The organism is Streptomyces sp. H39-C1 (assembly GCF_027158125.1).
GTDB lineage: Bacteria > Actinomycetota > Actinomycetes > Streptomycetales > Streptomycetaceae > Actinacidiphila > Actinacidiphila fildesensis.
Genome location: NZ_JAPVLS010000016.1, coordinates 1 through 56,955 on the forward strand (window position 1 = coordinate 1; position 56,955 = coordinate 56,955).

At 71.2% G+C, this 56,955-nt stretch carries 51 protein-coding genes and 1 pseudogene; 33 read left to right on the top strand and 19 right to left on the bottom strand.

Annotated elements, in window-relative coordinates; all coding sequences use genetic code 11:
• Positions 1–811 (bottom strand): annotated as a pseudogene (locus O3W51_RS13205) (hypothetical protein); the annotation flags it as partial.
• Positions 812–935: 124 nt separating this feature from the next.
• Here O3W51_RS13205 and O3W51_RS13210 point away from each other — a divergent pair.
• The 4 genes from O3W51_RS13210 to glmM all read left to right on the top strand — a co-directional run bounded on the left by O3W51_RS13210 (position 936) and on the right by glmM (position 5,345).
• Positions 936–2,555 (top strand): ABC-F family ATP-binding cassette domain-containing protein, encoded by a 1,620-nt coding sequence (locus O3W51_RS13210; protein WP_269285874.1) that lies wholly within the window; start codon positions 936–938, stop codon positions 2,553–2,555.
• A 279-nt stretch (positions 2,556–2,834) separates the two neighbouring features.
• Positions 2,835–3,278 carry a 50S ribosomal protein L13 gene (rplM, locus tag O3W51_RS13215; protein ID WP_138352922.1) on the top strand — a complete coding sequence of 148 codons (444 nt, stop codon included), beginning with the start codon at positions 2,835–2,837 and terminating at the stop codon, positions 3,276–3,278.
• A 42-nt stretch (positions 3,279–3,320) separates the two neighbouring features.
• A complete protein-coding gene (gene rpsI / locus O3W51_RS13220) occupies positions 3,321–3,869 on the top strand; it encodes a 30S ribosomal protein S9 (RefSeq protein ID WP_138352923.1) in 549 nt (182 codons plus the stop codon).
• A 117-nt stretch (positions 3,870–3,986) separates the two neighbouring features.
• Positions 3,987–5,345: a phosphoglucosamine mutase gene (gene glmM, locus O3W51_RS13225; protein WP_138352924.1), complete on the top strand. Its 1,359-nt coding sequence runs from the start codon at positions 3,987–3,989 to the stop codon at positions 5,343–5,345.
• Between the two features lie 71 nt (positions 5,346–5,416).
• On the opposite strand, the gene coaA is transcribed toward glmM, so the two are convergent.
• The gene (gene coaA, locus O3W51_RS13230; protein WP_138352993.1) at positions 5,417–6,412 is read right to left on the bottom strand and encodes a type I pantothenate kinase; all 996 of its coding nucleotides are present in this window, start codon (positions 6,410–6,412) and stop codon (positions 5,417–5,419) included.
• A 97-nt stretch (positions 6,413–6,509) separates the two neighbouring features.
• On the opposite strand from coaA, the gene glmS reads away from it, so the two are divergent.
• The 7 genes from glmS to O3W51_RS13265 all read left to right on the top strand — a co-directional run bounded on the left by glmS (position 6,510) and on the right by O3W51_RS13265 (position 13,827).
• The gene (glmS, locus tag O3W51_RS13235) at positions 6,510–8,357 is read left to right on the top strand and encodes a glutamine--fructose-6-phosphate transaminase (isomerizing) (protein ID WP_138352925.1); all 1,848 of its coding nucleotides are present in this window, start codon (positions 6,510–6,512) and stop codon (positions 8,355–8,357) included.
• On the top strand, positions 8,354–8,722 hold the full coding sequence (locus O3W51_RS13240) for a holo-ACP synthase (protein ID WP_138352926.1): 369 nt from the start codon (positions 8,354–8,356) through the stop codon (positions 8,720–8,722). Before glmS ends, O3W51_RS13240 begins: the two co-directional genes overlap by 4 nt.
• A gap of 37 nt (positions 8,723–8,759) precedes the next feature.
• Positions 8,760–10,223 carry an NAD(P)H-hydrate dehydratase gene (locus O3W51_RS13245; protein ID WP_269285881.1) on the top strand — a complete coding sequence of 488 codons (1,464 nt, stop codon included), beginning with the start codon at positions 8,760–8,762 and terminating at the stop codon, positions 10,221–10,223.
• Positions 10,224–10,326: 103 nt separating this feature from the next.
• Entirely contained in the window at positions 10,327–11,484 is a 1,158-nt protein-coding gene (gene alr, locus O3W51_RS13250; protein WP_138352928.1) for an alanine racemase, read from the top strand.
• Between the two features lie 16 nt (positions 11,485–11,500).
• A complete protein-coding gene (locus O3W51_RS13255; protein ID WP_232484676.1) occupies positions 11,501–12,727 on the top strand; it encodes an alpha/beta fold hydrolase in 1,227 nt (408 codons plus the stop codon).
• A gap of 195 nt (positions 12,728–12,922) precedes the next feature.
• Complete coding sequence (gene tsaE / locus O3W51_RS13260) at positions 12,923–13,504, top strand: tRNA (adenosine(37)-N6)-threonylcarbamoyltransferase complex ATPase subunit type 1 TsaE (RefSeq protein ID WP_138352930.1); 582 nt, start codon at positions 12,923–12,925, stop codon at positions 13,502–13,504.
• Positions 13,505–13,623: 119 nt separating this feature from the next.
• Positions 13,624–13,827, top strand: a complete 204-nt coding sequence (locus O3W51_RS13265) for a hypothetical protein (protein WP_138352931.1) — start codon at positions 13,624–13,626, stop codon at positions 13,825–13,827.
• Positions 13,828–13,879: 52 nt separating this feature from the next.
• Here O3W51_RS13265 and O3W51_RS13270 read toward each other — a convergent pair whose 3' ends face one another.
• On the bottom strand, positions 13,880–14,410 hold the full coding sequence (locus tag O3W51_RS13270) for a hypothetical protein (protein ID WP_198357116.1): 531 nt from the start codon (positions 14,408–14,410) through the stop codon (positions 13,880–13,882).
• Positions 14,411–14,622: 212 nt separating this feature from the next.
• Between O3W51_RS13270 and tsaB the strand changes: the two genes are divergently transcribed.
• The 5 genes from tsaB to O3W51_RS13295 are packed head-to-tail and all read left to right on the top strand — an operon-like array spanning position 14,623 to position 18,032.
• A complete protein-coding gene (gene tsaB, locus O3W51_RS13275; RefSeq protein ID WP_138352933.1) occupies positions 14,623–15,285 on the top strand; it encodes a tRNA (adenosine(37)-N6)-threonylcarbamoyltransferase complex dimerization subunit type 1 TsaB in 663 nt (220 codons plus the stop codon).
• On the top strand, positions 15,282–15,818 hold the full coding sequence (rimI, locus tag O3W51_RS13280) for a ribosomal protein S18-alanine N-acetyltransferase (RefSeq protein ID WP_331284067.1): 537 nt from the start codon (positions 15,282–15,284) through the stop codon (positions 15,816–15,818). The genes tsaB and rimI overlap by 4 nt, the downstream gene beginning before the upstream one ends.
• The gene (gene tsaD, locus O3W51_RS13285; protein WP_138352934.1) at positions 15,811–16,929 is read left to right on the top strand and encodes a tRNA (adenosine(37)-N6)-threonylcarbamoyltransferase complex transferase subunit TsaD; all 1,119 of its coding nucleotides are present in this window, start codon (positions 15,811–15,813) and stop codon (positions 16,927–16,929) included. The genes rimI and tsaD overlap by 8 nt, the downstream gene beginning before the upstream one ends.
• Positions 16,929–17,180: a hypothetical protein gene (locus O3W51_RS13290; RefSeq protein ID WP_138352935.1), complete on the top strand. Its 252-nt coding sequence runs from the start codon at positions 16,929–16,931 to the stop codon at positions 17,178–17,180. The genes tsaD and O3W51_RS13290 overlap by 1 nt, the downstream gene beginning before the upstream one ends.
• 9 nt (positions 17,181–17,189) lie before the next feature.
• The gene (locus O3W51_RS13295; RefSeq protein ID WP_138352936.1) at positions 17,190–18,032 is read left to right on the top strand and encodes a polysaccharide deacetylase family protein; all 843 of its coding nucleotides are present in this window, start codon (positions 17,190–17,192) and stop codon (positions 18,030–18,032) included.
• A gap of 4 nt (positions 18,033–18,036) precedes the next feature.
• On the opposite strand, the gene O3W51_RS13300 is transcribed toward O3W51_RS13295, so the two are convergent.
• Both O3W51_RS13300 and O3W51_RS13305 read right to left on the bottom strand, forming a co-directional pair.
• The gene (locus O3W51_RS13300) at positions 18,037–19,587 is read right to left on the bottom strand and encodes a serine/threonine-protein kinase (protein WP_232484675.1); all 1,551 of its coding nucleotides are present in this window, start codon (positions 19,585–19,587) and stop codon (positions 18,037–18,039) included.
• 94 nt (positions 19,588–19,681) lie between these two features.
• Positions 19,682–20,911, bottom strand: a complete 1,230-nt coding sequence (locus O3W51_RS13305) for a class I SAM-dependent methyltransferase (protein ID WP_269285889.1) — start codon at positions 20,909–20,911, stop codon at positions 19,682–19,684.
• 228 nt (positions 20,912–21,139) lie between these two features.
• Between O3W51_RS13305 and groES the strand changes: the two genes are divergently transcribed.
• Positions 21,140–21,448, top strand: coding sequence for a co-chaperone GroES (gene groES / locus O3W51_RS13310; protein ID WP_138352939.1), 309 nt, complete (start codon positions 21,140–21,142; stop codon positions 21,446–21,448).
• A 107-nt stretch (positions 21,449–21,555) separates the two neighbouring features.
• Positions 21,556–23,181, top strand: a complete 1,626-nt coding sequence (groL, locus tag O3W51_RS13315) for a chaperonin GroEL (protein WP_138352940.1) — start codon at positions 21,556–21,558, stop codon at positions 23,179–23,181.
• A gap of 80 nt (positions 23,182–23,261) precedes the next feature.
• Here groL and O3W51_RS13320 read toward each other — a convergent pair whose 3' ends face one another.
• The 5 genes from O3W51_RS13320 to O3W51_RS13340 form a co-directional block, all read right to left on the bottom strand.
• Entirely contained in the window at positions 23,262–23,963 is a 702-nt protein-coding gene (locus O3W51_RS13320) for an ester cyclase (RefSeq protein ID WP_269285892.1), read from the bottom strand.
• Positions 23,964–24,040: 77 nt separating this feature from the next.
• Positions 24,041–24,814, bottom strand: coding sequence for an SDR family NAD(P)-dependent oxidoreductase (locus O3W51_RS13325; protein ID WP_138352942.1), 774 nt, complete (start codon positions 24,812–24,814; stop codon positions 24,041–24,043).
• A 9-nt stretch (positions 24,815–24,823) separates the two neighbouring features.
• Positions 24,824–25,474, bottom strand: a complete 651-nt coding sequence (locus O3W51_RS13330; protein ID WP_138352943.1) for an MOSC domain-containing protein — start codon at positions 25,472–25,474, stop codon at positions 24,824–24,826.
• Between the two features lie 10 nt (positions 25,475–25,484).
• Positions 25,485–26,150: an MOSC domain-containing protein gene (locus O3W51_RS13335; protein ID WP_269285897.1), complete on the bottom strand. Its 666-nt coding sequence runs from the start codon at positions 26,148–26,150 to the stop codon at positions 25,485–25,487.
• Between the two features lie 269 nt (positions 26,151–26,419).
• Positions 26,420–27,499: an aminotransferase class V-fold PLP-dependent enzyme gene (locus O3W51_RS13340; RefSeq protein ID WP_198357078.1), complete on the bottom strand. Its 1,080-nt coding sequence runs from the start codon at positions 27,497–27,499 to the stop codon at positions 26,420–26,422.
• Positions 27,500–27,583: 84 nt separating this feature from the next.
• On the opposite strand from O3W51_RS13340, the gene O3W51_RS13345 reads away from it, so the two are divergent.
• Positions 27,584–28,489: a LysR family transcriptional regulator gene (locus O3W51_RS13345; protein ID WP_198357077.1), complete on the top strand. Its 906-nt coding sequence runs from the start codon at positions 27,584–27,586 to the stop codon at positions 28,487–28,489.
• 193 nt (positions 28,490–28,682) lie between these two features.
• On the opposite strand, the gene O3W51_RS13350 is transcribed toward O3W51_RS13345, so the two are convergent.
• Positions 28,683–28,991 carry a WhiB family transcriptional regulator gene (locus O3W51_RS13350; RefSeq protein ID WP_138352947.1) on the bottom strand — a complete coding sequence of 103 codons (309 nt, stop codon included), beginning with the start codon at positions 28,989–28,991 and terminating at the stop codon, positions 28,683–28,685.
• 508 nt (positions 28,992–29,499) lie between these two features.
• On the opposite strand from O3W51_RS13350, the gene O3W51_RS13355 reads away from it, so the two are divergent.
• From O3W51_RS13355 to O3W51_RS13370, 4 genes are all read left to right on the top strand, one after another.
• Positions 29,500–30,111, top strand: a complete 612-nt coding sequence (locus tag O3W51_RS13355; protein WP_003948568.1) for a response regulator transcription factor — start codon at positions 29,500–29,502, stop codon at positions 30,109–30,111.
• A 397-nt stretch (positions 30,112–30,508) separates the two neighbouring features.
• Complete coding sequence (locus tag O3W51_RS13360; RefSeq protein WP_232484674.1) at positions 30,509–31,138, top strand: sigma-70 family RNA polymerase sigma factor; 630 nt, start codon at positions 30,509–30,511, stop codon at positions 31,136–31,138.
• A gap of 113 nt (positions 31,139–31,251) precedes the next feature.
• Entirely contained in the window at positions 31,252–32,754 is a 1,503-nt protein-coding gene (gene guaB / locus O3W51_RS13365) for an IMP dehydrogenase (RefSeq protein WP_138352949.1), read from the top strand.
• A 104-nt stretch (positions 32,755–32,858) separates the two neighbouring features.
• Positions 32,859–33,980, top strand: a complete 1,122-nt coding sequence (locus O3W51_RS13370) for a GuaB3 family IMP dehydrogenase-related protein (RefSeq protein WP_138352950.1) — start codon at positions 32,859–32,861, stop codon at positions 33,978–33,980.
• 336 nt (positions 33,981–34,316) lie between these two features.
• Here O3W51_RS13370 and O3W51_RS13375 read toward each other — a convergent pair whose 3' ends face one another.
• A complete protein-coding gene (locus O3W51_RS13375; protein WP_138352951.1) occupies positions 34,317–34,883 on the bottom strand; it encodes a hypothetical protein in 567 nt (188 codons plus the stop codon).
• Positions 34,884–35,020: 137 nt separating this feature from the next.
• Positions 35,021–36,277 (bottom strand): nucleotide sugar dehydrogenase, encoded by a 1,257-nt coding sequence (locus O3W51_RS13380; protein WP_138352952.1) that lies wholly within the window; start codon positions 36,275–36,277, stop codon positions 35,021–35,023.
• A gap of 221 nt (positions 36,278–36,498) precedes the next feature.
• Between O3W51_RS13380 and O3W51_RS13385 the strand changes: the two genes are divergently transcribed.
• The 8 genes from O3W51_RS13385 to O3W51_RS13420 all read left to right on the top strand — a co-directional run bounded on the left by O3W51_RS13385 (position 36,499) and on the right by O3W51_RS13420 (position 49,610).
• Positions 36,499–38,205 (top strand): glycerol-3-phosphate dehydrogenase/oxidase, encoded by a 1,707-nt coding sequence (locus O3W51_RS13385; RefSeq protein ID WP_138352953.1) that lies wholly within the window; start codon positions 36,499–36,501, stop codon positions 38,203–38,205.
• Positions 38,206–38,231: 26 nt separating this feature from the next.
• Positions 38,232–39,878: a serine/threonine-protein kinase gene (locus tag O3W51_RS13390; protein ID WP_198357076.1), complete on the top strand. Its 1,647-nt coding sequence runs from the start codon at positions 38,232–38,234 to the stop codon at positions 39,876–39,878.
• Between the two features lie 71 nt (positions 39,879–39,949).
• A complete protein-coding gene (locus O3W51_RS13395; RefSeq protein ID WP_269285906.1) occupies positions 39,950–41,860 on the top strand; it encodes a serine/threonine-protein kinase in 1,911 nt (636 codons plus the stop codon).
• Between the two features lie 116 nt (positions 41,861–41,976).
• The gene (locus O3W51_RS13400) at positions 41,977–43,935 is read left to right on the top strand and encodes a serine/threonine-protein kinase (RefSeq protein WP_269285908.1); all 1,959 of its coding nucleotides are present in this window, start codon (positions 41,977–41,979) and stop codon (positions 43,933–43,935) included.
• A gap of 2 nt (positions 43,936–43,937) precedes the next feature.
• Positions 43,938–44,285 (top strand): hypothetical protein, encoded by a 348-nt coding sequence (locus O3W51_RS13405; RefSeq protein WP_269285910.1) that lies wholly within the window; start codon positions 43,938–43,940, stop codon positions 44,283–44,285.
• 49 nt (positions 44,286–44,334) lie between these two features.
• Complete coding sequence (locus O3W51_RS13410) at positions 44,335–45,960, top strand: serine/threonine-protein kinase (RefSeq protein WP_269285913.1); 1,626 nt, start codon at positions 44,335–44,337, stop codon at positions 45,958–45,960.
• Between the two features lie 131 nt (positions 45,961–46,091).
• Positions 46,092–47,702, top strand: coding sequence for a succinic semialdehyde dehydrogenase (locus O3W51_RS13415; protein ID WP_269285916.1), 1,611 nt, complete (start codon positions 46,092–46,094; stop codon positions 47,700–47,702).
• Between the two features lie 75 nt (positions 47,703–47,777).
• Positions 47,778–49,610: a GMC oxidoreductase gene (locus O3W51_RS13420; protein ID WP_443048283.1), complete on the top strand. Its 1,833-nt coding sequence runs from the start codon at positions 47,778–47,780 to the stop codon at positions 49,608–49,610.
• A gap of 519 nt (positions 49,611–50,129) precedes the next feature.
• Here O3W51_RS13420 and O3W51_RS13425 read toward each other — a convergent pair.
• Positions 50,130–50,441, bottom strand: a complete 312-nt coding sequence (locus tag O3W51_RS13425) for a chorismate mutase (RefSeq protein WP_138352960.1) — start codon at positions 50,439–50,441, stop codon at positions 50,130–50,132.
• A gap of 307 nt (positions 50,442–50,748) precedes the next feature.
• Here O3W51_RS13425 and guaA point away from each other — a divergent pair, with 307 nt between their 5' ends.
• A complete protein-coding gene (gene guaA, locus O3W51_RS13430) occupies positions 50,749–52,344 on the top strand; it encodes a glutamine-hydrolyzing GMP synthase (RefSeq protein ID WP_164297483.1) in 1,596 nt (531 codons plus the stop codon).
• A gap of 137 nt (positions 52,345–52,481) precedes the next feature.
• Entirely contained in the window at positions 52,482–53,258 is a 777-nt protein-coding gene (locus tag O3W51_RS13435; RefSeq protein WP_269285921.1) for a class II aldolase/adducin family protein, read from the top strand.
• A gap of 86 nt (positions 53,259–53,344) precedes the next feature.
• Here O3W51_RS13435 and O3W51_RS13440 read toward each other — a convergent pair whose 3' ends face one another.
• The 5 genes from O3W51_RS13440 to O3W51_RS13460 form a co-directional block, all read right to left on the bottom strand.
• Positions 53,345–54,163, bottom strand: coding sequence for a class II aldolase/adducin family protein (locus tag O3W51_RS13440; protein WP_269271775.1), 819 nt, complete (start codon positions 54,161–54,163; stop codon positions 53,345–53,347).
• Between the two features lie 136 nt (positions 54,164–54,299).
• Complete coding sequence (locus O3W51_RS13445; RefSeq protein ID WP_269271776.1) at positions 54,300–54,674, bottom strand: hypothetical protein; 375 nt, start codon at positions 54,672–54,674, stop codon at positions 54,300–54,302.
• 35 nt (positions 54,675–54,709) lie between these two features.
• The gene (locus tag O3W51_RS13450) at positions 54,710–55,573 is read right to left on the bottom strand and encodes a JmjC domain-containing protein (RefSeq protein ID WP_269271777.1); all 864 of its coding nucleotides are present in this window, start codon (positions 55,571–55,573) and stop codon (positions 54,710–54,712) included.
• 86 nt (positions 55,574–55,659) lie between these two features.
• Positions 55,660–55,905 (bottom strand): DUF397 domain-containing protein, encoded by a 246-nt coding sequence (locus tag O3W51_RS13455; RefSeq protein ID WP_269271778.1) that lies wholly within the window; start codon positions 55,903–55,905, stop codon positions 55,660–55,662.
• 727 nt (positions 55,906–56,632) lie between these two features.
• Positions 56,633–56,845 carry a hypothetical protein gene (locus tag O3W51_RS13460; RefSeq protein ID WP_269271779.1) on the bottom strand — a complete coding sequence of 71 codons (213 nt, stop codon included), beginning with the start codon at positions 56,843–56,845 and terminating at the stop codon, positions 56,633–56,635.
• Positions 56,846–56,955 lie beyond the last annotated feature (110 nt).

A 56,955-nucleotide genomic window follows, 5' to 3' on the forward strand; every position in this document is an offset into this window, starting at 1 on the left:
TCGTCTGGGTGCCGGCGGTCCTGGTGTACGTGCGGCCCGCGATGGTCATCAGCTTGCCGGGGAAGAGGGTCTCCGCGCTGATGGGGGCGGTGTCCTTCTTGGCCGTGGAGATGTAGTCCAGCGGGTTCTTCGGGGGCGGCGGCGCGACCGAGGAGAAGGACGGCTCGGGCGGCAGCGGCTGGGAGGGCGCCGTGGTGGTGGGGCCCGCCTTCGGCTTGCCGTCGCTCTTGTTGGACGCCACGACGGCGGCCGCGACGATCCCCGCGACGGCCACCGCGGCGAGCGCTCCGCCACCGACCATGAACAGCTTGCGGCGCTTCGCCGCGGCCTCGCGCTGCGCGGCGAGCGCTCCCCAGTCGGGGGCGTTGGACTGCGGGGCCTGCGGGAAGGCGCCGGGGCCGGCCGCCGGGCCCTGCGACTGCTGGGGGAAGGCCGGCGGGGCGCCGGCGGCGCCGAGGCCGCTCGTCGGCGGGGCCCAGGCGGGAGCCTGCGGTGCGCCGGGGTCGCCCTGCGGGGGCTGCTGGGCCTGCTGCTGAGCCCGCTCGGGCTGTTGGGCGCCGGCCGGGGGCCGGGCCTGTGCTCCGGGGCCGTACGGGTCCGGCTGCGCCGGTGCCTGCGGTGCCGTGCCGTCGGGTATCCGCGGTGGCTGCGGGGCGCCCGCCGCGGGCGGCCCGGCCTGGTAGGGGAGCGGCCGGGACGGGATGACCCGCCCCTCCAGCACCTCGCGCCGGCCCTCGCCCCCGGACTCGGGCGGGGTGGGCGCCGTGAAGCCCTGGCGCGGGTCGTGGGGAGGCGTGGGCCCATCAGTCATGACGCGCATCATATTCGGCGAACGGGTGACGCGGACGCCCGATCCGGGCGGTCCCGGGCACCGCTGTCCGGGTGCTGGAAATCGGTTTGGGCCCGGGCCCTGGCAGGGGCGAGAATCCAGAGCTATGGGACATGTAGAGGCGGCACACCTGGAGTACTACCTTCCGGATGGACGGGTGCTGCTCGGCGACGTCTCGTTCCGGGTGGGAGAAGGCGCCAAGGTCGCTCTGGTCGGGGCGAACGGCGCGGGCAAGACGACCCTGCTGCGGCTGATCTCGGGAGAGCTCAAGCCGGACGGCGGCTCGGTGACCATCAGCGGCGGGCTCGGCGTCATGCCGCAGTTCGTGGGTTCGGTCCGGGACGACCGGACGGTCCGGGACCTGCTGGTCTCCGTATCGCGGGCGCGGATCAGGACGGCCGCGAAGGCCGTCGACGCGGCCGAGCTGGCGATCATGGCGCAGGACGACGAACCGGCCCAGATGGCCTACGCGCACGCGCTCAGCGACTGGGCGGAGGCGCACGGCTACGAGGCCGAGAACATGTGGGACATGTGCACCCTGTCCGCACTGGGCGTCCCGTACGAGCGGGCGCAGTGGCGCGAGGTCAAGACGCTCTCCGGCGGTGAGCAGAAGCGCCTGGTGCTGGAGGCCCTGCTGCGCGGCACCGACGAGGTGCTGCTGCTGGACGAGCCGGACAACTATCTGGACGTACCCGGCAAGCGCTGGCTGGAGGAACAGCTCGCGCAGACCAAGAAGACCGTGTTGTTCGTCTCCCATGACCGGGAGCTGCTGGCCCGCTCCGCCGAGCGCATCGTCAGCGTCGAGCCGGGGCCCGCGGGCCCCGACGTCTGGGTGCACGGCGGCGGCTTCGGCACGTACCACCAGGCGCGCAAGGACCGCTTCGCGCGGTTCGAGGAGCTGCGGCGCCGGTGGGAGGAAGAACACACCAAGATCAAACAGATGGTCTTCCGGCTGCGCCAGCAGGCCGCGATCAGTCCGGACATGGCGTCGCGGTACCACGCGGCCCAGACCCGGCTGAAGCGCTTCGAGGACGCGGGTGCCCCTCAGGAGCCGCCGCGCGAGCAGGACATCAAGATGCGGCTGCGCGGCGGCCGTACCGGGGTGCGGGCGGTGACCTGCGAGGGGCTGGAGCTCACGGGGCTGATGCAGCCGTTCGACCTGGAGATCTACTACGGCGAGCGGGTCGCGGTGCTCGGCTCCAACGGGTCGGGTAAATCACACTTCCTGCGGCTGCTGGCCGGCCAGGACGTCCGGCACACCGGTTCCTGGAAGCTCGGCGCCCGGGTGGTGCCCGGTCACTTCGCGCAGACCCACGCGCACCCGGAGCTGGAGGGGCGCTCGCTGGTCGACATCCTGTGGACCGAGAACGCGCACGACCGCGGCCGGGCGATGGGCGTGCTGCGCCGCTACGAGCTGGAACGGCAGGGCGACCAGAACTTCGGCAGCCTCTCCGGGGGCCAGCAGGCCCGCTTCCAGATCCTCCTGATGGAGCTGGCGGGTACCACCGCGCTCCTGCTGGACGAGCCGACGGACAACCTTGACCTGGAGAGCGCCGAGGCCCTCCAGGAGGGCCTGGAGGCCTACGACGGCACGGTGCTCGCGGTGACCCACGACCGCTGGTTCGCCCGGTCCTTCGACCGCTATCTGGTCTTCGGCTCGGACGGATTCGTCCGCGAGTCGACGGAGCCGGTCTGGGACGAGCGCCGGGTGGAGCGCAAACGGTAGGGCCGCGGGCGGTGACGACCAGGTGACGGACGGCTGACGACAAGCTCCTGACCAGGGCATTGGGCCGCGTTTTGACCCGTACGGTCGAAGCCGGGTATTCTGCGAGTTCGTTATGCGTATTGGCTTGCTCGTTCTCACGTGAGAGGCCCTTACGCCGGTCCGCCGGGCCGAACACCAGCGGCAGTACCGGGTTGCGTCCCCGAGTACCGCCAGGGCTGTCGTGATCGTCCGGGTGGCCTTGTCAGGACTCCACTCTCTGAAGAAGCGAAGGCTACGACCGTGCGTACGTTCAGCCCCAAGCCCGGCGATGTAACTCGCCAGTGGCACGTCATCGACGCGCAGGACGTTGTCCTGGGCCGTCTGGCCTCTCAGGCCGCGAACCTTCTCCGGGGCAAGCACAAGCCTGTGTACGCCCCGCACGTTGACACCGGTGACTTCGTCATCATCATCAACGCCGACAAGGTTCACCTGTCCGGCAACAAGAAGTCCCAGAAGATGGCCTACCGCCACTCTGGCTTCCCGGGTGGTCTGCGCTCCGTCCGTTACGACGAGCTGCTCGACAAGAACCCCGAGAAGGCCGTCGAGAAGGCCATCAAGGGCATGGTCCCGAAGAACACCCTGGGCCGTCAGATGCTCTCGAAGCTGAAGGTCTACGCGGGTGCCGAGCACCCGCACGCTGCGCAGCAGCCGGTCCCGTTCGTGATCAGCCAGGTCTCGCAGTAGTCCCGGCCACCAGCTACCAGCAGAAAGCATCTGAGGAGAATCGTGGCTGAGACCACTACCGAGGCCCCCGTCGTCGAGGCTGACGACACCACCGAGACCGTTGAGGCCTTCGGGTCCGAGGAGGCTCCTACGGAGTACACCTCGGAGTCCGAGGCTCCGGAGGAGTACACCTCCGAGTCTCTCGCGGGCCGCTTCGGCGACCCGCAGCCGGCAGCCGGCACCGGCCGCCGCAAGCAGTCCATCGCCCGTGTCCGCATCGTGCCGGGCTCTGGCAAGTGGAAGATCAACGGTCGCACCCTCGAGGGTTACTTCCCGAACAAGGTGCACCAGCAGGAAGTCAACGAGCCGTTCAAGCTCCTTGAGCTGGACAACCGCTACGACGTCATCGCGCGTATCGGTGGCGGCGGCATCTCCGGCCAGGCCGGTGCGCTGCGCCTGGGTGTTGCCCGTGCGCTGAACGAGGCGGACACGGACAACAACCGCGCCGCCCTCAAGAAGGCCGGATTCCTGACGCGTGACGACCGTGCGGTCGAGCGCAAGAAGGCCGGTCTGAAGAAGGCCCGTAAGGCGCCGCAGTTCAGCAAGCGCTAATCACGCTCGGCGTTCGCCCCGGAGGCACTTTGTGCGCCTCCGGGGCGTTCGCTTTTTAGTGCCCAGGGCGTATATCTGTCGGTAACGCCCATGGTTCCCATACTCGGAGGAATAACAGTGGGACGACTCTTCGGCACGGACGGCGTGCGCGGCGTCGCCAACGCGGACCTGACCGCCGAGCTGGCGCTCGGCCTGTCCGTCGCGGCGGCTCATGTGCTCGCTGAGGCGGGCTCGTTCCAGGGTCATCGGCCGGTGGCCGTGGTCGGACGCGATCCGCGTGCTTCGGGGGAGTTTCTGGAGGCCGCCATCGTGGCGGGCCTCGCGAGCGCGGGCGTGGACGTCCTGCGGGTCGGTGTGCTGCCCACCCCAGCGGTGGCGTATCTCACCGGTGCGCTGGGTGCCGACCTCGGCGTGATGCTCTCCGCCAGCCACAACGCGATGCCGGACAACGGCATCAAGATCCTGGCCCGCGGCGGCCACAAGCTCGACGACGAGCTCGAAGAGCGCATCGAGAAGACCTACGAGGAGCACCGCGCGGGCGAGCCCTGGGACCGGCCGACCGGTTCCGGCGTCGGCCGCGTGAAGGACTACACCGAGGGCTTCGACCAGTACGTCGCGCACCTCATGGGGGTGCTGCCGAACCGCCTCGACGGACTGAAGATCGTCCTGGACGAGGCGCACGGCGCCGCCGCCTGGGTGTCGCCCGAGGCGTTCTCCCGGGCCGGCGCCGAGATCATCACGATCGGCGCCCAGCCCGACGGCCTGAACATCAACGACGGCTGCGGCTCCACGCACCTCGAACTGCTCAAGGCCGCCGTCGTCGAGCACGGCGCGGACTTCGGCATCGCCCATGACGGCGACGCGGACCGCTGCCTGGCCATCGACGCCGACGGCGACGAGGTCGACGGCGACCAGATCCTGGCCGTGCTGGCCCTGGACCTGCGCGAGCGGGGCGGGCTGCGGGAGAACACCGTGGTCGGCACCGTCATGTCCAACCTCGGCTTCAAGCTGGCGATGGAACGCGAGGGCATCCACCTCGTCGAGACGGCGGTCGGTGACCGCTATGTGCTGGAGTCGATGAAGGAGCACGGCTACGCGCTGGGCGGCGAGCAGTCCGGCCACGTCATCATCCTGGACCACGCCACGACCGGCGACGGCACGCTGACCGGCCTCATGCTGGCCGCCCGCGTCGCCGCCACCGGCCGCACGCTGGCCGATCTGGCCGGCGTCATGCAGCGGCTCCCGCAGGTGCTGGTGAACGTTCCGGACGTCGACAAGAGCCGGGTCAACACCGCTCCCGAGCTGGCGGCCGCGGTCGCCGAGGCCGAGCGCGAACTGGGCACCACCGGACGGGTCCTGCTGCGTTCCTCCGGCACCGAGCCGCTGGTCCGCGTCATGGTCGAGGCCGCCGACATCGACCACGCCCGCGCGGTCGCGGGCCGGCTGGCCGACGTCGTGAAGTCCGTCCTCGGCTAGGGCGTGTCGCGAAAGTAGCGCCGCCCGCCCGGATTCCCGGGCGGGCGGCGCGCGTTCGGTGCGCGGTGAGTTCAGAGCTTGCGCAGCGACAGCCGCTGGACCTTGTGCTGCGGGCCCTTGCGGAGCACCAGCGTGGCGCGGCTGCGCGTCGGCAGCACATTCTGCTGCAGGTTGGGCTTGTTGACGGTCCGCCACATCAGCCGGGCGTACTCCATCGCCTCCGCCTCCGAGACCTGCGTGTACTTGCGGAAGTACGAGAACGGGTTCTGGAACGCCGTCTCACGGAGCTTGCGGAACCGGCCGAGGTACCACTGCTCGATGTCCTCGGTACGCGCGTCGACGTACACGCTGAAGTCGAAGAAGTCGGCGAGGCCGACACGGGTGCGGCCGTCCTTGCCGGGTAGCGCCGGCTGCAGCACGTTCAGGCCCTCGACGATGAGGATGTCGGGCCGGCGCACCGTCAGGCGCTCCCCGGGGACGATGTCGTAGATCAGGTGCGAGTAGACGGGTGCGGTCACCTCGTCCTTGCCCGCCTTCACATCGGCGACGAAGCGGGTCAGCGCGCGCCGGTCGTAGGACTCCGGGAAGCCCTTGCGCGACATCAGGTCGCGGCGGTGCAGTTCGGCGTTGGGCAGCAGGAAACCGTCGGTGGTCACCAGCTCGACCCGCGGGTGCTCGGGCCAGCGGGCCAGCAGCGCGCGCAGGATACGGGCGGTGGTCGACTTCCCGACGGCGACGCTCCCCGCCACCCCGATGACGAACGGGGTGCCGGGCTGTTCGCCCTGCCCGTTGCCCGCGTCGCCCAGGAAGGTGTTCAGGGCGCCCCGCAGGCCGCTGTGGGCGGCCACGTACAGATTGAGCAGCCGGGACAGCGGCAGATACACGTCCACGACCTCGTCCAGGTCGATGACGTCGCCCAGGCCCCGCAGCCGCTCCACCTCGTCGGCGGTCAGCGGCAGTGGCGTCCGCTCCCGCAGCGCGCTCCACTCCGCGCGGCTGAGGTCCACGTACGGGCTGATCTCGGCGCGTCGGCGCTGCTGCTGATCGGTGGTCGGCACACGCCCCATTGTGCTGCCGCGCCGCGCCCGGCTCACCTCGGGGGGCGCCGGGCGCCCCCGGAGGGCCTCTGGGACGGCGGGGCGGTACGGCCATAGGGTGGCGGGCATGTGCGGAATCGTGGGGTATGTGGGCGGCCGGTCCGCTCTCGAGGTCGTTGTCGCCGGGCTGCGGCGGCTGGAGTACCGGGGCTACGACTCGGCGGGTATCGCCGTGCTGGCCGACGGCGGTCTGGCCGCCGCCAAGAAAGCCGGCAAGCTCGCCAATCTGGAGGCGCTGCTGGAACGGCAGCCGCTGCCGGCCGGCGGAACCGGGATCGGGCACACGCGGTGGGCGACCCACGGCGGCCCGACGGATGTGAACGCGCATCCGCACCTGGACAACGCCGGACGGGTCGCGGTGGTGCACAACGGCATCATCGAGAACTTCGCCGCGCTGCGGGCGGAGCTGGCCGAGCGCGGCCACGCGCTGGAGTCCGAGACCGACACCGAGGTCGTGGCGCATCTGCTCGCCGAGCACTTCTCCTCGTCGGCGGACCTGGCCGAGGCGATGCGGCAGGTGTGCCGGCAGCTGGACGGGGCGTTCACGCTGGTCGCGGTGCACGCGGACGAGCCGGACGTGGTGGTCGGGGCGCGCCGCAACTCACCGCTGGTGGTGGGCGTCGGGGAGGGCGAGAACTTCCTGGCGTCGGACGTCGCCGCGTTCATCGCGTACACCCGTGAGGCGATCGAACTGGGCCAGGACCAGGTCGTCGAGCTGCGCCGGGAGAGCGTCACCGTCACCGACTTCGAGGGCAAGCCGGCCGAGGTGCGGCCCTATCACGTCGACTGGGACGTCTCGGCCGCCGAGAAGGGCGGCTACGACTACTTCATGCTCAAGGAGATCGCCGAGCAGCCGAAGGCGGTCGCCGACACGCTGCTGGGGCGGATCGGCACGGACGGCCGGCTGACCCTCGACGAGCTGCGGATGCCCGACCGGATGCTGCGCGAGATCGACAAGGTCGTGATCGTCGCGTGCGGGACGGCGTTCCACGCCGGGATGATCGCCAAGTACGCGATCGAGCACTGGACGCGGATGCCGTGCGAGGTGGAGCTCGCGAGCGAGTTCCGGTACCGGGACCCGATCCTGGACCAGCGGACGCTCGTCGTCGCGATCAGCCAGTCCGGCGAGACGATGGACACCCTGATGGCGCTGCGGCACGCCCGTGAGCAGGGCTCCAAGGTGCTCGCCATCTGCAACACCAACGGTTCGACGATCCCGCGTGAGTCCGACGCCGTGCTGTACACGCACGCCGGGCCCGAGGTCGCCGTCGCCTCGACGAAGGCGTTCCTGACGCAGGTCGTCGCCTGCTATTTGGTCGCGCTGTACCTGGGGCAGGTACGCGGCACCAAGTGGGGCGACGAGATCACCGGGGTGATCCGTGAGCTGTCGGAGATCTCCACCCAGGTGGGGCAGGTGCTGGAGACGATGGAGCCGGTGCGGGCGCTCGCGCGGTCGCTGAAGGACAAGAACACCGTGCTGTTCCTGGGCCGGCACGTCGGCTACCCGGTCGCCCTGGAGGGCGCGCTGAAGCTCAAGGAGCTGGCGTACATGCACGCCGAGGGCTTCGCGGCGGGTGAGCTCAAGCACGGGCCGATCGCGCTCATCGAGAAGGACCTGCCGGTGGTCGTGGTGGTGCCGTCGCCGCGCGGCCGGTCGGTGCTGCACGACAAGATCGTCTCCAACATCCAGGAGATCCGGGCCCGCGGCGCCCGCACCATCGTCATCGCCGAGGAGGGCGACGAGGCGGTCGTCCCGTACGCGGACCACATCATCCGCATCCCGCGCACCCCGGTGCTGCTGCAGCCGCTGGTGGCCACCGTGCCGCTGCAGGTCTTCGCGTGCGAGCTGGCCACCGCCCGCGGCAACGAGGTCGACCAGCCGCGGAACCTCGCCAAGTCGGTGACCGTCGAATGATCATCGGGGTCGGGATCGACGTCGCCGAGATCGAGCGCTTCGCCGCGTCCCTGGAGCGCACCCCGGGCCTGGCCGACCGGCTCTTCACCAGGAACGAGCGGCTGCTGCCCGGCGGCGAACCCCGTGGCATCGCCTCGCTCGCCGCCCGCTTCGCCGCCAAGGAAGCCCTCGCCAAGGCGCTCGGCGCCCCGGCGGGGCTGGTCTGGCTGGACGCCGAGGTGACCACCGAGGACACCGGCCAGCCACGGCTCACCGTGACCGGCTCGGTGGCCCGGCGGGCGGCGGAACTGGGGGTGCGGGGGTGGCACGTCTCGCTCAGCCATGACGCGGGGATCGCTTCCGCTGTGGTGATCGCGGAGGGTTGAACCGCCCGCCCGCGGGCGGGAAACGAGAGGACAACGGATGCGGCACGCACACACCGTCGAGACCGTACGGGCGGCGGAGCGCGCTCTTATGGCGCGGTTGCCCGAGGGGGCGCTCATGCAGCGGGCGGCCGCCGGGCTGGCGGCTGCCTGTGCCGGGCTGCTCGGGCGGGTGTACGGCGCCCGTGTCGTTCTGCTCGTCGGCAGCGGTGACAACGGGGGCGACGCGCTGTACGCGGGGGCCAGGCTCGCGCGGCGCGGGGCCGCCGTCACCGCTGTGCTGCTCGCGCCGGACCGTACGCACGGCGGCGGGCTGGCGGACCTGCGGGCCGCGGGCGGGCGTACGGTGACCGCCGACGCGGCGCTGCCGCTGATCGGCCGCGCCGACCTCGTCCTGGACGGGATCGTCGGCATCGGCGGGAAGGGCGGTCTGCGGCCGGCGGCCGTGCCGCTCGCGCGGGCCGCGCGCGACTCCCGCGCCACGGTCGTCGCCGTGGACCTGCCGAGCGGCGTCGATGCCGACACCGGTGAGGTCACCGGCCCGGTCGTGCACGCCGATGTCACCGTCACCTTCGGCACCTACAAGCCGGGCCTGCTGATCGACCCGGCCGCCGGTCACGTCGGAGCCCCGCGCCTGATCGACATCGGCCTCGGCCCCGGTCTGCCGGCCCCGGCGCTCGAAGCCCTGCAGTTCGCGGAGGTCGCCGCGCTGCTGCCGGTGCCGGCCCCCGAGAGCGACAAGTACCGGCGCGGTGTCGTCGGCGTGGTCGCCGGGTCCGACCGCTACCCGGGCGCGGCCGTCCTCGCGGTGGCGGGCGCGCTGCGCGGCGGCGCGGGCGCCGTGCGGTACGCCGGGCACGGAGGGGAGGCCGTGCTGGCCCGCTTCCCCGAGACGCTCGTCACGACCGGCCCGCCGTCCGAAGCGGGTCGCGTCCAGGCGTGGGTGGTCGGTCCTGGTCTCGGCGACGGTACGGAGGCGCGGCGGTCGGTCGACGACGTCCTCGCGTCCGGGGTGCCCGTCCTCGTCGACGCGGACGGGCTGCGTCTGATCACCCGCGAGCAGGTCAGGGCGCGCACCGCGGCCACCGTCCTCACCCCGCACGCGGGGGAGGCGGCGGCGCTGCTGGGGCGGTCCCGGGAGGAGGTCGAGGCGGCCCGGCTGGCGTCAGTGCGGGAGCTCGCCGAGCAGTACGGCGCCACGGTGCTCCTCAAGGGCTCGACGACGCTGGTGGCCGACCCCGACCGGGCCGTACCGGTGCGGGTCAACCCGACCGGCACGTCGTGGCTCGCCACCGCGGGCAGCGGCGACGTCCTGTCCGGCCTCACCGGCTCCCTGCTGGCCGCCGGCCTCGCCCCCCGCGACGCCGCGTCCGTCGGCGCCCACCTCCACGGCCTGGCCGCCCGGCTGGCCTCCGGCTCCGCCGCCGGTGTCGGCGCGCCCGTCTCGGCCCAGGACATCGCGGCCACCCTTCCGGCCGCGTGGCGTCAGGTGACGGGCGGCTGAACCCCGTCCTCGCGCCGGAGGACGGCCTGGTTGCGGGCCCGTTCCGCCGGTCGCGCGGGGCGGAGGCGCGGGGCGGAGCCACAGGCCTGAGAGACTGGGCTCGATGGACAACACTGCGATGCGTGCCTGGGCGGAGATCGATCTGACCGCGCTCCGGGCGAATGTGACGGCGCTGCGGGCCTGTGCCCCCGGCGCCGGGCTGATGGCCGTGGTCAAGGCGGACGCCTACGGGCACGGCATGGTGCCGTGCGCGCGGGCCGCGCTGGAGGCCGGGGCGACCTGGCTCGGCACCGCCACGCCCGAGGAGGCGCTGGCGTTGCGCGCGGCCGGGGTGGGCGGCCGGCTGCTGTGCTGGCTGTGGACGCCCGGCGGCCCGTGGCGCGCCGCGGTCGAGGCCGACATCGATGTGACGGTGAGCGCCCTGTGGGCGCTGCGCGAGGTGTGCGCGGCGGCCCGCGAGGCGGGCCGCACGGCCAGGGTGCAGCTGAAGGCGGACACCGGCCTGGGCCGCAACGGCTGCCAGCCGGCCGACTGGCCGGAGCTGACCGCCGCGGCGCGGGCGGCCGAGACCGACGGGCTGATCAAGGTCACCGGCATCTGGTCGCACTTCTCGTGCGCCGACGAGCCGGGCCATCCGTCGATCGCCGCCGAGCTGGCGGCCTTCCACACCGCCCTGGCGGGCGCGGCGGCCGCCGGCCTCGACCCCGAGGTGCGGCACATGGCGAACTCGCCGGGCACCCTGACCCTTCCGGAGTCGCACTTCGACCTGGTGCGCCCCGGCGTCGCGATGTACGGGATCTCGCCGGTGCCGCAGGTCGGCGGCCCCGCCGACTTCGGGCTGCGGCCGGTGATGACGCTGGCCGCGCGGCTGGCGTCGGTGAAGCGGGTGCCGGGCGGGCACGGGGTCAGCTACGGCCATCACTACATCACCCCGGGTGAGACGACCCTGGCGCTCGTCCCGCTGGGCTACGCGGACGGCGTCCCCCGGCACGCTTCGGGCTCGGGGCCCGCCCTGGTCGCCGGGAAGTGGCGGACGGTCGCCGGCCGGGTCGCGATGGACCAGTTCGTCGTCGACCTCGGGGGCGACGCGGCCCAACCGGGCGACGAGGCAGTACTGTTCGGGCCGGGTGACCGGGGCGAGCCGACCGCGGAGGACTGGGCGCTGGCCGCGGGCACCATCGCCTACGAGATCGTCACGCGGATCGGGACCCGGGTGCCGCGCGTCTATGTCGACAACGGGAGACGCGTACCAGGGGAGTAGCGGGAACACGATGACCATGGACAGCGGAGCGAAGTGGGAGCGGGCCGGCAAGAGCGCCGGCTTCGTCGGTGCGGCGATCGGCGTGGTGGCGGCGGGCGCCGCCGCTGGCGTCGCGCTGGAGCGGCTCACGGTCGGCCGGGGCATCCGCAGGAAGGCGCGGCTCGCGCTGGACGCGGCCGGGCCGTACGGAGCGTTGCGCGGCACACCGGGTTCGGTGGCCGCGGAGGACGGCACCGAGCTGTACTACGAGGTCGAGGACGTCGTGGAGCAGCCGGTGGCGGTGCCGCGGCGCGGCTGGACGGGCCTCTTCAAGCGGGGCGGCGGGGCCGAGCCGCAGCCGCTCACCGTCGTCTTCTGCCATGGCTACTGCCTCAACCAGGACGCCTGGCACTTCCAGCGCGCGGCCCTGCGCGGCAGCGTCCGGGCCGTCTACTGGGACCAGCGCAGCCACGGGCGCTCCGAGCGCGGCCGGGACCAGCTCGCGGGTGAGCCCGCCACGATCGACCAGCTCGGCCGCGACCTCAAGGCGGTGCTGGACGCCGCCGCGCCGAACGGCCCGCTGGTGCTCGTCGGGCACTCGATGGGCGGCATGACGATCATGGCGCTGGCCGACCAGTTCCCCGATCTGGTGACGGAACGGGTGGCCGGGGTCGCCTTCATCGGCACGTCAGCGGGGAAGCTGGCGGCGATGACGATGGGGCTGCCGGCCGCCGGGGCACGGGCGTTCCGGGCGCTGGCGCCCGGCGTGCTGCGGATCCTCGGCACGCAGGTGGATCTGGTGGAACGCGGGCGGCGGGCCACCGCGGACCTCTTCGCGGGCATCGTGAAGCGGTACTCGTTCGCCTCGGACGTCGACGCGTCGGTGGGCCGGTTCGCCGAGCGGCTGATCGAGGGGACGCCGATCGACGTCGTCGCCGAGTTCTACCCGGCGTTCATCCAGCACGAGAAGGCGGACGCGCTGGCCGTCCTGGACGGCAAGCCCGCGCTCGTACTGGCCGGGGACAAGGACCTGCTCACCCCGAGCGACCACAGCGCCGACATCGCGGAGCGGCTGCCGGCCGCGGAACTGGTGATCGTCGAGAACGCCGGTCACCTGGTGATGCTGGAGTACCCGGAACTGGTGAACGCCCATCTGGCCGCCCTGCTGGCCCGCGCGGCGGACGCCGTCCAGGCCCCGCTGCCGCAGACGGTCAGAGAACTGGGGCTCTCTCAAGAGGTGCAGCAGGCGGCACAGGAGGCATAGGGCCTGGCCGGCCGATCACGAGCGGCCCTTTCGCCGCCTGGCACGGCCCCTCGCGGCGTTGCCGAAACACCTGAATACAGACCGGTATGCAGGTGCTCCGGCGCCTTGCGAGGCACCGCACCAGACGACGCCTTGCCCGCCCATGATCGGCCGGCCAGGCCCTCGCCTCCGCCACGCCGCGTAGCATTCGCGGACATGGAACCGCTGCACGGTCAGCACACCGCTGACGACCCCGTATCCGTCCGTCTCACGGTCAGGACCCCCGACCGTATGCGGGAGTTGGGCCGGGCTCTCGCCGGTCTGCTGCTCCCCGGTGACCTGGTGCTGCTCAGTGGCGAACTGGGCGCGGGCAAGACGACGCTGACCCGCGGCCTGGGGGAGGGCCTCGGGGTGCGGGGGGCGGTGACCTCGCCGACCTTCGTGATCGCCCGGGTGCATCCGTCGCTCAGCGGCGGGCCCGCCCTGGTGCACGTGGACGCGTACCGGTTGGGCGGCGGGCTCGACGAGATGGAGGACCTGGACCTCGACGTCTCGCTGCCGGAATCGGTGGTGGTCGTCGAATGGGGCGAGGGCAAGGTCGAGGAGCTGTCCGAGGCCCGGCTGCAGGTCGTCATCTCCCGGACGCTCGGCACGGCCGGGCAGCACGACGCCGGCGCTGACGCGGATCCCGGCGCCGACGTCGACGCCGAGAGCGATGTCGACGACGTGCGCGAGGTGACCGTCACCGGTATCGGCCGACGCTGGGTCAACCAGGACCTTTCACCGCTCGGGGCCTAGCCCGGCGGGGAGGCGTTCCGACAGCGTGTCGGGAAGATGTTGCGCGCGGGTGGCCCGGCGTGGTCGCATGGGAGTGCAGATGTTGGTCGAGGCTGCCTACATTCCCTCAGGAGGCACGCATGCCGGCTCATGGCACTTCGGACGCGCCGAAGCCCGCCGCAGTCCCCGCGGTCCCGGCTGCCCCCGTGGTCCCCGGAGTTCCCACCGGTCCCGCGATCCCCGCACTGCCGTCGATGAGCGAGCTGCTGGCCGCGGGTGCGGCGGCGACGGCTGTGTCCACCCCGCCCGACGAGAACGACGGGGAACGCCGCGACGCGGCGTAACAGCCGGCCGCCCTTCACTCGAACGGTGGAATTCGCGTCCTTGAGCGCTTGATCAGCGGACGACGACGATCTTGGTGTCGATCACCGCGAGCTTCCACAGCTCGTCACCGTCGGCGGGCGTCTCACGGATACCGCCGGTCTTCTTCTGCGGGTCCGGGCTGGGCATCGAGGCGTCCACCGCCGCGCTGAAGCCGATGACGGTGGCGCCGACGGTCGCGAACCGCACGACGTGCTCGATCGCGATCCCGTCACCGCCGGTGCCGCGCGCGGTGCGCGAGGTGACCTTGTAGCGGCCGGGGGCCGGATCGACGCTGCCCGGCGCGACGACGTAGGTGCGCACCACCTTGTTGGCGCCGTTCACCAGCCAGACCCGCTTGGCCGCCAGCCCGTAGACCACGCGCTTGCCGCTGCCGGTGTTCGCGGGCAGCACCGGCACCTGGGTGACCGGCGGCACCTTGGCCGTGGGCGCGGTGGCGGCCGGGCTCGAGGGGCGGGCCGTCACGGGGTGGTCCGCCGCGGAACCGGAGGCCTGGACGGCCAGTACGGCGATGACGGCGAGCGCGGCAGCGGTGAGGCCTGTCACGAGGGTCCCCGACCCGATCCTTGGCACGGTTGGTTCGCTCCTCCGGAGGGGTTTGCGGGCTGTGGTCGACGTTAGCAGCCGGGGCCCGCCCGATGACCGCGCGAGCGGGCGCCGGGCGGCCGGGTGTTGTGCCCGGTGTGGCGGCCTGGGCCACCGCCCCCACCGCCACCGCGGCCGACCCGGGGGATGGGGCGGGGCCGTAGGGTGTCACCGTGCTTCTGCTTGCTTTTGACACCGCTACGCCCGCTGTGACCGCCGCGCTCCACGACGGCGGGCGGGTGCTCGCCGAATCGACGGTCGTCGACGCCCGGCGGCACGGAGAACTCCTCATGCCGGCCGTCGACCGGGTGCTGGGCGAGGCCGGGGCGGCGATCGGCGATGTGACCGGCATCGTCGTCGGGACCGGCCCCGGGCCGTACACGGGGCTGCGGGTCGGCCTGGTGACCGCCGCCGCGTTCGGCGACGCGCTCGGGGTGCCGGTGCACGGCATCTGCACCCTGGACGGGATCGCGTACGCGGCCGGTCTGGCCGGCGTCGAGGGCCCCTTCGTGGTGGCCACCGACGCCCGCCGCAAAGAGGTCTACTGGGCCCGCTACGACAGCCCCCGCGAGCCTGTGACCGAGCCCGCCGTCGACCGTCCCGCCGATATCGCGCAGGCGGTCGCGGGGCTGCCCGCCGTCGGCGCCGGGGCCGCGCTGTACCCGGAGGTCTTCACGGACGTACGGGCGCCTGAGCACCAGTCCGCCGGCGCGCTGGCCGCGCTCGGTGCCCTGCGGCTCGCGGAGGGCGCGGAGTTCGCGCCCCCGCTGCCGCTGTACCTGCGGCGGCCCGACGCGCAGGTGCCGGCCGGCTACAAGGCGGTCCTGCCCAAGTGACGGTGACACTGCGCGAGATGCGCTGGTGGGACCTGGACCGGGTGATGGAGCTGGAACTGGAGCTCTTCCCCGAGGACGCCTGGTCGCGCGGCATGTTCTGGTCCGAGCTGGCCGACGCGCGGCACCCGCTGGCCACCAGGCACTACATCGTGGCCGAGGACGTCGCTGAAGACGTCGCCGAGGACGCTGCCGCCGTCACCGGCGGTGGGGGCCGGCTGGTCGGCTACGCGGGACTCGCGGCGATCGCCGGGACCGGCGACGTGCAGACCATCGCCGCCGCCCGCGACCAGTGGGGCACCGGCCTGGGCGCCCGGCTGCTCGCCGACCTGATGCACCAGGCCACGGCCTTCGAGTGCCACGAGGTGCTGCTCGAGGTCCGGGTCGACAACCTCCGCGCCCAACGGCTCTACGAGCGCTTCGGCTTCGAGCCGATCGGCTTCCGCAAGGGTTACTACCAACCGGGCAACGTCGACGCCCTCGTGATGCGTATGACCGAACCCTCCTCCGTACAAGGAACCACTACTGATGGCTGACGAGCCGCTTGTCCTCGGCATCGAGACCTCCTGCGACGAGACCGGTGTCGGCATCGTCCGGGGGCACACCCTGCTCGCCGACGCGGTGGCGTCCAGCGTCGACGACCACGCGCGCTACGGCGGCGTGGTGCCCGAGATCGCCAGCCGGGCGCATCTGGAGGCGATGGTCCCCACGATCCAGCGCGCCCTGAAGGAGGCGGGGGTCGCCGCGAGCGACCTCGACGGCATCGCCGTCACCGCGGGCCCCGGGCTCGCGGGCGCGCTGCTGGTGGGCGTGAGCGCCGCCAAGGCGTACGCCTACGCGCTCGGCAAGCCGCTCTACGGCGTCAACCACCTCGCGTCGCACATCTGCGTGGACCAGCTGGAGCACGGCGCGCTGCCCGAGCCGACGATGGCGCTGCTGGTCTCCGGCGGGCACTCGTCGCTGCTGCTCGCCCCGGACATCACCAGTGATGTGCGGCCGCTGGGCTCGACGATCGACGACGCGGCGGGCGAGGCGTTCGACAAGGTCGCCCGGGTGCTGGGCCTCGGCTTCCCCGGCGGCCCGGCCGTCGACCGGCACGCCCGCGACGGCGACCCGAAGGCCATCAGGTTCCCGCGCGGCCTGACCGGCCCGCGCGACGCGCCGTACGACTTCTCGTTCTCCGGCCTGAAGACGGCCGTCGCGCGCTGGGTCGAGGCGCAGCGCCGGGACGGCTTGGACGTGCCGGTGGCGGATGTCGCCGCGTCCTTCCAGGAGGCCGTGGTGGACGTGCTGACCCGTAAGGCGATCCGGGCCTGCAAGGAGCACGGCGTGGACCACCTGATGATCGGCGGCGGGGTCGCGGCGAACTCACGGCTGCGGTCTCTGGCACTGGAGCGCTGCGAGGACGCTGGCATCGTGCTGCGGGTGCCGCGCCGGGCACTGTGCACGGACAACGGCGCCATGGTCGCGGCGCTCGGCGCGGAGATGGTGGCGCGCAACCGGCCGTCCTCGACCTGGGACCTGCCGGCCGACTCCTCCCTGCCCGTCACCGAGGTCTCCGTACCGGGCCACTCGCACCCGCACCCGGAGGAGCACACCCACTCGCACGACCATGTGCACGAGCTGAGCAAGGACAACCTGTACTGATGACCGTCGCCCTGATGTGGGAGGCGCGGGCCGCCGAGGGGCGCGGTGCCGAGCTGCTGGAATGGGTCCGCGCCCAGGAGCTGGCACCGGCCCCGCTGCGCCGCGAGCACTTCTCCGCACCTGGTGACCGGGTGCTCGTCATCACCTGGTGGGACGCGCCCTACGAGGCCGAGTTGCCCGAGCTGGCGGAACCCCCGGCCGCTTTTCTGCATCGTTCAGTACACAGATGGCGTTTTGAACGAACAGCATAGGGTTCACATATGCACATAAAAGCGGCGGGACTGATCGTTTCCGGTCTCCTGCTCGTCACCGGGTGCTCGACGGCTTCGTCCACGCCGAAGGCCGCGCCGGCGACTTCCGGGACCGGACCTTCCGCCGCCCCGTCGTCCGACGGGAGCACCGCCCCCGGCGACGGTGCGGACACCGCCGCCGCGTTCCGCAAGTGGAAGATCAAGCCGATGGCACCGGCCCCGGCCCCGCCGAAGGTGAAGCCGGTGAAGACCGGTTCCGGTACGCCGCCGGTGGTCAGCGACATCCCCACCAAGGAGAAGATCGTCTTCGTCACCTTCGACGACGGCGCGGAGAAGGACCCAAAGTTCGTCACCATGATGGGCGAGCTGAAGATCCCCTTCACGATGTTCCTGACCGACGACATCATCCGGAGCGACTACGGCTACTTCAAGCCGCTCCAGAAGCTCGGCAACCCGATACAGAACCACACGCTGACGCACCCGAACCTGCGGACCGAGTCGGAGTCCGCCCAGCGTCACGAGATATGCACCCAGCAGACGAAGCTGAAGGCCGAGTACGGCACCACGCCCCGCCTCTTCCGGCCGCCCTACGGCAACCTGAACGAGGCCACCAAGACCGCCGCGAAGTCCTGCGGACTCCAGGCGCTCATCCTGTGGCGCGAGTCCATGCAGATCAAGGGCATGCAGTACCAGCGCGCCGACAAGAAACTGCACCCCGGCGACATCATCCTGGCCCACTTCCGCGGCCCGTCCGAGCTCAAGGGCACCTCCATGACGGAGATGACCGCCAACATGCTGCGCATGATCTCCGAGCAGGGCTTCACCGTGGCGCGCCTCGAGGACTACGTCTGAGCCGTCAGCCTTTGCTCTCCGGCTCGGGCCGGTAGGCGCGGCTCGCGTACCGCCGCAGCGCCGTGGACAGCTCCCGCGCCTCGGCGGGGTCCAGCCGCAGGGTGAGCCCCGCGCTGCGCCGCGCCGCCGCGACGGTGACGCCCGCGGCCCCGGAATCCACACCGAACTCCTGGGGCGGGACGGCCCGCAGGCTGCCGGCCGGAACGGTCGCCCGCAGGAGGAAGCCGGCGCGCCGGCTCACCGTGGCCCGGGTACGGACGAGCGCGACCTCCTGCACCTCGGACCACGGCCGGGACCATTCGGCCCTGCCGTGCCGCAGTCGCAGCCCGGCCGCGTCCAGGCCGACCGAGACGGCGGCCGTGCGCCGAGCCCTGACCAGGGCGCGCAGCGCCCACGTCAGGACCGTGGTGAGCAGCGCGACCACGATGAGGCTCATCATGGTCACCTGGTTGCCGATCAACCCCACCTCGGCCACCGAGGACAGGACCAGCGCGATCGTGAAGATCCCCGCGTTGCCGGCCAGGCCCGGTCCGCCGGACACCGGTGCCTGCTGCGCGAGTTCATACCTGCCCGGAGCCGGCGTCTTGGCCCGGGCGCGGACCGGCCCGGCTTTGCGCTCGGCGACCTGCGGCGCGGTGGCGGTCGGCGCGGCGGCGGCTGGGGCGACCGAGGGTACGACGACGGGCGCGACGGCGGCGGGTGGGGTGGCGGCCGGTGCCACGACGGTCGGCCGGTGTGCCGGCGGGGCTTCGCGGGCGGCGGTCAGCGTATCGATCAGGGAATCCGTTCCCGGGCGCTCCCGGGGGTCCTTGGCGAGGCAGGCGGCGACCACCGGCCGCAGGGCGTCCGGCACCCCGCTGAGATCCGGCTCGTCGTGCACCACCCGGTACAGCAGCGCCGGAACCGTCCCCGTCCCGAAGGGCGCCCGGCCGGTGGCCGCGAACACCAGGACCGAGCCGAGCGAGAAGACATCGCTCTCCGCGCCCACCCGGCCGCCGGTGGCCTGCTCGGGGGACATGAACCCCGGCGTGCCGATCACCGCGCCCGTCCCGGTGAGCATCGTGGCGCCCTCCAGCGCCTTGGAGATCCCGAAGTCGATGACCCGCGGTCCGTCGTCGACCATCAGCACGTTGCCCGGCTTGAGGTCGCGGTGCACCAGGCCGGCCGCGTGCACCGAGGCCAGCGCCTCCGTCAGCCCCGCGCCCAGCGCCCGGAGTTCGGCCTCCGGCAGCGGTCCGTCCCGCTGCACCAGGACGCCGAGGTCGGGCGCCTCCAGATACTGGCTGGCCACCCAGGGCCGTTCCGCCTCCGGATCGGCGTCCACGACCGACGCCGTCCAGAAGCCGGACACCGCGCGTGCCGCGTCCACCTCCCGGCGGAACCGGCTGCGGAAGCCGGGATCCGCGGCGATCTCGGCCCGGACGAGCTTGACGGCGACCGCCCGGCCGCTGCGCGACCGGCCGAGATACACCTCGCCCATGCCCCCCGCGCCGAGCCGCTTCTGCAGCTCGTACGGTCCGACCCTGCGCGGGTCGCCCGGCCTCAGTTCATCCATCCCGGCCCCCCGGTTCATCAGCAGTCGGCTGCAGGCTACCGGCGCGGATGATGCCGCGTCAGGCGATGCCCGGTGCCGCCCGACACCGGTCGGCCTACGGCTCGTTCACCGGCCGGCCCAGCAGCATCGACGGTGCGCCCGCCACGCGGGTGAGGAAGACCGTGACGGAGTGCGGGCCCTCCAGCTTCAGCTTCTTGCGCAGGTCCTCCGGCTCGATGGCGGAGCCGCGCTTCTTGATGACGGCGACGCCCACACCGCGCTGCCGCAGCAGCGCCTTCAGCTTCTTCAGGCCGAACGGCAGCACGTCGGTGATCTCGTACGCCGTCGCGAACGGTGTCGGGCGCAGCTCGTCGGCGGTGATGTACGCGATCGTCTCGTCGATCAGCCGGCCGCCGACCTGTTCCGCGACCTCGGCGACCAGGTGCGCGCGGATCACCGCGCCGTCCGGCTCGTGGAGGTACCGGCCGACCGGGCCGGCCGGCGGGTCGGGGAGCGGGGCGCCGGTCCACAGGGTGCCCGCGGACGGCAGCAGGGTCGCGCTCACCGAGCCGGGGTTCTTCCCGAACCACAGCACGGCCTCCTTCACATCACCGCGGTAGGAGATCCACTCCGCCCCGGCGTCGTCGGGTACGGCCTCGTGCGGGATGCCCGGCGCGACCTTCAGGGCCGCCACCGGCACCTCGCGGGCCGCCCCGATCGCCCAGGACAGCGACGGCGAGTACGACTCAGGGTCGAAGATCCGCCCACCCGTCGCCCGGCCACCACCCCTCACCGACTGGCTGCGCGAGACCCCTCCTGATCTGCCTCCCCTCCGGGCAGGATCCACGAAGACGGCGTCGTAGCCGCTGGTGGCGATCTCGGTCACATCGGCGCAGCGCACCTCGATGAGGTCGGCGAGGCCCAGCGACTCCGCGTTGGCCCGTGCGACCGCGCAGGTCAGCGGGTCCCGGTCGACCGCCAGCACCGCCACGCCGGCCCGGGCGAGCGCGATGGCGTCCCCGCCGATCCCGCAGCACAGATCGGCCAGCCGCCGTACGCCCAGCGCTGTGAAGCACTCCGCCCGGTACTCCGCCACCTCGGTGCGGGTGGCCTGTTCCACTCCGTCGGGGGTGAAGTACATCCGGTACGCGTCCGCCCCGAACTTCGCCTCCGCGCGCTGCCGCAGCCGGGCCTGGCCGAGCGCCGCCGACACCAGTTCCGCGGGGTGTTCACGCCGCAGCCGGGTCGCCTCCGCCAGTTCGCGGGCGGGGTCGTAGTCGCGCAGCGACCCCAGCAGGGCCTGCCCGGCGGGGGTCAGCAGGTAGGAGAGCGCGTCAAGATCCACGCTTCGATTGTCCTCCAGTCCGGAGGCGTCCGGCACCGTTCCGGCGGCGCTCCGTTGGCACTCCGCTTGACCGAGTGCTAAAGCCGTCCTAGTCTCGGTGCTGGCACTCAGCACTGCCGAGTGCCAGCACAACAGCGACGGGCAGGTCCGGCACCCGCGACGACGGGCCTACCAGGTCGCCACCCAGACAGACACTCCCGTTAGCCCTTTGAAGGGGGAGGTCGGAACGTGACGACCGCCAGCAGCAAGGTTGCCATCAAGCCGCTCGAGGACCGCATCGTGGTCCAGGCGCTCGAGGCTGAGCAGACCACGGCCTCCGGCCTGGTCATCCCGGACACCGCCAAGGAGAAGCCCCAGGAGGGCGTCGTCCTGGCCGTGGGCCCGGGCCGCTTCGAGGACGGTAACCGTCTTCCGCTCGACGTTTCCGTCGGCGACGTCGTGCTGTACAGCAAGTACGGCGGCACCGAGGTGAAGTACAACGGCGAGGAGTACCTCGTCCTCTCGGCCCGCGACGTTCTCGCGGTCATCGAGAAGTAGGTCTGCTTCACCACTAGCAGCAGCCGTGACCTTCCCCGGGTATCCGTGTCTACTGACCCGGCGCCCGGGGTTTGGTCTTTGACGAGGAAAAGACGAGGTAGGACGCAGTGCCGAAGATCCTTAAGTTTGACGAGGACGCCCGTCGCGCCCTTGAGCGTGGCGTCAACAAGCTTGCCGACACCGTGAAGGTGACGATCGGTCCCAAGGGCCGCAACGTCGTCATCGACAAGAAGTTCGGCGCGCCGACCATCACCAACGACGGTGTCACCATCGCCCGTGAGGTCGAGCTCGACGACCCGTACGAGAACCTTGGCGCCCAGCTCGTGAAGGAGGTGGCGACCAAGACCAACGACATCGCGGGTGACGGCACCACCACCGCCACCGTGCTGGCCCAGGCACTGGTCCGCGAGGGCCTGCGCAACGTCGCCGCCGGCGCTTCCCCCGCCTCCCTGAAGAAGGGCATCGACGCCGCGGTCAAGGCTGTCTCCGAGGAGCTGCTGAAGACCGCCCGCGCGATCGAGGGCAAGGAAGACATCGCGGCCGTCGCCGGGCTGTCCGCCCAGGACAAGCAGGTCGGCGAGCTCATCGCCGAGGCGATGGACAAGGTCGGCAAGGACGGTGTCATCACCGTCGAAGAGTCCAACACCTTCGGCCTGGAGCTGGACTTCACCGAGGGCATGGCCTTCGACAAGGGCTACCTGTCGCCCTACTTCGTCAGCGACCAGGAGCGTATGGAGGCCGTCCTCGACGACCCGTACATCCTGATCCACCAGGGCAAGATCTCCTCGATCCAGGACCTGCTGCCGCTGCTGGAGAAGGTCATCCAGGCCGGCGCGTCCAAGCCCCTGCTGATCATCGCCGAGGACGTCGAGGGCGAGGCGCTCTCCACCCTCGTCGTCAACAAGATCCGCGGCACCTTCAACGCCGTCGCGGTGAAGGCCCCGGGCTTCGGTGACCGCCGCAAGGCCATGCTCGGCGACATCGCCACCCTCACCGGTGCGACCGTCATCGCCGAAGAGGTCGGCCTCAAGCTCGACCAGGCCGGTCTCGACCTGCTGGGCACCGCCCGCCGCGTGACCATCTCCAAGGACGACACCACCATCGTCGATGGTGCCGGTGACAAGGCCGAGATCGACGGCCGTGTCGGCCAGATCAAGGCCGAGATCGCCGCCACCGACTCCGACTGGGACCGCGAGAAGCTCCAGGAGCGCCTCGCGAAGCTCGCCGGCGGCGTCTGCGTCATCAAGGTCGGCGCGGCCACCGAGGTGGAGCTCAAGGAGAAGAAGCACCGTCTCGAGGACGCCATCTCGGCGACCCGCGCCGCGGTCGAGGAGGGCATCGTCTCCGGCGGTGGCTCCGCTCTCGTCCACGCCGTCAAGGTCCTTGAGGGCAACCTCGGCCTGTCCGGCGACGAGGCCACGGGTGTCGCGGTCGTCCGCCGCGCCGCCGTCGAGCCGCTTCGCTGGATCGCGGAGAACGCGGGCCTCGAGGGCTACGTCATCACCGCCAAGGTCGCGGAGCTGGAGGCCGGTCACGGCTTCAACGCCGCCACCAACGAGTACGGCGACCTCGTGAAGGCCGGCGTCATCGACCCGGTCAAGGTCACCCGCTCCGCGCTGGAGAACGCCGCTTCCATCGCGGCCCTGCTGCTCACGACCGAGACCCTGGTCGTCGAGAAGCCGGCCGAGGACGAGGGCGACGCCGGCCACGGCGGCCACGGCCACTCGCACTGACGTCGTAGCCGCGCTCTGTCGCACGAAGGCCCCTGCTCCCGCCGCCCGGCGGGAGCAGGGGCCTTTCGCCGTACCGGGCGCTAGTGAGGCATCTCGATCACGCCGAGCTTGGTCAGCAGGCCGAGCATGTCGTGGTTCCACCAGGCTTCCACGATCATCCCGTCCTGGAACCGGAAGACCGTCTGGCCGGTCATCTGGGCCTGCCGGTCGGTGGCCGGCATGCCGCGGAACTCCGCGACGTGCGTGGCGGTCCAGGTCCACCGGTTCGCCACGCGGTCCCCTTCGGCGAGCTGGTCGTCGATCGTGAACCGGAAGTCGAATCCCGCCCGGTATCCGGCGACTTCCTCGCGCAGGGCGGCGGTTCCCATGGTGGGCGTCTCGTTGTTGGGGTCGTGATCGCGGTAGTCGGCCGCGAAGATCTCCTCGATGGCGTCCAGATTGCCGTCATTGGCGATCTCTTCGAAGAACCGGCGGCAGGCCGCCTTGTTGAGCTGCTCGTCCCGGACCACGTCCAGGTCCGTGAACGTGGGCATCCCGTCGCAGAGCGCCACCATCTCCTGGAAGATCCGCTCCGTCTCCGGGAGCTGGGAATTCTTCATCGCCTCTTCGTACGACGGGAATTCCACGATCTCGACGTAGTGGGACGCGTCGGCGCGGTCCTTGCCGATGACGCTGTGGCTCGCGGTCCGCTTGCCCTTGGTCTGTTCGACCCAGCGGTCCATGAGCTGGTTCATGTCGTCGAACTGGTCGGTCTTGAAGTCGATGATCTGCGTGAAGTGCATGGCGTACCTCCCGAGCCGGGTGGGATACGTCCATTTTAGTGAGAAATGCGCCTTCCGCAGATACCGCCGGGCAGCGGCTACTGCGGCCCGTACTTGCGGCCCGTCCTGGAGGTGACCCCGCCGAGCAGGCCGCGCGGCGCCAGCTTCACCAGGCCCATCAGCGTCTTGTACCTCGGGTCCGGCACGGACAGCGTCTTCCCGCGGGCCAGGTCCTTGAGCGCCGTCGCGACCAGCTTGTCCGCGTCCAGCCACATCCAGCCCGGGATGTTGTCCGTCCCCATCCCGGCACGCTCATGGAATTCGGTCCGCACGAAGCCGGGGCAGAGCGCCATCAGCCGTACGCCGGTCCCCGCCAGATCCTTCGACGCGCCCTGCGTGAACTGCACGACCCACGCCTTGCTCGCCCCGTACGTCCCGCGCGGCACGAAGGCGGCGACCGACGCGACGTTCACCACGCCGCCACGTCCCCGCTCCCGCATGCCGTCCGCCGCCGCGCTCGTCAGCCGCAGCACCGCCTCGCAGTGCACCTTGAGCATGGTCAGCTCATCGGCCATCGAGACCTCGAGATAGCGCCCCTTGTTGCCGAACCCGGCGTTGTTGATGAGCAGATCCACCGCATCGGACCGGTCCGCGAGCCGTGACTCGACGGCCGCGATCCCGTCGTCCCGCGACAGGTCGGCGGAGAGCACCTCCGCCTCGATGCCGTGCCGATCGTGCAGTTCGGCCGCCTGCTTCCGCAGCCGCTCGGCGTCCCGGGCCACCAGCACCAGGTTGTGCCCATCGGCCGCCAGCCGGCGCGCGAAGGCGGCGCCGATCCCTGCCGTCGAGCCGGTGATCAGTGAAGTCGTCATGCCATGAAGTTAGCCGAGCCGCTTGCGGATCGATTCCGCGTACGACCTGTTGATCAGGTCGATCGCCACCAGCGTCCGCGGCAGCAGCTCCGACTCCGTCGTCATCGCCCGGAACAGGAACTCGACGGTCACCTCGTGATCGGGTCGCGACAGCACGGTGATCCCGTCACCCGCCCGCACCGAACCCGGCTCGACGACCCGCAGAAAGGCACCGGGCCTGCGGTCCTGGGTGAAGCGCTTGACCCACCCCTTCTCGTCCAACCACCCGGCGAAGGTGCGGCACGGTATCCGCGGCGAGGTCACCTCCAGCACCACCTCACCGACGCGCCAGCGCTCCCCGATCACCGCGGAGTTGACCTCCACCCCGGCCGTCGTGAAGTTCTCCCCGAACACCCCGCTGGGCAGCTCCCGCCCGAGCACCCGCTCCCACCGGTCCAGGTCCTCCCGCGCGAACGCGTACACGGCCTGGTCGTCCCCGCCGTGGAACCGCCGGTCGATGATGTCGTCCCCCGCCAGCCCGCTGCCCGCCACTCCCTGCGGCCCGGGGTCGGCCACCGCCACCGGGCCGTCGACGGGCCGTTTGTCGATCCCGGTCGTCCCACGATCCGAGTAGCCGACGGCCATCAGGCGGCCGATATTGAGTGACAGGAGTCGCGACATGCAAAGCACCTTACGTTCGCGGCCCCCGTCCGGCGACCCTCCTGCGGATCCGCTCGAGATCCCCGGCGGGCAGCGCGTCCGCGACGACCAGCCGCGGCAGCAGCTCCGGCTCTCCGGTCAGCGCCCGGAACGCCAGCGCGACCGTCACCTCGTGCTCCGGCCGCCCGACGACCTCCACCGCGTCCCCCGCGCAGATCTCGCCCGCCGTGACCACCCGCAGATACGCCCCGGGCACCGCGGCCGCGGTGAACCGCTTGAGCCATCCCGGCCGGTCCAGCCAGCCCTCGAACGTCACACACGGAATCCGCGGACACGACACCTCCAGCACCACCCCGGCCCCCACCCGCCACCGCTCCCCGATGAGCGCGCCGTTCACATCCACCCCGGATGTCGTGAGGTTCTCCCCGAACACCCCGCTGGGCAGCTCCCGCCCGAGCACCCGCTCCCACCCGTCGAGGTCCTCCCGTGCGTAGGCGTACACGGCCTGATCGTTCCCACCGTGATGCTTCACGTCATGGACGCGGTCCCCGGCGAGCCCCACGGCCCCGGTGCCTTTCGCCCCGGGCGCCGCCACGGCCACCGGGCCGGTCACGGGACGCTTGTCGATGCCGGTCGCGGCGATTCCCTTCCAGGGATTGGCCTGCGGCCGGCCCACATTGACAGATAGCAGCAGCATGCTTCGACGATAGGCGTCGGGGGCGCGGGTACGTCAGCCCTCGCCCCGCCGTTGCGCCACACGCCTGCCGGCGGGGTGCGGGTACGTCGGCGCCTGTCCCGCCGTTGCGCCTGCGGCGGGCTTTCTCCACCCCCCCGCCCCTTGCTCGTATGGGCGGATGCGCGTCGGCACCCGTCCGCAGACTCGGCGCGCAGGCGCAAGGGACCCGAGGGCGGTGTTCCCGCCCACGACCCGCACAGACGGGCTGTGACGTGAGGCCCCCGACTCCGTCACCCCGCCCGCAGAACGCCCAACACCCGCTCCACATCCGCAGACCCGTTGTACAGATGAAACGCGAACCGCAGATTCCCCGCCCGCGCCGCCAACTCCACCCCCGCCTCCTCCAACCGCCCCGCCACCCAACCCGGCAACCCCGGAACCGACACGATCGCCGACCCACCCTCCCCGATCGCCGGGAACCCCAACTCCGCCATCCCGTCCCGGAACGCCGTAGCCAGCGACACGTCATGCGCGTGGATCGCCTCCACCCCCGCCTCCTCGATCAGCGCCAGCGACTCCGCCACCGCCACGAACCCCAGATACGCCGGCGACGCGTCGAACTGCCGCGCCGTCGTCGCCAGTCGGGCGATCGGGCCGTAGCACTCCGCCCAGGGGTCGTCCCCCGCGTACCAGCCGGCGAACGCGGGGGAGAGGCCGTCCTCGGTGCCGGGGCGGACGGTGAGGAAGGAGACGCCGTGCGCGCCGAGGAGCCACTTGAAGGAGCCGCAGACGAGGTAGTCGTAGTCGTCGGCGCGCAGGGGGAGCCAGCCGGCCGCCTGGGTGGCGTCGACGAGGGTGCGGGCGCCGTGCGCGGCGGCCGCGGCGCGGATCGCCGGGAGGTCGGCGACGCGGCCGTCGGCCGACTGGACGGCGCTGACGGCGACGAGCGCCGTCCCCGGCCGCACCTCGGCCGCCAGGCCGGCCAGCGGGACGGAGCGCAGGGCCAGGTCACCGCGGCCGGCGAACGGGTTCACCAGGGAGCTGAAGTCGCCGTCGGCGACGAGCACTTCGGAGCCCGCCGGCAGCGCCGCGGCGATCTTGCCGACGCTCGTGGAGACGGTCGAGCCGATGGCGACCCGGTCGACGGAGGTGGACAGCAGCCGGGCGAACGACGCGCGGGCGGCGCCGACGGCGGCCTCGTACCGGTCGAGGGGCGGCCGCCCGGCGGCCCAGTCGTCGATGGCGGTACGCAGGGCTTCGGCCGTCCGGGTGGGCGGCAGCCCCATGGTGGCGGTGTTCAGGTACGTGATGCCCGGCGCGATCGAGGAGAACGCGCCGCCGGCCGGCCCGGAGTTCGGTAGGGAGTCCATGCCTCCTGAGCCTGCCGCGCCCCGCTCTCAAAGTCCACGACCAATAACTTCGAAGTATCCCCAAGTATCGCTTATGGTTGAAGCATGATCGAGGCACGTCATCTCAGGGTGCTCCGCGCCGTGGCCAGGACCGGTTCGTTCTCCGCCGCCGCCCGGGAGCTGGGCTGTACCCAGCCCGCAGTCAGTCAGCAGATGAAGGCCCTGGAGCTGTCCGCCGGGACCACCCTGCTGATCAGGACCGGCCGGGAGATGCGGCTGACGGAGGCCGGCGAGGCGCTGGTCCGGCACGCGGCCGGGATCCTGGCGGGCCTGACGGCCGCCGAGGAGGAGGTCGCGGCCATCGCGGGGCTGCGCGCCGGACGGGTGCGGCTGTCGTCGTTCCCGTCGGGCAGCTCGACGCTGGTGCCCACCGCGGTCGCGGGGATGCGCGCCGCGCACCCCGGCACGAAGATCTCGCTGGTGGAGGCGGAGCCGCCGAAGTCGGTGGAGATGCTCCGTGCGGGGGACTGCGACATCACGCTGGCGTTCCGCTACGTGGATCTGCCGACCGCTGCGGAGGAGCAGTGGGACGACCTGGTCGTCCGGCCGCTGCTGACCGACCGGCTGGTCGGCCTGGTGCCCGCCGGGCACCGGCTCGCGGCCGGGGACCGGCCGGTGCGCATCGAGGAGCTGGCGGAGGAGGAGTGGATCGCGGGCTGCCCGCGCTGCCGCCGCCATCTGGTGGAGGTGTGCGAGCGCGCGGGCTTCACCCCGCGCATCGACTTCGCGACGGACGACTATCCGGCGGTGGTGGGCCTGGTCGCGGCCGGGCTCGGGGTGGCGGTGCTGCCGGAGCTGGCGCTGGAGGCGGTGCGCCCCAAGGGCGTCGCGGTGCTGGAGGTGCTTCCGGCCGTGCAGCGTGAGGTGGTGGCCCTCACACTGCCCGACCTGGCCCATGTGCCGGCCGTGGACATGATGCTCGGCCGCCTCGCGCGGGCGGGCCTGCGGTAGGTCAGGGCGTCACACCCGCCCGGGCCTGGCAGGCACGGCTGTGCCCGTAGCCGCGCGGAGAACCGCGGAAGCCGCGCGGACGAGTGCGGAAGCCGGCCACAGGCGACGAAGCCGCGCGCCGGAGGCGCCGACGTCGCGCACGGGACGTGCCGAACCCGCGCGGGACGCGCATACGCGCCGAAGAAACGATTCTTCAGTTCGTCGGCTGCATGGTGAGCAGCCGGTGCCGCGAGCGGCCCATCATCTCTTCGCGCTCATCCTCCGTCAGCCCGCCCCACACTCCGTAGGGCTCCCGTACGGCCAGCGCGTGCGTCGCGCACTCCGCGCGTACCGGGCACCGCATGCAGACCTCCTTGGCGGAGGCCTCGCGGGCGCTTCGGGCGGCGCCGCGCTCGCCTTCTGGGTGGAAGAACAGGGAGCTGTCGACGCCGCGGCAAGCCGCGACGAGCTGCCAGTCCCATAGATCGGCGTTCGGGCCCGGAAGGCGGGAGAAGTCTGCCATTGCTCATCCCCTCGAAGGGTGTGTTGAGGAGCCAGGGTCCTGTCCGGTCGCTGCCCGGACCGTCCGAGTCCGGTCGCTGCCGGCTGGACACGCTCCAGGTGCTCTCGACCGTACATCTACTGTCTAAGTAGATGTAAATATGACTCATCACAAATTTAGCCGCGAACACCGTGCAATGCGCCAAAGAGCATCCAAATAGTGCAAACTCCGACATAAGACCCGTTCGGCGGGATGCATGTCCGGCAAGTGGGCGCGCGAAGTGCTTCCGGGCCCGATCCCAGTGCGCCCTCTGGACCTGCGATGCGGCTGATCCGTATTCGTTCCCTCACGTAGAGTGCTGGCTACGGCAGCCAAACTCCGTAACTCTTTCGAGTGAGGGTCGTTGAGAGTGCGGAAGTGGTTGGCGGACGAACGATTCGGGCAGGTGCCCGACGCCGTCAGCCCCAACGGTGAAGTTTCGTACAGCCTGGAGGCTCAACGTGACGCGGTTCAGCTGCGGAGGGCGGGCATGACTTCCGTCCTCGTCTGTGACGACTCCCCGCTCGCCCGAGAGGCCCTGCGCCGCGCGGTCGCGACCGTGCCCGGCGTCGAGCGTGTAACGACCGCGGCCAACGGCGAGGAAGTCCTCCGCCGCTGGGGCGCCGACCGCTCGGACCTCATTCTCATGGATGTCCGGATGCCCGGCCTCGGCGGTGTCGAGACCGTGCGCCGGCTGCTCTCGGCGGACCCGGGCGCCCGCATCATCATGCTCACCGTCGCCGAGGACCTGGACGGCGTGGCGCTCGCCGTCGCGGCCGGTGCCCGGGGGTACCTGCACAAGGACGCCTCGCGCGCCGAACTGCGGGCCACCGTCACCCAGGCGCTCGCCGACCCGACCTGGCGGCTGGCCCCGCGCCGGCTGCGCTCCGCCGAGATGGGCGCCGCGCCGACCCTGACCGCGCGCGAGATCCAGGTGCTCGAGGGCATGAGCCATGGACGGTCCAACGCCGAGATCGGCCGCGAGCTGTTCCTCTCCGAGGACACCGTCAAGACGCACGCCCGGCGGCTGTTCAAGAAACTCGGTGCGTCGGACCGGGCCCACGCCGTGGCGCTCGGGTTCCGCTGGGGCCTGGTCCGCTAGGCCGTGTCTGACAAATCCCGCCTGGCCCGGGACGCCTGGTACGCACGCTCGCTGCGTTGTCGGGCTCATCCACGTACCCCGGTACGAGGACGACCCTCCGCCTTGCGATCGCACGCACCAGACGCCCCGGGCCCCGCCCTTCGGGCGGACGCCGCTATTTGTCAGACCCGGCCTAGGAACCAGGGCCATGGGCGGTGGGCTTACGGGTGGAGCCGCCCCGCTCGTACCGGTTTCCCGAGCGAGGACGCATGCTTGACGTATGGACTTCCTCGGGGATCGGCGGGCGGGGCAGCGGGGGGACGCCGTGAAGGCGGCCGACGCCCCCGCGCATAACGCTTCGGTGCACAAGGACTCACGCGATGCGGCAGAACGTCCTGCGGCCATGCACCATGGACCGATGCGAGACGAGGCCAACGGCGACAACGCAGCCTTCGGCGCCCTCGTCCGCCGTGCGGTCGATGGTGACGAGCAGGCGACCCATGATCTGCTGGCCCTGGTGCACCCGCTGGCCGAGCGGTATTGCCGCGGCCGTTTGTCCCGGTTGCCCGGTGATGCTCGTCACTTCGTGGACGACCTCGCCCAGGAGGTCTGCCTCGCCGTGCTGTGCGCGCTGCCGCGCTATCGCGACCAGGGGCGGCCGTTCGAGGCATTCGTCTTCGCCATCGCCGCCCACAAGGTCGCGGATCTGCAGCGGGCCGCCATGCGCGGCCCGGGCAGCACCGCCGTGCCCTCCGACGAGATGCCGGAGAAGCCGGACGACTCGCTCGGCCCCGAGGAGCGCGCACTGCTCAGCAGCGACGCGGCCTGGGCCAAGAAGCTGCTCGCCAACCTTCCCGAGCACCAGCGGGAACTGGTGCTGCTGCGGGTCGCGGTCGGCCTCAGCGCCGAGGAGACCGGGCAGGTGCTGGGGATGTCGCCCGGAGCCGTCCGGGTCGCCCAGCACCGTGCCCTCAGCAGGCTGCGCGCCATCGCGGAGGAGTCCGCGGAGGCGTCGACCGGCGGCGATCCCCGAGGTCTCAGCGCGTAGGACCTGTCCCAGCGCCGGTGGTGCTCCCCGGGGTCCCGGCTTCGGCGCCGGGAATGCCCGCGGAGTCCACTAGCATTGAACAACTCGCCGGGCAAGACCATTGGGAAGGTGTCATGACTCTGAACGCCGCAGGGGTACCCGAGAAATTCGCGATGCTCGGCCTCACGTACGACGACGTGCTGCTGCTGCCGGGCGCCTCCGAGGTGCTCCCGAACCAGGTCGACACCGCCTCCCGGATCTCCCGCAACGTCCGGGTCAACATCCCGCTGCTGTCCGCCGCCATGGACAAGGTCACCGAGGCGCGGATGGCCATCGCCATGGCGCGGCAGGGCGGCGTGGGCGTGCTGCACCGCAACCTGTCCATCGAGGACCAGGTCAACCAGGTCGACCTCGTGAAGCGCTCCGAGTCCGGCATGGTCACCGACCCGATCACCGTGCACCCGGACGCGACGCTCGCCGAGGCGGACGCGCTCTGTGCCAAGTTCCGCATCAGCGGTGTCCCGGTCACCGACGCCGCGGGCAAGCTGCTCGGCATCGTCACCAACCGCGACATGGCCTTCGAGAGCGACCGCTCGCGCCAGGTGCGCGAGGTCATGACGCCGATGCCGCTGGTCACCGGCAAGGTCGGCATCTCCGGCGTGGACGCGATCGGCCTGCTGCGCCGCCACAAGATCGAGAAGCTTCCGCTGGTCGACGACGAGGGCCGGCTCAAGGGCCTGATCACCGTCAAGGACTTCGTCAAGGCCGAGAAGTACCCGCTCGCCGCCAAGGACGCCGAGGGCCGGCTGCTGGTCGGCGCGGCCGTCGGCGCCAGCCCGGAGGCGCTGGAGCGCGCCCAGGGCCTGGTCGCGGCCGGTGTGGACTTCCTGATCGTGGACACCTCGCACGGGCACAACAGCAACGCGCTGAGCTGGATCTCCAAGATCAAGTCGAGCGTCTCGGTGGATGTCATCGGCGGCAACATCGCCACCCGTGACGGTGCCCAGGCCCTGATCGACGCGGGCGCCGACGGCGTCAAGGTCGGCGTCGGCCCCGGCTCCATCTGCACCACCCGCGTGGTCGCCGGCATCGGCGTCCCGCAGGTCACCGCGATCTACGAGGCGGCGGTGGCCTGCCAGGCCGCGGGCGTCCCGGTCATCGGCGACGGCGGCCTGCAGTACTCCGGCGACATCGGCAAGGCCCTCGCGGCCGGCGCCGACACCGTGATGCTCGGCAGCCTGCTGGCCGGCTGTGAGGAGAGCCCCGGCGAGCTGCTCTTCATCAACGGCAAGCAGTTCAAGTCGTACCGCGGCATGGGTTCGCTCGGCGCGATGCAGTCCCGCGGCCAGGGCATGTCGTACTCCAAGGACCGCTACTTCCAGGCCGAGGTCTCCTCGGACGACAAGCTGGTCCCCGAGGGCATCGAGGGCCAGGTCCCGTACCGCGGCCCGCTCTCCGCGGTGCTGCACCAGCTGGTCGGCGGTCTGCGCCAGACCATGGGCTACGTGGGCGCCGCCAGCATCGACGAGATGGCGACCAAGGGGCGCTTCGTGCGGATCACCTCCGCCGGCCTCAAGGAGTCCCACCCGCACGACATCCAGATGACCGTCGAGGCGCCGAACTATCACGGGCGCTGACCTGCGGGAGAACGTCAGCGGAAGCCCGCAGACCGATGGTCTGCGGGCTTCCGCTTGCCCGCTCGGGGATACTGGGCGGGTAGACCAGCGAAGAAGGGCCAACAGTGACTGAGATCGAGATCGGGCGGGGCAAGCGCGGCCGCAGGGCGTACGCATTCGACGACATCGCCGTCGTCCCCAGCCGCCGCACCCGGGACCCGAAGGAGGTCTCGATCGCCTGGCAGATCGACGCCTACCGCTTCGAGCTCCCCTTCCTCGCCGCCCCGATGGACTCCGTGGTCTCGCCCGAGACCGCGATCCGCATCGGAAACCTGGGCGGCCTGGGCGTGCTCAACCTCGAGGGTCTGTGGACCCGGTACGACGACCCGGAGCCGCTGCTCGCCGAGATCGCCGAACTGGACGAGACGGCCGCGACCGCCCGCCTCCAGGAGATCTACTCGGCGCCGATCCGGGAAGAGCTGATCGGGCAGCGCATCAAGGAGGTGCGTGACGCCGGTGTCGTGACCGCCGCCGCGCTCTCCCCGCAGCGCACCGCGCAGTTCTCCAAGGCCGTCGTGGACGCGGGCGTGGACATCTTCGTGATCCGCGGCACCACCGTGTCGGCCGAGCATGTCTCGGGCTCGCACGAGCCGCTCAACCTGAAGCAGTTCATCTACGAGCTGGACGTGCCGGTCATCGTCGGCGGCTGCGCCACGTACACCGCGGCGCTGCACCTGATGCGGACCGGCGCCGCCGGTGTGCTGGTCGGCTTCGGCGGCGGCGCCGCGCACACCACGCGCGCCGTGCTCGGCATCCAGGTGCCGATGGCGACCGCGGTCGCCGATGTCGCGGCCGCCCGCCGCGACTACATGGACGAGTCCGGCGGCCGGTACGTGCACGTCATCGCGGACGGCGGCTTCGGCTCCAGCGGCGACCTGCCGAAGGCGGTCGCCTGCGGCGCCGACGCCGTGATGATGGGCTCCCCGCTGGCCCGCGCCACGGACGCGCCGGGGCGCGGCTTCCACTGGGGCATGGAGGCGGTCAACCCGGAGCTGCCGCGCGGCAAGCGCATGAACCTCGGCACCGCCGGCACCACCGAGGAGATCCTGCTCGGTCCGTCGCACGCGCCGAACGGGTCGATGAACTTCTTCGGGGCGCTGCGCCGTTCGATGGCCACGACGGGTTACTCGGACCTGAAGGAGTTCCAGCGGGTCGAGGTGACGGTGTCGCCTGCGCATCGTCGCTGACGCGCTGACGTTGTGACGCGCTGACGTTGTGACGTGAAGGGGCCCGGATCGCTGTGGTGCAGCGGTCCGGGCCCCTTTGCGTTTGTGGTGCGGTCGGGGGACGGGGCCTCCGGGGCGGGGCTTCGAAATCGACTATTTAGGGCCTGGCGGCCCTCAAATAGCTCGGCAGCATTTCGAAACCCCACCCCTGCGGCCCCGTCCCCCTCACGTCCAAGCGTGCCTGTGCGGGAGGGGAGGGGGACGGTCCCGGCCCCCTCACGTCACCACATCCTGTGCGGGAGGGTGAGGGGGGACGGTCCCGGCCCCCTTGCGTCACATCTGCTGCTGCGGGCTGCGTCAGCTCGCTACGCGCTTGGCGATGACGAAGCCCTCGAGGCCGGCGATGCCGAAGAACAGGATGTCCATGCCGCCGAGGGACTCCTTCCAGGCCTGCTGCACGATGTCGTAGTGATCCGTGAGGATCGTCATGACGCCGGGGGCGCCCGGGGAGTCGGCGAGCAGCAGGGTGATGCCGAAGACCTGGCCGAGGTAGACGCCGAGCAGGGCGAGCGGGATGCCGATGACCGGCAGGACCGGGTTGCGGCCGCCGACCTTGCCGAGTGCGGCACCGACCAGCGCGCCGACACCCAGGGCCGCGTAGCCGATCTCGTGCTCGGTCACCTTGATGAGCCCGCCGTACGCCAGGGCGCCGACGATCATCGCGAGGATGCCGACGAGGATGCCGAGGCCCACGTTGTTGGTGGCCGGCGGCAGCGGGGCGGGCGGCGGGTAGCCGCCGAAGCCGCCCGGCTGCTGCGGCTGCTGGCCGAACGGGTTGCCGCCCTGCGGCGGGACGACGCCCGGCTGCTGGCCGTAGGGGTTGCCGCCCTGCGGCGGCTGCGGCGGTGGGTACGACTGGCTCATGGTGGGGTCCCCCGGGGATGGAAGGTTTGCATCGCACAGAAGTGTGGCGTGCGAACAATGGCCCCGAAGGCTAGCAGCCGGATATGACAGTGCGACAAGACGTTTCAGCGGGCCGTTACGCGACCGCTACCGGTCCGCTACAAGCGGGCCGCGGCTCCTACCGGGGTGGCGCCGCGGGTGTCGAGGAGCAACTGGGCCTTGACGGCGAGGCCTTGGAGATCGTAGGTGCGGTGATGCTGCAGCAGGAGGGTCAGATCGGCGTCGGCGGCGGCTTCCCAGAGGGAGTCGGCGCGGGGGATGGGGCGGTCCAGGACGCGCCATTCGGGGACGTACGGGTCGTGGTAGCAGATCTGGGCGCCCAGTTCGATGAGGCGGGAGCCGATCTCGCGGGCGGGGGCGTTCTCCTGGTCGGCCAGATCGGCCTTGTACGTGACGCCGAGCAGCAGGACGCGGGCGCCGCGCAGTGACTTGCCGTGCTCGTTCAGCAGGGCGGCCGCGCGCTGGACGACGTAGCGCGGCATCCGCCCGTTGACCTCCTGGGCCAGTTCGACGATGCGCAGCGGGTAGCCGGGGGTGCGGGCCCGGGTGGCGACGTAGTTGGGGTCGAGGGCGACGCCCGGTCCGCCGACGCCGGGGCCGGGGCGGAAGGCCTGGAAGCCGAACGGCTTGGTCTCGGCGCAGCGGATGACGTCCCACAGGTCGACGCCGACGTCGTGGCAGAAGACCGCCATCTCGTTGGCGAAGGCGATGTTGACGTGCCGGTAGTTGGTCTCCAGCAGCTTGACGGTCTCGGCCTCGCGCAGCCCGCGGGCGCGGACGACGCGTTCGACGAAGCGCCCGTAGAACGCGGCGGCGGCCTCGGTGCAGGCGGAGGTGTAACCGCCGATGACCTTGGGGGTGTTGGGGATGTGGTGGTCGCGGCTGCCGGGGTCGACGCGGCTGGGGGAGTAGGCGAGATGGAAGTCGCGGCCGGCCCGCAGGCCGGACTCCTCCAGGATCGGGAGGAGGAATTCCTCGGTGGTGCCGGGGTAGGCGGTGGATTCGAGCACCACGGTGGTGTGCGCCCGCAGATGCGTGGCGAGCGCCCGTGCGGCGGCCGCCACGGCGCTGAGGTCGAGGGCGCGGTCGGCGCCGAGCGGGGTCGGGGCGCAGATCACGGCGGTCCTGACCCGGCCGAGCACGGAGGGGTCGGAGGTGGCGCGGAATCCGGTGGCGAGCATCCGGCGGATGTCGGCGGCGGCGAGGGAGCCGGCCGGTACGCGGCCGGCGTTGATGTCCGCGGCGGTGTTCTCGTCGGCGTCGTATCCGATGACGCCGATTCCGGCGGCGGCTGCCGCTTGGGCGAGGAGGATCCCGGCGCGGCCGAGTCCGATGACGGCGAGGTCTGCGGGCATGGGGGTCAGTCCTCTCCCTAGCAGCCACGAATGGCTTCAAAACAGGCTAACCAGACATAAGGCTGATATGACCGCACGGCGCGCCGGTACTGCGGGGTACTCGTCCACGGATCCGGCGCCGGTCCGGGGGCGCCCGGGCGTGCAAAGGTGGCTGTCGGCCCCTGTGGCGGTCACTATCGAGTGACGGGGCGCACGCACCTGCTCCACAACAGGAGGCACGAATGCGGACGACAACACTGGGCCCGGCCGAGCGCGAGGCGGCACTCGCCCGGATGGCGGACGAGGAGCTCGACATCCTGGTCGTGGGCGGCGGCGTCGTCGGGGCCGGTACGGCGCTCGACGCGGCGACCCGCGGGCTGTCGACCGGCCTGGTCGAGGCGCGGGACTGGGCGTCCGGCACCTCCAGCCGCTCCAGCAAGCTGATCCACGGCGGTCTGCGCTATCTGGAGATGCTCGACTTCGCCCTGGTGCGTGAGGCGCTCAAGGAGCGCGGCCTGCTGCTGGAGCGGCTCGCACCGCACCTGGTGAAGCCGGTGCCGTTCCTGTACCCGCTGCAGCACAAGGGCTGGGAGCGGTTCTACGCCGGCTCGGGCGTCGCCCTGTACGACGCCATGTCGTTCTCGTCGGGCCACGGCCGCGGGCTGCCCGTGCACCGCCATCTGACACGTAAGCACGCGCTGCGGGTCGCCCCCGCCCTCAAGAAGGACGCCCTGGTCGGCGCGTTGCAGTACTACGACGCCCAGATGGACGACGCGCGCTATGTCACGACGCTGGTCAGGACCGCCTCGGCGTACGGCGCCCAGGTCGCCAACCGGGCGCGGGTGGTCGGCTTCCTGCGGGAGGGCGAACGCGTGGTCGGCGCCCGGGTGCAGGACGTGGAGGGCGGCCGCGAGTACCAGGTGCGGGCCAAGCAGGTCGTGAACGCGACCGGGGTCTGGACGGACGACACCCAGGCGCTGATCGGCGAGCGCGGACAGTTCCACGTCAGGGCGTCCAAGGGGATCCACCTGGTCGTGCCGAAGGACCGCATCCACTCCTCGTCCGGGCTGATCCTGCGGACCGAGAAGAGCGTGCTCTTCGTGATTCCGTGGGGACGGCACTGGATCATCGGCACCACCGACACGGACTGGGACCTCGACAAGGCGCACCCGGCCGCGTCCAGCGCCGATATCGACTATCTGCTCGAACACGTCAACTCGGTGCTCTCCGTCCCGCTGACCAGGGACGACGTCCAGGGTGTGTACGCCGGGCTGCGGCCGCTGCTGGCCGGTGAGTCGGACGCGACGAGCAAGCTCTCACGCGAGCACACCGTGGCGCACCCGCTGCCGGGGCTGGTCGTCGTCGCGGGCGGCAAGTACACGACGTACCGGGTGATGGCGAAGGACGCGGTGGACGAGGCCGTCCACGGGCTCGACCACCGGGTCGCGGAGTGCATCACCGAGGAGGTGCCGCTGGTCGGCGCCGAGGGCTACCACGCGCTGTGGAACGCCCGGGCCCGGCTCGCGGCCCGTACGGGGCTGCACGTCGCCCGGATCGAGCACCTGCTCAACCGGTACGGCGCGCTCGCCGAGGAGGTCCTGCAGCTCATCGTGGAGGATCCGTCGCTGGGCGACGCGCTGCCCGCCGCCGAGGACTATCTGCGGGCCGAGATCGTGTACGCGGCGTCGCACGAGAGCGCCCGGCACCTCGACGACGTGCTGACCCGCAGAACCCGTATCTCGATCGAGACGTTCGACCGCGGCACCCTCAGCGCGCGCGAGGCCGCCGAGCTCATGGCGCCCGTCCTGGGCTGGGACAAGGAGCAGATCGAGAAGGAGGTCGAGCACTACCAGAAGCGCGTCGAGGCGGAGCGCGAGTCGCAGCGGCAGCCCGACGACACGACCGCGGACGCGGCACGGCTGGGCGCGCCGGATATCGTGCCTCTCTAGGGACCAACGGGGGAGCAGAGGGGCGCATGGTGTCTGATCACGCGGAGGCGGGGCGACTCGTCGCCGGCCGGTACCGGCTCGTGGAGCGGATAGGCCGCGGGGGCATGGGCACGGTGTGGCGCGCGGAGGACGAACTGCTCGGCCGCCAGGTCGCGGTCAAGAAGCTGCACCCCCCGCAGCCCCATCTGCACGAGGACGAACTGGCCACCATCTTCGAGCGCACCCGCCGGGAGGCCCGCGCCGCCGCCCGGATCAGCCACCCGAACGTCATCGTCGTGCACGACGTGGTGGACGACGAGGGCCTGCCGTCCATCGTCATGGAGTACGTACCGTCCATGACGCTGGGCGAAGCGCTGAAGAAGCACGGCGCGCTGCCGCCCGTGGAGGCCGCGCGGATCGGCCGCGGCATGGTCGCCGCGCTGCGGGCCGCGCACCGCGCCGGGGTGCTGCACCGCGACGTGAAGCCCGGCAACGTCCTGCTCGGCGGGGACGGCCGGGTGGTGCTGACCGACTTCGGCATCGCCCAGGCGTCCGGCACCTCGACGCTCACCCGCACCGGCGAGCTGATCGGCTCCATCGACTTCCTGTCGCCGGAACGCATCAAGGGCCAGTCGCCCGGCCCGGAGGCCGACCTGTGGGCGCTGGGTGCGACGCTCTATCAGGCGGTGGAGGGGAACTCGCCGTTCCGCCGGGACACCGCGATCGAGACCGCGTACGCCATCTCCGAGGACCCGGTGCTGCCCGCCGCCAACGCAGGGCCGCTGGAACACGTCATCGCCGGGCTGCTCGCCAAGGATCCGCGCGAGCGGATGTCGGCGGAGGAGGCCGAACGGCTGCTGCGGCTGCCGGCGGCCGAGGCGGACACCACGCGCTTCGAGCGCGGCGGCACCGCGTCGACCACCGTCCCGCCCGCCGGGTCCGGATCCGCCCGGCCGGCCGAACCCGCCCGCCCCACCGCCCAGGTGACGGTCGGCCACGGCGCCGAGCCGGTCCCCGACGCCTCCACGGCCGGCCCCGGTGGCACGCCAACCGCCGCTCCCCGGCCGCGGCGCCGGGCCCGGTGGGTCGTCGCGGTGCTCACCGCCGCCGCCGTCGCGGGCGGCGGGACCGCGGCCTTCGCGTACTTCCGGGACGACGGCGGCAGTCCCACCGCGTCCAAGAAGCACACCGCGCCGCCGGTGACCACGACGCTCAGCCCCTCGACGTCCACGACCGCGGAGCCGCCGCCGCTCCCGAAGAACTACCGGCTGGCCACCGAGGCCGCCAAGGGCTTCACCGTGCCGGTGCCGAAGGGCTGGCGGCGCTCGGTGGCGGACGGTGAGGTCAACTACATCGATCCCACCGGGCTCGTGGGGCTCAAGTTCAGCGTCCTGGACTACGCCGGTCCCGACCACCTCGCGCACTTCAAGTCCCTGGAGACCAAGGTGCGCGACACCCTGGCCGGCTATCACCAGGAGCGCATGCAGCCGACGACCGTATTCGGACAGAACGCCGCTATTTGGCAGTTCACGTTCAAAGGCAGTAAACGCGACTATCGGGCCATAGATCTGGGATTCGGCAAGGAAGGCGAACGCGAGTTCGCCATCTACCTTTCCGCTCCCAAGTCCCAATGGGACGAGTACAAGCCGGTGTTCGACAACGCCGTGGCCGGTTTCCGGCCGTCCGCGCAGTAAGCCGGGTTCGCTTCCGAGGCCTCCGGTCGGCGATGATGGGACCCACATCACCAGTGACCGCAGGGGAATTCATGGGCCAGGCGCAAGGCACCGACGGACGTCTCCTCGCCGACCGGTACCGGCTCGGCGAGGTCCTCGGCAAGGGCGGCATGGGAACGGTCTGGCGCGCGGAGGACGAAACCCTCGGCCGGACCGTCGCCGTCAAGGAGTTGCGCTTCCCCGGAAATGTCGACGAGGACGAGAAGCGCCGGCTGGTCACCCGGACCCTGCGCGAGGCCAAGGCCACCGCGCGGATCCGCGGCACCGGCGCGGTCACCGTGTTCGATGTCGTCGAGGAGGACGACCGGCCGTGGATCGTCATGGAACTGGTCGAGGGCCGCTCGCTGTCCGACGCCATCCGTGAGGACGGCCCGCTGACGCCCAAGCGCGCCGCCGAGGTGGCCCTGGTCGTGCTCGACGTGCTGAAGGCCGCGCACAAGGAGGGCATCCTCCACCGCGACGTCAAGCCCTCCAACGTGCTCATCGCCGACGACGGCCGCGTGGTGCTCAGCGACTTCGGCATCGCGCAGATCGACGGCGACCCCTCCGTCACCTCGACCGGCATGCTCGTCGGTGCCCCCTCGTACATCTCGCCGGAGCGCGCCCGCGGCCAGAAGCCGGGCCCGCCGGCGGACCTGTGGTCGCTCGGCGCCCTGCTCTACGCATCGGTCGAGGGCCGCCCGCCCTACGACAAGGGCTCGGCCATCGCCACCCTGACCGCCGTCATGACCGAGCCGGTCGGCCCCATGGAGAACGCGGGCGCGCTCGCGGACGCCATCCACGGCCTGCTCATCAAGGACCCGGCGGAGCGCCTGGACGACGCGGGCGTCCGCACCCTGCTCACCCGCGTCGCCAACGCGCCGCAGCACCCGGCCGGTCCGGCGCTCGACGCGGGGGCCTCCGCGACCCGCACCATCGCGCTGCCCCCGGACCCGCAGCCCACCCCGACCGACGCACCGCCCGCCACCCGTAAGGCCGCCGCCGACCAGGCCCGGGTCCGCAACGCGCTGCGCTCGGTGCGCGGCGCCGCCACGGCCGCCGGTACCGCCACCGCAGCCAAGGCGACAAAGGCGGCGAAGGCGGCGAAGGCAGCGAAGCCGAGACCGGCGGCCGAGCCGGGGGAGCCCGGCACCAAGCCGAAGGCGCCGCGCGCGCCGATCACCGACGTCGTACCGCGCCGGGTGCTGCTCATCGCCCTCGTCGCCGTCGCCCTCGCCGTCATCGGCACCGCGATCGGCTTCGCACTGGCCAACGGCGGGGACGGCGACAACGCGCCCGACTCCAAGCCGGGTTCCGCGTCCTCCGCCCCGGGCAAGGCGGGCGACGGCAAGACGGCGCCGACCACCCCGAAGGGGAGCACCGGCGGCACCGGACAGCAGCCGTCGACCAACCCGGGCGCGGCGACGAGCGCGGGCACCACGGCCGGCACGAGCGCGGGTACCACCGCGGGCACGGGCGGCGCGAACCCGCCGGCGGGCACGGACAACAAGGTGCCGGCCGGCTACAACGTCGTGACCGCGGGCCACTTCTCCATCGCGCTGCCCGCGGGCTGGAAGAAGACAGGAAGCGCGGGCGCCGACAGCTTCATATTCAGCGCCGACGGCGGTTTCCCGCGCGTGCAGATCGACTTCACCGACGAGCCGGGCAACAACGCGGCGGCCGACTGGTTCGCGCACGAGTCCGCGGTGGCTTCCGCCAGCAGCGGCTACCACCGGGTGTCGATCGGCAACGTCGCCTTCAACGGCTACCCCAGCGCCGCCGACTGGGACTTCCTGCGGACCGAGAAGGGCGGCCTCAAGGGCCGGGTCCTGAACCGCGGGTTCGTCGTCAACGATCACCAGGGTTTCGCCATCATGTTCTCCGCGCCCGCCGACCAGTGGGACACCCCCGCCATCGTGCAGATGCGCCAGACGTTCTTCGCCACCTTCAAGCCGTCCAACTGATCTGCGCAGAGCGGGTCACGGGGCATGCCTCCGGCACGTATCGTGAAAGCTCGCGGACTGTCCGCAGCCAGATTCCATCCGGACCGGACCGGATCTGACGCTTTTGGGGAGGCGTCGTGGACGAATACGCGGGTCGCGTACTCGCCGACCGCTACCGCCTGCCCCGGCCACCCGCGGACGAGTACGAACTGGTCGAAACGCGCGCCTTCGACACGTACAGCGGCCAGGAGGTCCTGGTCCGCCAGGTGCTGCTGCCGGAGATCGTCAGCGCGGAACTGATGGGGCCGGGGCCGTACGGTGACCAGCCGGGCCACGGCCAGGACCGCACGAGCGACAGCGCGCAGCGCGCGCTGGACGCCGCGCGGGCCGCCGCCGCGATACCCGATCACCCGCGCCTGGTGCAGGTCTTCGACATCTTCGTCGAGGACGGCAGCCTCTGGATCGCCAGCGAGCTCGTCAACGCCCGGCCGCTCGCGTCGTTACTCGTCGACAAGCGGCTCGGCCACTACCGCGCCGCCGAGGTCGCCTCGGACGTGCTGGTGGCGCTGCGCGTCCTGCACGCCTACGGCTGGACCCACCGCAACGTCACCGCCAGCACCGTCCTGGTCTGCGACGACGGCCGCGCCATGCTGTCCGGCCTGGCGGCCGGTGCCGCGCAGGAGGCGCTCTGCGGCTACGACCCGGTCCCGGCCGAGGTGATGGCCGGCGGGAACGGCGCCGGCTGGGGCGGACCCGACTCCGCGCTGGAGCAGGAGCGGGCCCGGCAGGCCCGCATCACCGTCGTCGGCCCGGTCACCGAGCGCTGGGCACCGGAACAGGCCACCCCCGTCCATGAGAACTGGCAGCTGGCGCCGCCCGTCGGCCCCGCGGCCGACCTGTGGGCGCTGGGCTCGCTGCTCTTCCGCAGCGTCCAGGGCCACCCGCCGTTCCCCGAGGAGAGCACCCCGGAGCTCGTCCAGCTGGTCTGCGCGGAACCGCCCGCCTTCGCCGAGGAGAGCGGACCGCTGCGGCCCATCGTCGAGTCGCTGCTGCGCCCCGATCCCGAGGAGCGCCCGGACTTCGACGAACTGGAGGGCTGGCTGCGCTCCTTGATCCGGTCCGCGCCCGAACCCGACCTGGGCCTGCGGACGGTGCCGGTCCCGACGGATCCCCGCAAGCTGCCGATCGTCCGGCGCCGGGGCGAGCTGGTCCGTCGCCGCAGGTCCGCGGCGGCCGCGGCCGCCTCCGCCGAGGGGCTGTCCGGGACGACCCACCGGCGCCATGCGCGGGCGAAGCAGGAGCGGTCCGCCCGGCAGGTGAACCAGGCGCAGCCGACCCGGACGAAGGGGCCGCAGCAGAAGACGTCGAAGGAGCGGGCCCCGCGCAGCCTGGGCGCGCGGCTGCTCATCCTCGTGCTGCTCCTGCTGGTCGCGGTGGTGGCGTACGCGCTGGTGATGATGCCGCACAACACCACCGACGACGGCAGCCAGGCCGGTGCGACGACCCGGACCGTCCCGGCGCAGATGCCGGGCTCCGGCTCGGACGACAAGACCGGCAGCAAGGCCCCGACGACCGCACCGACGTCCGCGAAGCCGCCGCCCAGCACCCGGCCCCCGGCGACAAGCGCCCCGCCGGCCACCGATCTCGGCGGCGACTTCGTGCTGCGCACGGACGACGCGGGCTTCACGGTCGCCGTGCACACCGGCTGGCAGCGGCAGGGCAAGAACGCCCAGGACCAGATCCGGTACACCGGCGGTGACTTCCAGCTGATCGTGGTCCCCGGCCGCGACGCGACGTCCGACGCGGGCAGCGACCCGATGGCGTACCAGTCGAACGAACCCGAACTGGCCCCGTTCCGCGCCTCGCAATGGGCCTCGGCCGGCGCGCTCCGGACGCTCGACGTGGGCGGATCGCCCGCGGCGGAGGGCGAGTACAGCTGGCGCGACGGCAGCGGCCACCAGGTCTACGCCCGCAATCTCGCGCTGCTCCAGGACGGCAAGTACCACCTGGTCCTGGTGATCGGCCCGGACGACCAGCGGGCCGACGTCCAGCGGATCTTCGACAAGGCCGCCGAGACGTACCGCCCGGCGGGCTGAACGTGCAGGAGTTCGACCCCGGTCAGGTGGAGCAGCTGCTGGCCGGGGCGCGGTTCGTCGACGATCCTTCCGAGCGGGTCTGTCCCGCGTGCGGGCAGCAGGCGGTGCGCACGTATGTCGACCGCCGGGGAGCGCCGGCGCGGCCGGTGCTGATCACCTACAGCTGGTGTGCCTCCTGCCGCCGGCACAAGGGGTGGACCGGGCCGGATCTCGGGGACCTCGGCTTCGACGATCCGCTCCAGGAGCTGTCCGCGACGGAGCGGGACGCCCTGTCGCGGGATTTCGACGCGTTTCTGCGCAGGCTGGACGCGTTGTGGGAGGAAGGCCGGCTGCCGCAGCGGTTCCGTTGACCTGTCGGTCCGCGGACAAGGCCGCGGGCCCGTGCGGCATGATGGGCGCATGGCGAGCGACGGGGGACACGGCATGTCCCCGTATCGGTCCGGCCTGCCGGGACCCGTCGCCGGCCGGTACCGGATCACCGGGCGGCTGGGCCGCGGCGGTATGGGCACCGTGTGGCGGGCGACCGACGAGCTGCTGGACCGGCAGGTCGCGGTCAAGGAGCTGCACTTCAACGAGGATCTGTCCGAGGCCGAGCAGCAGCTGTACCGGGACCGCGCGCTGCGCGAGGCCCGGAGTGTGGCGCAGATCCGGCATCCGCATGTCGTCGTCCTGCACGACGTGGTCGAGCAGGACGGCCGGCCGTGGATCGTGATGGAGCTGATCGACGGCCGCTCGCTGTCCGACGTGCTCGCCAAGGACGGTCCGGTGGATGCGCGCGAGGCGGCCCGGATCGGCGCCGCGGTGGCGGGCGCGCTGCATGCCGCGCACGAACGCGGGGTGCTGCACCGGGACATCAAGCCGGCCAACGTCCTGATCGAGCGGGACACCGGGCGGGTCGTGCTCACCGACTTCGGGATCGCGCGGGTGTCGGGAACGACGACGCTGACCGAGACCGGGGTGTTCGTCGGTTCGCCCGAGTACACCTCGCCGGAGCGGATGTCCGGGGCGGTGGCGGGGCCGGAGTCCGACCTGTGGTCGGTGGGCGTGCTGCTGTGCGCGTCCGTCGACGGGCACTCGCCGTTCCGCCGCGATTCGATCGGCGGGGTGCTGCACGCCGTCGTCTACGACGAGATCCGCCCGCCCGCCAGTGCCGGCCCGCTGCTGCCGGTGGTCTCCGCGCTGCTGGAGCGCGACACCGGCCGCCGGATGGGAGCGCTCGCGGCGGAGCTGTGGCTGCGCACGTACGCCGAGACCGGCGAGGCGACCGACACGGGACACGTCCCGACCGTCGCCCAGGACACCGTGGTCCCGCCGGATCCCGGCATGGAACCGGCTCAGGACCCGACCCCGCCCCTGACCCCCTCCCCGTTCCCTGTCGCGTCCGAGCTCGCGTCCTCCACGGGCCGGAAGTCCCGCAGGGGAGTGCTGGTGGGCGCGCTGCTCGCGCTGGTCGTCGGGGGTGGCGTGGCCGCCGCCGTGCTGACGATGAACGGTGCCGACGGCAGCGCGGACACCGCGACGCGACCCTCCTCGCCCCCTCCGACGTCCGCGCACACCACGCCGCCCGTCACACCGACCCCCACCCCGGTCCCGGCGGGATTCCGTACCGTCACCGATACGTCGGGCTTCTCCGTCGTGCTCCCCGACGGCTACGACCGGTCGGTCGATCCGCCGCGGATCTACTACTACTCGCCCGGCAAGGAGTTCCGGTTCGGCGTCCGCAACGAGAAGCCGGACCCGAGTGGCCCGATGGCGGTGATGACCGCGCAGCACCGCTCGGGCGCGGCCGCGTACAAGGGGTACCGGGACGGCTTCGTCACCGGGACGACGAAGGACGGCGGACCCGCCGCGCTCTGGGAGTTCACCTGGGACGGCTACCCGGGCGGCGGCGCGCGCCGTACGTTCGACCTGTGCTGGACCGAGAACGGGCGGCAGTACGACATGTGGGTCTCGTCGCCGGTGGAGAAGTCGGAACAGGGACGGCAGACCTTCGACACGGCGCGGAACACCTTCACCCCGCGCTGAGCGGGCGCGGCATGCTCTGAGCTGCGGAAATCAAGATCGCGCCAGCGATTGCTGGCTTAATTGTGCTCGTCAGGTGAAAAGTAGCTACTGATGGGTACCCAGCGGCGCCCATCAGCCGTAATCTCGCCGATATGACGGACTCGCTCGGCACCACGCGCCCCACCGACGGCAACCCGGCGGCCCCCACCACCGCCAGAGGAGCCCAGGACGTCGTCACCCCCGACCTCGTCGCGCGGCTCACGCGTGGCGTCATCGGCAGCGGCCGGACCAGCAACCACACCCCGCTCACCGGCGAGAAGCTCGCCGACCTCCCGGAGGCCACTCCGGACGAGGTCGCCACCGCCTTCGAGCGGGCCCGCGCCGCCCAGCACGCCTGGGCCGCCACGCCGGTACGGCAGCGCGCCGCCGTGCTGCTGCGCTTCCACGACCTGGTGCTCAGTCGGCAGAGCGAGGTCCTCGACCTCATCCAGCTGGAGACCGGCAAGGCCCGGCTGCACGCCCACGAAGAGGTCCAGGCCGTCGTCATGTCCGCCCGCCACTACGGGCGCCGGGCCCCCGCGTACCTCAAGCCCAAGGGTCACGGCGGTGCCGTTCCCGTCCTGACCAAGGTGGTCGAGCTGCGCCAGCCGCGCGGCGTCGTCGGGCAGATCGCGCCCTGGAACTACCCGTTCGAGCTGTCGGTCGGTGACGCGCTCCCCGCCTTCGCCGCGGGCAACGCCGTCGTGATGAAGCCCGACACCGAGACCGCGCTCACCGCCCTGTGGGCGCGCGAGCAGCTCATCGAGGCCGGACTGCCCGCCGACGTCTGGCAGATCGTGATCGGCGAGGGCCCGGTCATCGGCCCGGCCCTCGTCGAGCACGCCGACTACGTCTCCTTCACCGGTTCCACCCGTACCGGCCGCGAGGTCGCCCAGCGCGCCGCCGCCCGGCTGATCGGCGTCTCCCTCGAACTCGGGGGCAAGAACGCCATGCTCGTGCTGCGCGACGCCGACCTCGACAAGGCCGCCGAAGGCGCCGTCCGCGCCTGCTTCGCCTCCGCCGGTCAGCTCTGCGTCTCCATCGAGCGGCTCTTCGTCGACGAGACCGTCGCCGACGCCTTCCTGGAGAAGTTCGCCGCCCGCACCAAGGCGCTCAAGCTCGGCACGGCCCTCGCCTTCGGCGCGGGCATGGGCTCGCTGGCCAGCGAGCGCCAGCAGGAGACCGTCAGCCGGCACGTCGACGAGGCCCGCTCCAAAGGCGCCACCGTCGTGACCGGTGGCCAGGCCCGCCCGGACATCGGCCCCTACGTCTACGAGCCGACGATCCTGGACGGGGTCGAGGCGCCGATGTCGGTCTGCACCGAGGAGACCTTCGGCCCGGTCGTCTCCATCTACCGCTTCCGCGACGAGGACGAGGCCGTCGAGCGCGCCAACGCGACCCCGTACGGCCTCAACTCGGCCGTCTGGACCAAGGACACCCGCCGCGGCGGCCGCATCGCCGCGCGGCTGCGCTCCGGAACCGTCAACGTCAACGAGGGCTACGCCCCCGCGTACGGCAGCGTCCAGGCGCCGATGGGCGGCATGAAGGATTCCGGACTCGGCCGCCGGCACGGCTCCGAGGGCATCCTCAAGTTCACCGAGGCGCAGACCGTCGCGACGCAGCGGCTGCTGCCGATGGCGCCGTCGATGGGCATGGACGACGAGAAGTACGCCGCCTTCATGAGCCGTTCGCTGCGCGCGATGAAGGTGTTCCGGCTGCGCTGACCCACCGAGTGCGGCGCCGGCGACGGCATGGGGCCGGTCTGTGTGAGGGCCCTGTGCGACGGCCTGTGTGACGGCATTTCTGACGGCAGTTCGAAGGCAACATCCGCTACGGAGGAACCTGTGTCGCGTGACCTGCCCGGCTACGACTACGACGTCATCGTCATCGGCTCCGGCTTCGGGGGCTCGGTGTCCGCGCTGCGCCTCACGGAGAAGGGCTACCGCGTCGGCGTACTCGAAGCCGGGCGCCGCTTCACGCGCGAGACGCTGCCCAAGAACTCCTGGGACGTCCGCAACTTCCTCTGGGCGCCGTCGCTCGGCCTCTACGGCATCCAGCGCATCCACCTGCTGAACAACGTCCTCGTGCTGGCCGGCGCGGGCGTCGGCGGCGGATCGCTGAACTACGCCAACACCCTGTACGTGCCGCCGAGGGCGTTCTTCGACGACCGCCAGTGGGGCCACATCACGGACTGGCAGGCGGAGCTCAAGCCGTACTACGACCAGGCCCAGCGCATGCTCGGCGTCCGGCTCAACCCCACGCTCACCCCTTCCGACGTGCACCTGAAGGCCGCCGCCGAGAAGATGGGCGTCGGTGACACCTTCCACATGGCGCCGGTCGGCGTCTTCTTCGGGGACGGCCAGGACGCCGGCGGAGAGGCGAAGGCCGAGCCGGGCGGCGAGGTCGCCGACCCGTACTTCGGCGGCGCGGGCCCGTCCCGGCGCGCGTGCACCGAGTGCGGTGAGTGCATGACCGGCTGCCGGCACGGCGCCAAGAACACCCTCAACGAGAACTACCTGCACCTCGCCGAACAGGCCGGCGCCGTCATCCACCCCATGACGACGGTCGTCGGCCTCTCCGAGGACCCCGCGGGCGGCTACCGTGTCGCGACCGCGCCCACCGACAAGAAGCGCAAGGGCAAGCGAACCGTGCTGCGCGCCCGGCAGATCGTCGTCGCCGCCGGCACGTACGGCACCCAGACGCTGCTGCACACCATGCGCGACGCGGGCGAACTCCCGGGCATCTCCGCGAGGCTCGGCGAGCTCACCCGCACCAACTCCGAGGCCCTGGTCGGCGCCCAGACCGACAACCGCCGCTACCGCAAGGCGCACGGCGCGGCGAAGGTCGACTTCACCAAGGGCGTCGCGATCACGTCCTCGATCCACCCCAACGACAACACCCACATCGAGCCGGTCCGCTACGGCAAGGGCTCCAACTCCATGGGCGCCCTCACCATCCTGCAGGTCCCGCACGGCACCCGCGCCCCCAAGGGGATCGCCTTCGCCGCGGCCTGCGCGCGCCACCCGATGCTCACGCTCCGCTCGCTGTCCAACCGCCGCTGGTCGGAGCGCACCATCATCGGCCTGGTCATGCAGTCGCTGGACAACTCGCTGACCACGTACCGCAAGCCCAAGGGCCTGGGCAAGGGACTGCTCACGGCCAAGCAGGGCCACGGCGCGCCCAACCCCGAGCACATCCCCGAGGGCGCCGAGGCGGCGCGGCTCATCGCCGAGGAGATCAACGGCTTCGCGGGCAGCAACGTGGGCGAGCTCATGGGGACGCCGCTGACCGCCCACTTCCTCGGCGGCTGCGCCATCGGCGAGGACGCCGAGCACGGCGTGATCGACCCGTACCACCGGCTCTACGGGCACCCGGGCATCCATGTCGTCGACGGCGCCGCCGTCTCCGCCAACCTCGGGGTGAACCCTTCGCTCACGATCACCGCGCAGGCCGAGCGGGCGATGTCGTTCTGGCCCAACAACGGGGACGAGGACACCCGCCCGACGCAGGGCGAGGCCTACGTCCGCCTGCCGGCGGTGGAGCCGCGGACCCCGGCCGTCCCGGAGGACGCGTTCGCCGCGCTGCGACTGCCGCTGCTGCCCGTGCCGCCGATCCCGCCGAAGAACGTCTGAGCGGAAGAGGGTCCGAGGGGGAAGGGTCCGAGTGGAGAAGGGTTCGAGTGGAGACGTCCGGGCGCAGCAGGTCCGGGCGCGACCTGTGGCGGCGTGAGGTATGTCACCGGACCGGGACGCCGGACACCGCGCCGGCCGGGGAGGACAGGCCGTACTCCGATCGGGCGTCGGTACTCCGTTCCCGGGGGCGCGGATGAGTAGGGTGGGTTTCGCAGAGCGGCCGGATCCCAGCGTCCTGGGAGCCGACCGCCTCTTTGGAGTTGCGACCGAGCAGCTGTCCCCTGCTGCCCGGTCACGGAGCCCGGAGCGAGGTCCCACGGCCTGCCGCACGAATGGGCAGGCCTCATCGCTCCGAATTGATACCCCGCCCAGCTGCGTCTGAGCGGCATCCTGTTCGTCCACGCGTGGTTGTGGTCGACCGCCCCTGGCTGGCACGGACACCCCATCCAACGAAGGGGCCCCCGGGCCGGTCACGTGCCGTACGGGTGATGCCGCCCGAACGGGCGATCCGCAGAAACGTCACACGCGGCCGCGGCACAGCTCCAGCAGGGTCATCGCGAGGGTCGTCCCGGGCCGGCCCAGCTCGTCGCTGAAGTGGTTCAGCACCTCCATCTCGCGGGACAGGCTCACCCGCCGGCCGCCCGACGCGATGCGGGCCCGCTGGATCTCCGCCGAGACCGCCATCCGTTCCGTGACCAGCGCGATGATCCGGGTGTCGAGATCGTCGATCCGGCCGCGCGCCCCCGTGATCAGGGCCACCGCCTCGTCCGTGCGTGCTCCGGTCCCGGCGGGAGCGGGGGCCGTGGTGACTGCTGCCGTCTGGGTGCTCATCGTGATGTCTCCTGTGATGACTGGGCCGGACCGGGCCCGGAGACGACAGACGCCCCGGACCGAAAGGTCCGGGGCGCCTGGGAAGTCGCTTGTCAGTAGCTCAAGCAGCACGACCATGGCAGCCGGACCAGCCGGTGCCATAGGTAAACGCGAAGATCGCGTAGTGCGTGTTCGAGGACATGCGGACCAGTATGGCGACGAGCACGCCGGGTAGCCAGCCGGCGACCGGATGGTGAGACGGGAGCGCCCTCGTGGAAACGGTAGAATCAGGGTCCGATCCCTCGTACATAACGCCGGAAGGCCGCCCGTGGCATCAGCGACCCCAGCCGCCCCCGACCACACCCCGGACGTCGTCCTGGTAGTGGACTTCGGAGCGCAGTACGCCCAGCTCATCGCCCGACGCGTCCGCGAGGCCCGGGTCTACAGCGAGATCGTCCCCAGCACCATGCCGGTGGCCGAGATGCTCGCGAAGAACCCGAAGGCGATCATCCTCTCCGGCGGTCCGTCGTCGGTCTACGCCGAGGGCGCCCCCTCGCTCGACACGGCGATCTTCGAGGCCGGGGTCCCGGTCTTCGGCATGTGCTACGGCTTCCAGCTGATGGCGGTGGCGCTCGGCGGCACCGTCGACGATAACGGTGCCCGTGAGTACGGCCGCACCGCGCTGACCGTCAGCAAGCCCGGCTCGACGCTCTTCGAGGGCACCCCCACCGAGCAGTCGGTGTGGATGTCGCACGGCGACGCGTGCTCGGCGGCGCCCGCCGGCTTCGCCGTCACCGCCTCCACCGACGTGGTACCGGTCGCCGCCTTCGAGGACGACGCCCGCAAGCTGTACGGCGTCCAGTACCACCCCGAGGTGCTGCACTCCACGCACGGCCAGCAGATCCTGGAGCACTTCCTGTACCGCGGTGCGGGCATCGCGCCGGACTGGACGACGACGAACGTCGTCGAGGAGCAGGTCGCGGCGATCCGCGCCCAGGTCGGCACCAAGCGCGCGATCTGCGGGCTCTCCGGCGGCGTGGACTCCTCGGTGGCCGCGGCCATCGTGCAGAAGGCCATCGGCTCCCAGCTGACCTGCGTGTACGTCGACCACGGGCTGCAGCGCAAGGGCGAGTCCGAGCAGGTCGAGAAGGACTTCGTCGCGGCCACCGGCGTCCAGCTGAAGGTCGTCGACGCGGAGGAGCGCTTCCTGACCGCGCTCGCCGGCGTCACCGACCCGGAGACCAAGCGGAAGATCATCGGCCGTGAGTTCATCCGCGTCTTCGAGCAGGCCCAGGCCGAGCTCGTCGCCGAGGCGGGCGCGGCCGGCGAGGACGTCGCCTTCCTGGTGCAGGGCACCCTGTACCCGGACGTCGTCGAGTCCGGCGGCGGCACCGGCACCGCCAACATCAAGTCGCACCACAACGTGGGCGGGCTCCCCGACGACATCGAGTTCGAGCTGATCGAGCCGCTGCGCAAGCTCTTCAAGGACGAGGTCCGGATGGTCGGCCAGGAGCTGGGCCTGCCGGAGGAGATCGTCCAGCGCCAGCCGTTCCCCGGTCCCGGCCTCGGCATCCGCATCGTCGGCGAGGTCACCAAGGAGCGCCTGGACCTGCTGCGCGAGGCGGACTTCATCGCCCGCGAGGAGCTCACCGCGGCCGGCCTGGACCGGGAGATCTGGCAGTGCCCGGTCGTCCTGCTCGCCGACGTCCGCTCGGTCGGCGTCCAGGGCGACGGCCGCACCTACGGTCACCCGATCGTGCTGCGCCCGGTCTCCTCCGAGGACGCCATGACCGCCGACTGGTCGCGGCTGCCGTACGACGTCCTCGCCAAGATCTCCACCCGCATCACGAACGAGGTCGCCGACGTCAACCGCGTCGTCCTCGACGTGACGAGCAAGCCGCCGGGCACCATCGAGTGGGAGTGACCTCCGGCTGAGCCCTGGACCGTGTCCCGCACGGCCGCCGCGCCGCCCCTCCTGCCTGCTGGGAGGGGCGGCGCCGTCGTTCCCTGACCCGCTCCGCACTCTGTTCTTCTCGCTTACCGCGCGGTAGCTTCCGCTGCATGGCCGACTTCCTCCCGCAGCCCTCGCAAGGGCGCACGCCGCCGCAGCCGATACCCACCGAGCAGCTGCACTTCGCGCTGCCGCAGACGTTCACCAACACCGACGACGAGCGGCAGCACCGCAAGGAACGGCTGGTGGCCGCGCTACGGCTGTTCGGGCGGTTCGGGTTCGAGGAGGGCGTGGCCGGGCACATCACGGCGCGCGACCCGGAGTTCACCGACCATTTCTGGGTCAATCCGTTCGGGATGAGCTTCAAGCTCGTCACCGTCAGCGATCTGATCCTGGTCAACCACGCGGGCCAGGTCGTCGAGGGCCGCTTCCACGTCAATCAGGCGGCCTTCGCGATCCACGCGCAGGTGCACCAGGCACGCCCGGACGTGATCGCCGCCGCGCACAGCCACTCGACGTACGGGCGGGCGCTGTCGTCGCTCGGGGAGCTGCTGGACCCGATCACCCAGGACGTCTGCGCGTTCTACGAGGACCACGCGTCACCTCGTGAAAATAGCACACGTTCTCGCAGGCCAGGGGCCTGTGGGGTTGAGAGGAGCCCGTCAGCATGGACGAGACCTTGGACCTGTGGATCGCTGAGCAAGTCGCACGCGCCCCCCGAATCCCGGATGAGCAGCTTCGCGACCTGGCCCGCAACCTGGGCATCGACCTGGGCGACTGACACCCACAAGCAACACGAGAGGTCCCCACCAAATTTTGGTGGGGACCTTCTTCATGTGCTCCCGGGCAGGGTCAGGCCCCGAGGGGTGCCGAGGAAAGATCAGTAAAGTCGGAGCCGTGCTGTTACGGCCTGAATGAACTCCGGGTACCAACCTGGGACGACAGGCAACCGGGCCGCACCGAGTGGTGTGAATCAGCTGAAGAGATCGGGTTCACTCCGCGAGATCTGCTGGTACAACGGCTGATAGTTGATCCAGGCGACGAGATCGTTCCCGAGCTGCTCGCGCGTATGCGCCGCGCTTGCGTGGTCGATCTGCACCGGCTTGCCGGCCGCCTTTGCAGTGAGTTGCACCTGGCAAGACCGCTCCATCGTGATGAACCACCACGCCGCCGCGTCGACCGAGTCGCCGACCGTCAGCAGTCCATGGTTGCGCAGGATGACGGCCTTGTGGGGCCCGAGTGCCTCCGCGATCCGGCGGCCCTCCTCCTCGTCAAGCACGACGCCCGTGTAGTCGTCGTACAGACTATGACTTTCGTAGAACGCGCAGACATCCTGTGTGATCGGGTCCAGCAGTTCCCCGAGCGACGACAGCGCCCGCCCGTACGTCGAGTGGCTGTGCGCGGCGGCGATCACGTCGGGGCGGGCCTGGTGCACCTGCGAGTGGATCGCGAAGGCCGCCTGGTTGACGTGGAAACGGCCCTCCACGACCTGACCCGCGTGGTTGACCAGGATCAGATCACTGACGGTGATGAGCTTGAAGCTCATCCCGAACGGATTGACCCAGAAATGGTCGGTGAACTCCGGATCGCGCGCCGTGATGTGACCCGCTACACCCTCTTCGAACCCGAACCGCCCGAACAGCCGCAGCGCGGCGACGAGGCGCTCCTTGCGGTGCTGCCGTTCGTCGTCGGTATTGGTGAACGTCGGCGGTAGTGCGAAGTGCAGTTGCTCGGTGGGTATCGGCTGCGGGGGTGTTCGCCCCATCGGGGGCTGCGCAAGGATGTCGGCCATGCAGCGGAAGCTACCGCGCGGTAGCGTCGATGAACAGACTTGCTGCTTGCTTAGGGATGAGCAGTCTCCGCAGCGACGCGTACGGGCCCCGCCCATGCTTCACTGAGGTGAGCGTCTGAGCGGGGCCCAGGAGAGGCTAGGGGCGTTCCGGATGTTGCTTCCATTGGAAGCCCCGGTTCCTGTGAAGGTACCGCGCATAGGGGCCGTCGGGGCTGTTGTCCGGGTAGCCCATCTCCCGGAACGAGGTGATCGGATCTCCCTCGTCCACCATGGAACAGGCACACCCGACACACCAAATGAGGAAGAGACCTAGCGGGTTGTCGGGCGTCCGGCGGCCTTGGAAGATCCGATCTTCGTCGGTGTACTCCTCAAGGTCGATGAGCACGGCCACCCGCGCGTCAGGGTCAGCGCCGCCTACTAGGTCCCCTTCGGCCTTACCGCAGTAGCTGCACAGCCTGTTGCCTGCCGAGTGCCTGCCCATGTCGCCCCTGTCGCCCTGGTGATCATCCACCGGTCCGCCTCCACTGCTTGGGCGAGTCTACGCCGCTACTTTCGTTCCATCCCGATTACTGACAGCCGCTGGCCGGAGCGCAGGTTGAGCCCTGCTTTCTCAACGTCCAATTCGGCCAGCCATTGCATAATCGTTTCCCGACCTACGTTGAATAGGTCTTCCATGTCTCGGCCGCCAAGGTCGGGCGGTAGGGCTGCGCGCATTGCTTCATCCTCTTCCGCCAACACTGCCAGCCTCTTGATCACCCAGTGCCAGGTAAGAAGCTGTACCCCCATAGTGATATGGAGCGACGGCTCATCGCTGGCACTGCGTCCAGAATGCACCCAACCGCGCGGGAGATACAAAACGTCTCCGGCGGTGAGTGTCAGGTCATAGTCGGGCGCCTTGTTGTTGAAGCGGTCCAGCTCTTCTGGAGAGAAGCCAATGCGCTTCCAGTTGTGGTGTTCCAGCGGGTCGACGAACACGGGCTCGTTGATGGACCAACGTTTAGACCCTGAGACTTGAGCGATGAAAACGTGGTGGCAGTCCCAATGCCATGCAAATCCCTGAGACTGCCCACCCGGGGTCAGATAGACGTTCCCGGTAACGGGGTGCCCAAGCTGGGCGCCGATCTCTTTGCAGAACAACATCAGCGGCGGCCACGACCTATGCAGTCCGTTGAGTACCAGAGTTGAGGCTTTATGGTCTGCGGTTGGCGTTTCGCCGGTTAGCCGCCCGTCACGGACCATGCCCATACCACCAGGACGCACGTCGGGATCGGCGATGATTTCGCGCACGCTGTCATGGTTGGCGAGAAGGGCAAGTTCTTTCGCGTCGCGCTTGTAGACCGTGGGCACCGCCGGCCACGCACGCCGGAACTCTTCCGGGTCTTCTACTAGGCGGTGCAGCGCTGATGTCATGGGTTTGCCTCTCTAGTTGGTTCTCGCGAGGCAGCGCGGCCCCCAGGTCGAGGACCGCGCCACCGTGCTTTCGCTGGATGGACGAACTAGCTGAGCAGGTGCGCGAACTCTCCGGCCGCTGCACCCTCGAACAGGCGCGTGATCTCGCCCGGCGTGAACGTGAGCGCCTTGCTCGGGTCCTTGGTGTCGGCCAGGACGATAAGGCCGTCCTCCGTCTTGCCCAGCGCTACGCACTCGACCTCGTCGTCAAGGTGCGAGTACGACGACTTGACGAACTCAGTTCCCCAGAATCCCGAAACGGCGAATCCCGGAAGGGGGGTTGCTTCAGACACGGTGTCTCCTTGGCTCGTTGGGGTGGTGCTCTTCAATCCGTTCCGATGGTCATGTTGGGAACGGAAGACTTTGGTGACCCACTCCCGGACGGGTGATGTGCCATTCCTGCCGTCCGGGAGCGGGGGTCTTTGGGGTCGCTAAAGGCCGTGGGGTCTCCGCCGGTGCCGACCAGCGCTATTGCGCGTTTGTGGAGGCACGCGCGGACCGAATGAGGCGGCGAGTCCGTAGTCATGCACTTCGTCTCTCGGAACGCGGATCATCTGCGAGGCGTATACGCGATCACGAAGAACGCCACAGCAGAACTCACACGCGTAGGCATCGCTGGTCACACCAGCGGCAGTTACAGGGCCAATCCACGTGACGCGTGTGTCCTTCCCGCAGTAGAACCAGCATTCGCCATCGACCCAGACATTGCCGTCATCCGTCTGTGCGACCGGTGGTAATCCGGTGCGCGCCGGTATCTGTAAGCCGGGCATTCTCGCGCCGGTCATCCGCCCTATCTCCCTTGGCTGTTGGCAACGGCAAGTCGGACGCTGAGTTCTTCGCGTGCCGTCAGCCGCCGGACACTGTCGATATCGGCGTCCCATGGTCTGCCCGATCGCAATGGACGCAGGCTGACTGCGCGGCCTTCAATGGCCGTCACAAGTCCTAGGCGCTGCCTGTCGATGTCGTGGGCCACCTTGCCGACCTCAACGCGCCTGGACGCCGCAGACGGATCTTGGGCGCTCACCGGTCGCACTTCCCCAGTTCGTCAATCAACCGGACCGCCACGTCATGACGCATCGGTGCGATGGCGACGAACGCACGGCCGTACATGGGCGGATCCGGGGTGACCACCACGTTGAACCCGATCTTCGCGAACGCCTCAGCCAGCTCATCCGCTGTGTTCTCAGCGATGCGCCGTACGTCGTCATCGGCGGTCTGCCGTCTCGTGTCCATCGGGCTGCCTCGCTTCGCTTGCGTCGTCACCTTCCGTGTTCCAAGGGTTGCCCTTCGCGCGTACGCTCAACAGGTCTGGAGGGTTTCCAAACCAGTTGGAAAGGCGGGGA

Excerpts from the sequence above, each read along its gene's own strand:
- O3W51_RS13210 (WP_269285874.1), top strand. The coding sequence starts at position 936 with ATGGGACATGTAGAGGCGGCACACCTGGAGTACTACCTTCCGGATGGA.
- coaA (WP_138352993.1), bottom strand. The coding sequence starts at position 6,412 with ATGGGGCGTGTGCCGACCACCGATCAGCAGCAGCGCCGACGCGCCGAG.
- glmS (WP_138352925.1), top strand. The coding sequence starts at position 6,510 with ATGTGCGGAATCGTGGGGTATGTGGGCGGCCGGTCCGCTCTCGAGGTC.
- O3W51_RS13240 (WP_138352926.1), top strand. The coding sequence starts at position 8,354 with ATGATCATCGGGGTCGGGATCGACGTCGCCGAGATCGAGCGCTTCGCC.
- O3W51_RS13245 (WP_269285881.1), top strand. The coding sequence starts at position 8,760 with ATGCGGCACGCACACACCGTCGAGACCGTACGGGCGGCGGAGCGCGCT.
- alr (WP_138352928.1), top strand. The coding sequence starts at position 10,327 with ATGGACAACACTGCGATGCGTGCCTGGGCGGAGATCGATCTGACCGCG.
- O3W51_RS13255 (WP_232484676.1), top strand. The coding sequence starts at position 11,501 with ATGGACAGCGGAGCGAAGTGGGAGCGGGCCGGCAAGAGCGCCGGCTTC.
- tsaE (WP_138352930.1), top strand. The coding sequence starts at position 12,923 with ATGGAACCGCTGCACGGTCAGCACACCGCTGACGACCCCGTATCCGTC.
- O3W51_RS13265 (WP_138352931.1), top strand. The coding sequence starts at position 13,624 with ATGCCGGCTCATGGCACTTCGGACGCGCCGAAGCCCGCCGCAGTCCCC.
- tsaD (WP_138352934.1), top strand. The coding sequence starts at position 15,811 with ATGGCTGACGAGCCGCTTGTCCTCGGCATCGAGACCTCCTGCGACGAG.
- O3W51_RS13290 (WP_138352935.1), top strand. The coding sequence starts at position 16,929 with ATGACCGTCGCCCTGATGTGGGAGGCGCGGGCCGCCGAGGGGCGCGGT.
- O3W51_RS13295 (WP_138352936.1), top strand. The coding sequence starts at position 17,190 with ATGCACATAAAAGCGGCGGGACTGATCGTTTCCGGTCTCCTGCTCGTC.
- O3W51_RS13300 (WP_232484675.1), bottom strand. The coding sequence starts at position 19,587 with ATGGATGAACTGAGGCCGGGCGACCCGCGCAGGGTCGGACCGTACGAG.
- O3W51_RS13320 (WP_269285892.1), bottom strand. The coding sequence starts at position 23,963 with ATGCACTTCACGCAGATCATCGACTTCAAGACCGACCAGTTCGACGAC.
- O3W51_RS13325 (WP_138352942.1), bottom strand. The coding sequence starts at position 24,814 with ATGACGACTTCACTGATCACCGGCTCGACGGCAGGGATCGGCGCCGCC.
- O3W51_RS13330 (WP_138352943.1), bottom strand. The coding sequence starts at position 25,474 with ATGTCGCGACTCCTGTCACTCAATATCGGCCGCCTGATGGCCGTCGGC.
- O3W51_RS13335 (WP_269285897.1), bottom strand. The coding sequence starts at position 26,150 with ATGCTGCTGCTATCTGTCAATGTGGGCCGGCCGCAGGCCAATCCCTGG.
- O3W51_RS13340 (WP_198357078.1), bottom strand. The coding sequence starts at position 27,499 with ATGGACTCCCTACCGAACTCCGGGCCGGCCGGCGGCGCGTTCTCCTCG.
- O3W51_RS13345 (WP_198357077.1), top strand. The coding sequence starts at position 27,584 with ATGATCGAGGCACGTCATCTCAGGGTGCTCCGCGCCGTGGCCAGGACC.
- O3W51_RS13350 (WP_138352947.1), bottom strand. The coding sequence starts at position 28,991 with ATGGCAGACTTCTCCCGCCTTCCGGGCCCGAACGCCGATCTATGGGAC.
- O3W51_RS13355 (WP_003948568.1), top strand. The coding sequence starts at position 29,500 with ATGACTTCCGTCCTCGTCTGTGACGACTCCCCGCTCGCCCGAGAGGCC.
- O3W51_RS13360 (WP_232484674.1), top strand. The coding sequence starts at position 30,509 with ATGCGAGACGAGGCCAACGGCGACAACGCAGCCTTCGGCGCCCTCGTC.
- guaB (WP_138352949.1), top strand. The coding sequence starts at position 31,252 with ATGACTCTGAACGCCGCAGGGGTACCCGAGAAATTCGCGATGCTCGGC.
- O3W51_RS13375 (WP_138352951.1), bottom strand. The coding sequence starts at position 34,883 with ATGAGCCAGTCGTACCCACCGCCGCAGCCGCCGCAGGGCGGCAACCCC.
- O3W51_RS13380 (WP_138352952.1), bottom strand. The coding sequence starts at position 36,277 with ATGCCCGCAGACCTCGCCGTCATCGGACTCGGCCGCGCCGGGATCCTC.
- O3W51_RS13385 (WP_138352953.1), top strand. The coding sequence starts at position 36,499 with ATGCGGACGACAACACTGGGCCCGGCCGAGCGCGAGGCGGCACTCGCC.
- O3W51_RS13390 (WP_198357076.1), top strand. The coding sequence starts at position 38,232 with ATGGTGTCTGATCACGCGGAGGCGGGGCGACTCGTCGCCGGCCGGTAC.
- O3W51_RS13395 (WP_269285906.1), top strand. The coding sequence starts at position 39,950 with ATGGGCCAGGCGCAAGGCACCGACGGACGTCTCCTCGCCGACCGGTAC.
- O3W51_RS13410 (WP_269285913.1), top strand. The coding sequence starts at position 44,335 with ATGGCGAGCGACGGGGGACACGGCATGTCCCCGTATCGGTCCGGCCTG.
- O3W51_RS13415 (WP_269285916.1), top strand. The coding sequence starts at position 46,092 with ATGACGGACTCGCTCGGCACCACGCGCCCCACCGACGGCAACCCGGCG.
- O3W51_RS13425 (WP_138352960.1), bottom strand. The coding sequence starts at position 50,441 with ATGAGCACCCAGACGGCAGCAGTCACCACGGCCCCCGCTCCCGCCGGG.
- O3W51_RS13435 (WP_269285921.1), top strand. The coding sequence starts at position 52,482 with ATGGCCGACTTCCTCCCGCAGCCCTCGCAAGGGCGCACGCCGCCGCAG.
- O3W51_RS13440 (WP_269271775.1), bottom strand. The coding sequence starts at position 54,163 with ATGGCCGACATCCTTGCGCAGCCCCCGATGGGGCGAACACCCCCGCAG.
- O3W51_RS13450 (WP_269271777.1), bottom strand. The coding sequence starts at position 55,573 with ATGACATCAGCGCTGCACCGCCTAGTAGAAGACCCGGAAGAGTTCCGG.
- O3W51_RS13460 (WP_269271779.1), bottom strand. The coding sequence starts at position 56,845 with ATGGACACGAGACGGCAGACCGCCGATGACGACGTACGGCGCATCGCT.